The sequence below is a fragment of the Streptococcus sp. 1001283B150225_161107_H12 genome, assembly GCF_015552665.1.
In the GTDB taxonomy this organism is placed as follows: Bacteria; Bacillota; Bacilli; order Lactobacillales; family Streptococcaceae; genus Streptococcus.
This window is the reverse complement of the sequence record NZ_JADNFC010000005.1, coordinates 56,427-112,484: the sequence shown is the minus strand read 5'-3', so window position 1 is coordinate 112,484 and position 56,058 is coordinate 56,427. Positions and strand designations below refer to the sequence as shown.

Below are 56,058 nucleotides of genomic sequence, written 5' to 3'. Positions count from 1 at the left end.
ACCGGTGACCGCCAAGACATCTACTTGACTCTTCTCCAACACATATTGGGCTAATTTTTGAAAGGCCGCTAGAACATCATCTACCAACAAATAAGGGTGGCCTTCTACTTCTTTTTCAGACAAGGTCGCTACGGCCCCGTTTTCAAAGGCCGTCTCGATGAAATCATGCCCATCACGCGCCCCCTTAAGAGGGACAAAAAGGTCTCCAGGCCCAATCAAACGGCTATCAAATTCAGGCTTGGTAAGGGCTACATCTTCAAATTGGCTGATATCATTGCGAGCAGCCAGGACACCTGCTACTTCGTGCAAGGTTAGATTCATAGTATTCTCCTCTAAAAAGGGGGAGCAGGAAGAAAATCGACTCCTCATTGAGTTGATTCCATCCCCTACTCCCACTTGGAACAGATTCTTACAGTAAGTGTGCTTCGCGTTTTTCGAAAGTTGCTTTTGCCAACTCAACCAAACGCTCGATCAAATCAGGATAGGACAAACCCATGTTGTCCCACAGCAAAGGATACATAGACCATTGGGTAAAGCCAGGCATGGTATTGAGCTCATTCAAGTAGATGCCCCCATCCTCTGTGTAGAAGAAATCACAACGGGAGAGACCTTTCCCACCAATGGCACGGAAGGCCAATTCGGCATTCTGACGCATGGTCGCAGCAACTTCTGCTGGGATTTCAGCTGGAATCGCCATCGTAATCTTATTATCGATGTATTTGGCTTCATAGTCATAGAAGGCTACATCTTTGACCACCTCACCAGGGAGGGTGCTCTTGACATCGTAGTTGCCTAACAATCCTACTTCGATTTCGCGCGCTACGACACCTTGCTCAACCAAAACACGGCTATCATATTTAAAGGCCAATTCCAAAGACTGACGAAGTTCTGCTTGGTTCTCTGCTTTTGAAATCCCGACACTAGAGCCCATATTAGAAGGCTTGGTAAAGACCGGATAGGTCAATTCTTTTTCGATTAAGGCAATCTTAGCTTCTAGGTCATCTCCTTCAAGGACAGCCACATAAGGAACTTGTGGAATCCCTGCAGATTCTAGGACCCGTTTGGTGGTAATCTTGTCCATCGCCACACTAGAAGAAAGGATATCACATCCCACATATGGAAGTTTCAAGACTTCTAGGAAACCTTGAACCGATCCATCTTCTCCCATTGGTCCGTGAAGGACTGGAAAGACAACCGCTCCTTCTTGGTAGATACTGCTCGGAGATACTTTAGCTTCCCAATCAATGGTCTCGTTGGTCATCAAGCGTTCTGTTTCAGCAGGCTTCTCTTCAAAGGTTTGGGTCTTGATGAAGTCTCCCGTCTGAGTAATGAAATAGGTCTCAACAGAATACTTGTCATAATTAATCGCCCGCATGACGCTTTCAGCTGAAAGTACAGACACTTCGCGCTCTGCGCTACGGCCACCATAAAGAAGTACAATTTTTTCTTTTGCCATTGTTTGGTCCTAATCCTTTTTTTAATTTTGTGCTTCCTGATTGACTTGTCAGAAGCACTCCTCACAACCGAGTTCGTCCCTCTAGTATACCACACTTTAAAAAGAAAGAAAACGAGAGAGAACACCTAAAAAACAAAAAAACCAGAGGGGTTCCTCCAGTTTTTGTAACCGCTTATAACTCGGTTCGATTTTCAATAGCTCGGAGAAGGGTCACTTCGTCCGCATATTCGATATCAGCTCCGACAGCTAATCCACGTGCCAGGCGGGTCACTTTGATGCCAGCTGGTTTGAGGACGCGTGAGATATACATAGAAGTTGCTTCCCCATCTGCGGTTGCATTGGTCGCCACAATCACTTCTTGGACCTCATGATCCATTAATCGTGTAATCAAGGACTTGAGGTTAATATCATCTGGTCCGACCCCATTCATAGGCGAAATCAAGCCATGAAGGACATGGTAGCGACCGTGGTACTCCTGGATATTCTCCATGGCTGACACATCTCGACTATCTTCTACCACTAAGATAGTCGATGGATCGCGTGTCTCATCTCGACAAATGGCACACTCTTCTTCATCTGTTAGGTTCCCACAGATGGAACAATAGCTTAATTCCCGCTTTGCTGACAAGAGATTTTTAGCAAACTCATTGACATCGTCATCAGTCATTCCGATGGTATAAAAGGCCAGACGAGTTGCTGTCTTGATCCCAATACCAGGGAGCTTCGAATAACTTTCAATTAATTTTGCGATAGGTGTTGGATAGAGCATAGCTTCCTTTCTAATTCATAGGATGTTTTTGCTGGTAGAGATTGATAATCTCTCTGGTAATACTGTGACTAACAGTCGCTTGGAGATTGGTGTTGTGAGGGAAGACGACTGCCACTGCAATCTGAGGATTTTCAGAGGGAGCATAGGCGATAACATTGGTGTTTACAGCAGGGGTCCCACCATTTACAAACGTTTCCGCAGTCCCGGTCTTTGCACTGATTGGAACCGCTGCACCTTCTCCGATGGTTTTACCAGTTGTTAAGCCACTGGTTCCATATACCACCTGATAAAAACCTTGTTTGATGATGGCTAGATTTTCAGGTGTTAGAGCCACTTGGTTGAGTTCTTTTGTTGCAATCTCTTCTTTCAGAGGACCCAAACCTCCCTTGGCATCATTTTCATAGATCCCTTGGACCAGATGGGGAGCCACGCGTTTCCCATCATTGGCAATAGTTGCAACATATTGAGCCAACTGCATAGGCGTATAATTATCAAACTGACCAAAGGCGTCTGTTAGGTAATTACCAATCGTGAACTCTTTGGGAACATAGCCCGTTGATTCATTCGGAAGGTCAATCCCTGTTTCTGTTCCTAGACCATAAGAGGCAAAGGTCGAACGCAATTTGTTCATAGCTGGATCCAATTGGTCAGTCTTCAAGCTCATGTTTGGCTGATAGGGTTGCCCCATCAAATCAAGTGCAATCTGCACCATATAAGTGTTGGAAGAATATTCCAACGCTTGCACCGCATTGATTTCTTGGCTTCCAAACTGGGTGAACCACGAAGTGATTGGAGCTGAACCAGAAAAGGAGATTGGTTGATCCAATAGGACTTGGTTCCCAGAAATCACCCCATTTTCCCATCCTGCTGTCAAAGTAGCTGCTTTCACAACCGATCCTGGAACAAAGACATTGGTCACTGTTCCCAAAGCATCGGGAGTAAGATCTTGCGAACCAGCTTCATGCTTCATCCCCGCCATAGCAAGGATTTTACCCGTTTTTGGATCCAAGGCAACAGCATAGACCCCTTCTGAGTAGGTCGCATTCCCAGCAGCTAATTCTGCCTGGAAAGACTTCTTCAAGATGTCTTCCACTCCTCTTTGGAAATCCAAATCAATGGAAAGCTTGATATTGTTTCCCTTGCTTCCTTTTGAGAGGGTTTTGATTTTTTCAACATTGCCATTCTTGTCCAAATGGATTTCTTTTTCAACCCGTTCTCCTTGGAGGACAGACTCATATTGTTTTTCTAAATAAGAAGTTCCGACGCGATCATTTAAGGCATAGCCTTTTCCCAAATAATCGTCCACATCTTCAGCTGGAAGACCGGCTTGCTCTGTCGACACACTACCAACGATGGAAGCCAAAGGACTATCAACCACTTTTCGATCCCAACTCGTGATCACTTCAAATCCTGGAAATTCTTTCAAATGATCTTTGACCGTCGTTACTTGCTCGTCGGACATCGGATCCGTCAAAATCGTAGCACTGGCAAAGTTTTCAACCGCATTCATTTGGCTGAAGAGATAGATGGCTTTCTTTTCTTCTTCTGTATAACCTAATTTTTCAGTCTCAATACTATCAACAGCATGCTGATAGATGGTTGCTTCTGGAAGTGGATTGCCGTCCGTGTCGATACGCTCTTCCTTGGGCAACTTATCCACTACCTCTTTATAGACTTCCGAATTTGCGAGATAAAAGTCGATCTCTTGACGCTTGGTGATTTGGGGATTCGAAACACTTACATAATTCAGAAGAAGCTGTGCTGTCTGACGCATCTCTTCTGCGGTAAACTTATTGCTTCGGGTAAAAGACAAGACCTTCTTGTCAACATTTTCTACCAGAGGGTGACCAGAAGCATCATAAATCTGTCCCCGGAGACTCCCTCTTGTTAAGTGTTTTTTGGTAGCTTTTGCCAATTTTTGTGTATAAAATCCTTGATGAGTAATCTGCATATACCCTAGTCGAGCAATTAAAATCAAAAAGAGGGTACAGACGATACTGAATAACAAATAAAGTCGTCTAGTAATCCACCGATTATCAAATTTTCTCACCTTAGCATTCGCTTTTTTTGAACGTTTAGATTTTTGCGCCATACCTCTCCTTTCACTGTGATTCTCAGCCCCAGTCCCTAACAATACCTGGTAAAAATAGGATAACTTTAAAGGGAATCTGAGGAATATTTCTATTTTAAACTCAACTTCCATTATAGCACATTTCATCCAGACACGAGTCGCTAGACCAGATAAAATAATCGTCATTCTGAACTCCTCGGTAAGCATTCTGTTATGCATATGCGGGAGGCATAGCTCTTGACTGCAAAATAGCTCCTTCCTCAAATCACAGGAGACAAGTGCTAGGAGATTTTTTGGTATAATAGAAACATCGAAAAAGTTAGTAAAGGAAACGATATGAAACTGATCTCATGGAATATTGACTCACTGAATGCCGCCTTGACGAGTGACTCTGCACGCGCCAAGCTCTCACAAGACGTCCTACTTACCTTGGTTGCAGAAGATGCGGATATCATTGCCATTCAAGAAACAAAATTATCTGCTAAAGGACCAACAAAAAAACACCTAGAGGTCTTAGCAGAACTCTTCCCTGGATATGAAAATACTTGGCGGTCCTCTGTAGAACCAGCCCGCAAAGGATACGCAGGAACCATGTTCCTCTACAAAAAAGAATTGACACCAACGGTAACCTTCCCAGAAATCGGTGCCCCTTCTACCATGGACGTTGAAGGTCGGATTATTACCCTAGAATTTGATGACTTCTTTGTGACCCAGGTCTACACTCCAAATGCCGGAGATGGACTCAAACGCTTGGAAGAACGCCAAATCTGGGATGCCAAATACGCAGACTACTTGGCGGAACTAGATCAGCAAAAGCCTGTTCTGGCAACAGGAGACTACAATGTAGCCCACAAGGAAATCGACTTGGCCAATCCAGCCAGCAACCGTCGTTCCCCAGGCTTTACCGATGAAGAGCGTGCTGGCTTCACTAACTTGCTAGCCAAAGGGTTCACTGATACCTTCCGCCACTTGCATGGGGACCTTCCAGATCAATATACTTGGTGGGCACAGCGTAGCAAGACATCTAAAATCAACAACACAGGCTGGAGAATTGACTACTGGCTCACTTCTAACCGCATTGCGAACAAGGTAACTAGATCAGCTATGATTGACTCTGGTGCCCGTCAAGACCATACACCAATTGTCATGGAGATTGATCTTTAAGGAGAAAACAATGGACTATCAAGCCGTCATCCCTGAATTTGTAGTATCTGACATCGAAAAGTCGCGCCACTTCTACTGCGACTTGCTGGGTTTCTCTGTCGAATACGAACGTCCAGAGGAGAAATTTCTCTTCCTCTCGCTTGAAGACTGCCAGCTTATGCTAGAAGAAGGCAACGCAGAAGAATTATCCCAACTGACCTATCCTTTCGGTCGCGGTATCAATATCTCCTTTGGTATCAAGGATGTCCCACAACTCCACCAAAAACTGTTGGAAGCTAACTATCCCATCCATCGTCCGTTGATACAAAGAAAATTTCGAGTCGGAGATAGCTTTATCTATCCCCAGGAATTTGCGATTTTGGATCCAGATGGTTATTTCTTAAGATTTAGCGAATAAGAAAAAGGAGGCTCTTGGCCTCTTTTTCGCTAGCTAATTATCCATTGACAGGCTTGCAAATCCACGGTCAAAAATAGTTGCCAAAGCCTATGAAATCAACACGTCAAAGAATTCTCCTTCCTGTTCTATTTGTCCTTGGAATTGGCGCTATTGCTCTGTTGTTTTCTTGGCTCTTACTTACTTTCTTCCCTATCAAGTAAAAGCGAAGTCATTAGACCTCGCTTTTTAAATGTCTTTAAAGTTATAGAGTTGCGGATAGTGATCGCACTCGGGATTTTTAGGATGGCAGATGGCACGACCAAAGTAAATCATGGCCTGATGGGCTGGCAACCAACGTTCCGGTGGAAGGACATCCATAACTCGCTTTTCTACCTCTAGCGGCGTTGCCGACTTTTTTACGATATCATGGTGCTTGCAAATCCGCTCTACATGGGTATCAACAGCAAAGGCAGGAATTCCGAAACCGACACTCATGACCACATTGGCTGTTTTCCGTCCCACTCCGGCTAAACTCTCCAGTTCCTCCCGTGTCTGAGGGACTTGGCCATCAAAATTGTCCAACAATTGTTGGGCACATTTTTTTAGAAATTTAGCCTTGTTTCGATAGAGGCCTAATTTGGAAATATGCTTGGCAATGTCGGCTTCACTGGCGACCGCCATGGCTTGAGGAGTTGGGAAAGCCTCAAACAAAGCGGGAGTTGCCTTATTAACCGCTGCATCTGTTGTTTGAGCAGAGAGCATCACCGCTACTAATAATTCAAAATGGTTGCGAAAATCCAAACTTGGCTGAGCATCCGGAAAGAGGGCAATAATTTCTTCAATCACATGACGGGCCCGTTTTTTTGATAAGACCATAACTTCTCCTTTGCATTACTAGAATCTATTATAGCATGAAGAACCAGTTACTTTACAGAATCAGCTTAGCAAAATAGGACTAGCTAAGAGCTAGTCCTATTTTCTTAAGCTTTTCTATACCAATCTCTTCAAGAAAGTCATCAAGGTTTGAGCAGAACGCTCGCCAGCCTCTACGATAAATTCATCAAAAGAGATATTAGCTGCGTGATCTGCCGTATCACTCATAGCCCGAATGACCATGAAAGGACGGCCGGCTGCATGAGCCGCTTGGGCAATAGCTGCCCCTTCCATCTCAACGGCCAATACTTCTGGGAAATGTTCCCGAATCACTGCGACTTTTTCTTCACTCGCGATAAAGCTATCCCCAGTCGCAATCAGGCCAACATGGGTTGGTGTTTGTTCCTCAGCTAGAACTTTTTTCATCTCTGAAACAAAATAGCGGCTGGATTCAAAGTAGAGTGGTTGCCCTGCCATCTGGCCATAGTCATAACCAAAAGCTGTCACATCGACATCATGGTAGGCCAATTTGTCCGCTAGGACGATATCCCCAACAGCCATCCCTGGTGCTACTGCACCTGCAGAACCTGTATTGATAATGGCTTCCACCTTAAAATCGTTGGCCAACACAGCCACACTCATGGCAGACATGACTTTTCCGATACCACTTTCAACCAAGACCACTTCATGGCGACCAATCGACCCTGTGTAGTAGACCTTTCCTAGGCGAAGGTGTTTCTCTCCGTTCTGCAAAGCTTCCACTAAGATTTTTAATTCTTGTGGCATGGCCGCAATGATTCCAATTTTCATAATCGTAACTCCTTTGGTAGACGCTGCTTATAAGCGCCAGATTGCAAGAATTAACAAGATGAGGAGCAGGATGACCCAAAATAAGATCTTATTCAATTTTGATTGAATCACCTCATCTTTTTGGTTCTCAATCCGACGACTCTTGGTCACTGTAGGTTGGACTCTGATTGGAATAGTCTCCTGAGGATACGATACTCCATGTCCACTATCTCCTTCCCCTGAGGTCACTGGCCGTTCATAACCAAATCCCCTGTTTCCTGTCGGGAGAATTTTTGTTTCTTCCTCATCAAAGAGCGGGGGACCAGAGATTGCTTCTCCTCGGTTTGCCCGCTCAATCATTTCATCTGTTAATAAAGGTTTTCCCATTGGATCCTCCTCTATTTATTGGATAATTCCCAGTACTGAATCGCCATAATGGTCTTGGCATCACAGATTTCACCAGCTTGGATCAAGTCTTTAGCCTCCTTCAAGGTCACTTCTAGCAGCTCTAAGGTCTCATCTTCATCTTGAGGGCGAGGATTTTCCACTTTTTTCAAATTGGTCGCAGCATAGAGTTTGATCCGCTCGTTGCAAAACCCAATGGCAGAATAAAAATCATACAACAACTCTAGATCCGCTGTGTAACCAATTTCTTCTTCCAATTCACGCAGAGCAGCTGCTTGAGGATCCGCATTTTCACCCTTTTCCAACTTGCCTGCTGGGATCTCTACAGAAGTCCTCTCGATTGCCTTCCGGTACTGCTTGACCAAAATGGTCTTGCCCTCATCTGTGATCGGTAAAACCGCTACTGCTCCATTATGAAAAATTAAATCACGCTGCGCTTGACCTTTTCCGTCAGGTAGTTCCACTTGATCTGTAACTACTTGGAAAATCGGTCCTTGATAAATCTCCTTGCGCTCAATGGTTTTTTCTTCAAATTGCATGAAAATCTCCTATTTATTTTTAGGATGGTGGGGAAGACGAGTCGCGTACTCATCCTTATTGACTTGACGACCACGACCAATTGCAATCGCATCTGCCGGCACATCCTTGGTAATGGTAGAGCCAGCCCCGACTAGAGAATTATCTCCGAGCTCAACTGGCGCAATAATGGTCGAATTTGAGCCAACAAAGACATTGTTGCCAATAAGGGTCTTGTATTTATTTTTCCCATCATAGTTGACGGTAATGGTTCCCGCACCAAAGTTGACGTTGCTACCGACTTGGCAGTTGCCAATGTAGGTCAGATGACCCGCTTTGGTATTTTCGCCAATAGATGAACCTTTGACTTCGACAAAGTTCCCGATATGGACATCTTTGGCCAGGCTAGAACCAGGACGAATATGAGCGTATGGTCCTACTGTCACGCCATCGGCTACTGTGCTTTCTTCAATCATAGAGTTAGTAATAACGGCACCCGCACCGATTTCACTATCCACGATATAGGTTCCATTGGTTAAGACAGTTTCAGCCCCAATTTTTGTGTGCCCTTTTAGGGTAACATTGGCTTCGATTTGTACCTCAGGAGCGATTTCGACATCGATATCGATATAGGCCGCATCAGGATTGACAAAGCTCACTCCATTGACCATATGAGCTTGGTTAATGCGACGATGCATGATGCCTTCTGCTGTCGCAAGGGCTACGCGGTCGTTAACCCCAAGACTTTCATCAAAATCTTTGAGCGTATAGGCTCCGACTTTTTCACCAGCTTCACGGAAAATCCCAATCACATCTGTGATATAGTATTCACCTTGGGCATTGTTGGTGTTGATATTCTTTAAGGCTTCAAAGAGGCGGGCATTGTCAAAAACATAAGTCCCTGTATTGATTTCTTTGATTTGCTTTTCAAAATCTGTCGCATCTTTTTGCTCGACGATGCGAAGCACTTCTGCATTGTCATTACGGACAATCCGGCCATAACCAAATGGATTCACTGCTTCGGCTGTTAAAATCGTTGCCACATTTTTGTGGTTGATATGAAAATCGATCAAGTGTTTGAGGCTTTCACCCGTAATCAAAGGTGTATCCCCTGCGATGACAAGGGTGTGGCCTTCAAGAGCTTCCAAGACTGGCTCTGCCATCATAACTGCATGACCAGTTCCCAATTGTTCGGTTTGTTTGACAAACTCTGTTTGTCCAGCTAAGACTTGCTCCACCAATTCAGCCTTGTGGCCCACAACCGTTACGGTCTTTTCGGGTGAGATGGCTCCAACACTACGGAAAACATGCTCCAGCATAGAGATTCCAGCAACCTTGTGTAGAACCTTCGGCAAATCTGATTTCATACGGGTACCTTTTCCCGCTGCTAAAATAATGGCATAATTTGGCATAGACATTCTCTTTTCTGTACAATATCGCTTACATTATACCATTTTTTAGCCCTTTTGGAAAATTAGATCCGAACCAAAAAACTCTCCAAAAAGGAGAGCATATCTATAATGGATAAACCTTGCGAAATTCTTCTAAAACCACCTTGCTGTCAGGTGTAAACGTCAGACCTGCTTCCTCCAGCCACTCCGTGAAAAACTCCTCATGAACCTGACGCCAATAGGCCAGAGATTTGTCACCTTCGCCTTCCTTGTAGGCATGGTCAGCAGACACTTGATGGAAGGGCTGAACAGAAACCTTGGTAATTTCGACAATGCAGATAGCCTGGTTTTGACTGTCTAAAATGATATCGAAAGTCCCTTCTTGTGGAAGGGGTTCGTCCTCTACTGCGTAGAGGTCGTAAGCTGAGGCTGTTGCTGTTTTTTCGCCTCTTAGAACCAAGTCAGCCAAGAGATCTGCCTCTACTCCAAAAGCCCAGGCGTCTATCTCATCACTGATAGAGGGATTGATTTTCTTGTAGGCATTCCACATTTCTTGCGGTGTCATGGGTTCTCCTTTGTAATTTTTTACTTTCTTCTTTTATATGTTTAAGATGGTCTGGATGGTCAATTTCTAAATCAAAAATCTCTGGAATAGAGCTGTAATGGAGAATACATTCGATACCCATCTGATTCATTTTTTGTATGAAAGAAGTATTCAGATAGCCTGCAACAGCAAAATCAATCTTGTTCTTCCTTGCTTTATCCTGCATCTGTCTCAGCATTTCTAACATAATGGGACTTTCCATTTCATGCCATTGACTGTTTCTCACAGTCGCAAAAATAAATGAAGTCAAATCATTCATTCCAACTACAATCTTTGAAATACCAGTTTCCAGTATTCTGTCCAAGTCAAAATACGCTGACGGTAATTCAATCATCGTGCCGACTTTCCTGGTAAAACCATACTGACGCAATACTGTAATAGCTTGTTTTAATTGTTCAGCATCATTGACAAAAGGAAAAATAACAGACAGATTGGGATTGGTTTGAAAAACTTCTGTAACAACATTTGTCTCAGCCTGAAATTCATCTGGACACGCCAACAAACGCCTGATACCTCTGTATCCAAATAAGGGGTGGCGTTCGTCAAAATACTCTTTAGTCCCGTCTAGACTATTTGCTTCTGCATTTGTTAACTCTGAAAAGCGATACCAGACTTCTTCATCTGAGTACAAATGACAAATAGTGTCTAGATAATCTTTCACAAATTGCTGACAATTTGGTAATAGTATGTTTTGGTTTAGTTCTCTCAACAAGTATTCCCCACGAATCAAGCCGACGTGGTGCAATAAATGGGGATAAACTTTTTCAACAATTTTTTCGCCACTAAGAGCTAGTTGATTTTGCATGTTCATTCACCTCGTCTTAAAAGATACAATATCAGATATCATTATACGACACTTTCCTCTAGTTCAAAAGCTTCATAAGGTTCAACTAACTCATATCCTAAAAATTCTGCTACTTTTTTGGAAGCCTCGTTATGAGCATCCCAAAGTGGAAACATATCTCTGTTTAAACTCTCTAGAATCATTGCAGCACCAAGCTTTTTAGCAAATCCATTTCCTTGTTCGTTTGGTCTAGTTGCAACTTCCACTTCAACTGCTCCTTGGTAAACTAACCCTGAGGAAATCCCAGCAATCACTTCATTATTTTTAAGAATCACAAAGCCAAATCCACCTTTTAAAGCAAAATCCTGGTAGGACTCAAAATCCCCCTGTAAATCTTGTGACCATTCTTCCTCAGAAAGGCAGTTATAAATACGATTATCAATAGGCACAATATTGTAACCTTTCTCTAACTGAGTAACTAGATCATTTAGAAATTCAACTTGAAAATTTGCCTTATCCTTAAAAGAATAGCGAGTAAAAGAAATTAACCCAACTTGCCGACGCAGAAAATCTTGCCACTTAGTGTCTTCTGAAATAATAATCTTATAATCTAAACCATATTGCCTAACAAAATCTTCCCAAAATCTAGAATTTAGCTCCCCTGCTAGGTATAGAAAATTCCCAATATCATAAAAGCTCGTTGTCCTATCACTGTTTCGATAAACAGTCCCGATTTGAGATTTAAGACCATAGAGAACCATATATTTCTTCCATGTTTTAAATAGTTCCATTATCCCTCTATTTTACCTTCCAATTCTTATAGCTTGTCAATTCTAATTCTGGAAATCCTAATAACTCTGCCTTCACCTTTAATACTAAAGGCGAGGCATTTTCTTCGGTCATCTGCTCAAGAGGAAGCCAAATTGCATTTGCTGAATCATTGCTTCCATCAAAAACTTCATGAGGAAGGGATTTTTGAGAGCTCTCGAAATCGAGTACGATATCATAAAAGGCCATGATATGGTGTACGGCGAAGTCTTGCCCCTCTTCTTGAACCATCACGTCATAAATCCTAGGATTTGAATAACAGCTAAGCGTATAGCCTGTCTCTTCCAGAACTTCTCTCTTAAGGGTTTCTGTCAACCCCTCACCGAGTTCCTGACTACCACCTGGTAGGTCAAAACGATATTGATAAGGTCCTCTCGTTTTCTCAATGCAAAGCAATTTCCCATTCTCATAGCAAACGCCATAGACACCAAAGTGTTTTTTGATTTCCATATTCTACTCTTTTCTAAAAGTCCCAGATTGCTAGAACACCTTATCCCTTAAAAGGAAAGAGGCTATAAATTTCATGCTCCTTGATATACTTCTTTAGTATCTCCATATTCTCTTCGATTTTTGCTTGGATATCTGTCTCTTCAAACGTTGACTCAGCAATAAAGAGGTGAATCTTCAATAGATCTGTCAAGTATAGCAAACGGTGTTCCATTTCCGATTCAGGACTTGAAGCCTGCTCGATTTTTGCAAGCTTTTGCTCCAAGCTATCACCATTCAAAAATCTCTGATGAACTCTCCTTCTAATTTTTTGAGTGGATTCCTCCCCTTGTTCTAATGGAGATAAAAGAAGCTTTTTATAGACGATTGCCTGATTTTCTTTTTCTCTTTCCAGATAGGCCAATAAAACCAGAGAACTATCAACAAAGGTCCAGGTGTTATAATTACCTTCAAATGGAACTTGTATAATCCTATCTAATAATTCCTTAGCCATTTCCTCTTGACCATCCAGATAAAGTAAATAGGCCAGATGATTCAGCGATTCGAGATGGCTAGCTCGGGTCTTCTTATTCTTTTTGGGGATCCGGTTTAAATACGATACTAACTCAAGATCATTTTCAACCTCTTCGATGAGTCCTTTCACATTCATTTCTTTTCTCCTATCCAATTCACTTTTTGTTATTGAGAAAGGCTTTTCTCAGGTCAATCTTACCGAAGTAGATATTCTTTCGCTGTCGCTTGGACGTTTGGGGAAAGGTAGCGCTCTATCAAGTCACCTGTCCCTACAATATATTCCTCCAGAGGGACATCTTCTCTTTGTTTCCAAAAATTTGAAAAAGCGAAATAGAACTCCAAAAACTCCGTCAAACTTTCGCTGAGTTTGTAGAAATTAGAATATCCAGGCCTGCCCGCGTAAACTGGAGAACTGTCATCTTTCATATCACAGAAAAGAATATCATCTGTATCTGTAGTAGCGAATATCTGGTATTGCCCTTCACTAAACTGAAGAACATCTTGTAAGGCCCAACATTCGACTGTCCTTGCAGGAGAATCTAATACCAACAAAATGATATTAAAATTTTGATTAGCAAAAAATAAATCCTCATTGAACACTATATGTTGATAATAATCAAGTAATTCTCCTGTCAAATCTGAAGACTGGATCCTTAATTTTTCGTTTGAAAAACTCACTGTTTGGGGAATAAACGTTGTTTCCTCATAGAGTTTAATGATCTTTTTTAATACAGTCACTACTGCCATTTTTCTCTCCTCGGTTATTCCTCTTACGTCTCCTTTAAGAATTCAAGCCATAGCTTCACCTCTGGATTTATGTCATGCGCTATCTCAGCATGCTTCCTATAATACATATCCAAGCAGCCTTGTTCATTCCGGAAAATAATGCCTTGTTCATAACATGCTTTAAGGGTTGCAAGCATAGATTTCAATGACCGGTATTCGACCTGGGCCTCTTCTTCAAATACATAAAAACCAAGAATTTGCCCCTGAGCTTCTGGAGCCAAGTTCATGGCATAAAAATCTCCCCCTCCACTGGCAAAAATTGGGAACCAAGACTTGCCCCAAGCATCCGTTTCTCTTAGTTCTAAGTAGGTCTGGATACTCTCTTCCAGAGACATCAAATAGAAACCAGGAAAAAATGCCAGCTCACCGAGTGTGATTCCCTCACTATCTTCTGAACCGTTTCTCCAAGTATAAAGAGCACGCAAGTCCTGGGTTGGCTGCAATGGTATTTCCTCAAACAATTCTTGAATTTTTTGAAAAGATAGTCCCGGATTTAGATGGTCTAAACAAGAATGATGTAGCTGTTGGAGACATTTTTCAATCTCATCTAATAATTGGGTGATGTTTCCCATTTTTCTCCTTAAATAATTAATCTAACATAGATACACTTGGCAATTGTTTTTTCAAAAAGGCTCTCATATTCTTAGTATTTCCACCATCATAAAAAAATCTTAAATTTATCATTTTTTCTAGTATTTCAAGCAAACCATGATTTTTTATGACATTGGTATTGGATAAATCCAAATAATATATTTTTGATAACTCGAGAAACTTTACATCAGACAAATTTTTACTATTATTTATTGATAGAAAGATTAAATCCTCAAGATTAGATAAAAAATTAAAATCACTAATTCTAGAGGAATATCTGTGACTAAAATACCTTAAAGTTTTTAGGGATGAAATATTATCTAAAACTTCCAACTTTGGAACTCTCAAAATATTTAGCATCTTAATTCCAGAATGTTCAGGAAATATAATTTCTCTAACATTAACACTTCCCCAAATATCTAATCTCTCTAAATTAATAAATTCTGATAAATCTAAAATTTCATCTTTTGCACCAAAAATATCTAAACGCTTGATATCTCTTGAAACATTGCTTTCTGATAACTTTATATCATATATGGTATTGTCATTATCCCCTACACAATATCGTTGAAAAATAATAGCATTTAAACGATTGTAATTCACAACCCCATAATCTCCTTTCAAAATGGGAAGAATATCATTCATATCGATTAATGGTTTGATTTTTAAAAATTCGTCTTTTGAATCAATAGAATTTTTTGTTAATTCATAGTAATAGTACGTGTTCGTCATTTTCCTTACCCATTAAATATACTGCTTATTGAAAGCTAGTAGCGCCCCAATAACATTTTTCGGTTTATCATCGACCACTCAAAGATATATAAGACTAAGAACTAGGCTTGCTTGCAGAGCATTATTGAAGACCGTTGCTTTATTCTCTATTTAAGGGATTCTTATTATTCAATCCCATCCTCTTTGTTATACTCTATCATGCATTTTACCGCATATTCCACCCATTCCCAAAAGTCATTAAACTCTTTCCGTTGCTCCCATCCTTCGGTAGCAAAATCATGAATGAGTTGGACCTTATTGCCCTTTCCTATTTCAAAACAAGCTGTATCATCACAATCTCCTCTTTTAGCAAATGGAATCAACTTTCTGCTTGGGTACCTTCCCTGCAATCCCTCATACAAAAACAGGGCCCATTCTGAATCCAACAGATACCAACAATCAAAATCAACTAAATTGAGTTCGATCAATTTTTTGAACGATTCAGGATACTGAAATATCCTTTCGTCCAGTAAATAGTTCTTCATTTCTTATTTCCTTTTTGGTACAAGACTGACATAGAATGCCAGCTCAAGATTATTATCAAGGTCTTAGATTAGTTAATTAAGATACATCTATTTTTTCCTACCGGTTTCTTTCGTCAGGATATTGATCAGTAAATCTTCACTTTCACTCAGCCCTAATAAGTAGTTTTAATTATTTCTCCTGAACGAATATAGGTTTTAAAGAAGTTTTTAGGAACAGAGGCAATCTTAGGCGTAATGGATAAGCCATAGTTTGCAAAATCTAAAGCCAACTTCTTAGAATCGATTGAATCATAATACTCAACATACAATCTGCATAAGTTCACTTTGGTGATAGAGAATTGTTTTAACAACCAATCCTTCTCAAGATCCTTCTCGGGATCTATGCTCGAAAATACGGTAGGATACGACGCATACTGAGCAGTAAAATCAATGGCCTCTTGGACAGCCTTTTCCAATTCAGCTTGATCCATGCCATTTCTATAATCGATAGAACCTAATCGCGTCCGTAAAGCACAATCCACTTCTTCTAACAGTCCCGCGTCCAGAAAGAGGGGGTGAAGGCCAACATTCACAAAATAGGCACTACCATCTGATTTTCGTTGAAAATAGATGACCGTGTAAAAATCATGATTGATTTTATAATAGTTATGGGTTCGCTTTAATCGCGAAAAGCCATTTTTTACGAAGAGTTCTTTGGCCTCTTTCATTTCTTTACCTCTCTTCTAACAGGATGTGGAGAGTTCCTCATTGCATTTTCCTAGAAATCTATATGGATATAGGTGATTCCTATAATTCCTTGCGATTGCATGGGTTATTGACGATCTCCATCTATTCTACACAACTAGTCTAAGATCGTTCCTAGAATCATCTTATTTTGCTCGGATAACTGAAAGTCAGCCATGAAATAGGGCAAAAAGTCATCAAGCAAAGGATGCCTAATTCCATCTATTGAGAGACCTTTTTTCTGACGTTCTTTTAATAAAACTAAGATTTCAATTGGGAAATATTGCCAAAGTAAGGTATTGAAGTCTACTAAATGACTATCTCTGGTGTTCGCTAAATGATAATCACACATGGATAAAATTGTTTCTCTAAAAACATCATCGTCCTCTGAAAAAATAGTATCCATAACCTGTTTATAGGCATCATTCACATTCTGATAAGGATTCTTGTCCAAAGGTTGATATTTGGCATCACAAGCATTCTCCAGTAGGTTAGCAAGCCGATCCCCCACCCCATTTCCATAAAGAAAAACAACTAAAGGCAATAAACTACTGGATGAAAAGAAAATAGGTTGCTTCCCTTTTTCAACTTGGGCTTCTTTAAAATAGGCTAATTTATCAATTAAAAGCTCTACATAAGTATCATCTAAATAGGCAAGGGCAAATAAGATATTCAAACAAATATCTGTATCAAAGTTTGAGCCCCCTTTAGCCAAATATTTAGCAGAAGCCATATCTGCCATCACAGAACAAAAACAGCCATTTAGCAAAGATTGATAGGTTTCAGATGCCTTGTTTTCAATGAACTCAGAAACCAAAGTATATGGTTTAATAGCATGAACCATCCGTACATGTTTATAGGAGTAGGTTTCTGTTTTCCCGTTTTCCTCCCAATTGATCTCAAGGCTTTTTTTGCCTGCTTTTAATGCTTCTAAAATTGCTTTAGTAGTAAAAAGCTGTGCTTTTTCAAGATCAAAATCTCTCGCCTTTAGTACTTGATTTCTAATGCTTGTTAATTTCCTTTTTTGATTTGAAAGTGTTTTATTCATATTGACCTCTAAAATTTCATTTCTTACACTTAACTACCACTGTTTTTTTAAGTACATCTCTTCCTACGTTCCTATACTATCCAGTATTTCACAAGGAAGAATTGATCCACTTCCCATCATCAAGCCATTCTTTCTTATCAATCCACCATTTCCCCTTTTGAAACACCATTTGAAAACGATAGAGAGTTTCTATACCAGAACGATTCTCCTTGAGATAGAAATAAGCTTGATTCCCGTCATGCTCTTCATCAACGATGGGATGTGTTTCTAATTTATAGTCAAACGGAAACCGGACGGATAAAGATACTTCCCTTGCTCTTAGTATTTTTTTAGATGTACAAAACTGATCAAATATAGCAACTAATTCATCCTTCAACATCTCTTTATCAGCTTTATTTCTTAAGTTTCTAGTGGCCTTTTTCTCCCAAGAATACATAGCCTGCATAAACTGGAGTAAGGTTTCTTTTGCAAGATTCGTATGGCTCATATTTCCTCCTACTTAAACAACGGGACTAAAGGTTCGTTTATTATGAAGACATCGGTCATAAAAACCTGTATTAAAGGCATTTTTTACCCCTCTCGCATGCAAACATGTGGTAACTCTCTTCTAAGAAGTTCCCTTTGCTTTTGATTTGTTCTTCCCGTTGTTAAAAATCGGAGATGTTTTAGACTCTTCAAGTAGCTAACTGTTGATGCGTAGTTAAAAATATTCGTATCGACAAAATCTAAAAAACGAAGCTCACTAGAGGACTGGATAAAATCCAATTCTGGTAAATTTTTATTTGCTGTAAATGAAAGATAGAGCAACTGATTTAAATCCCTTATAAAATCAAAGTCCGGCAACTTTACACCATAATCAACGTGCAGATAACGCATGCCTTTATGAAAAGAAATGTTCTCTATCGTTTCCAAATTTGTCATAGAAGAAATCCCTAGAGCTTTCACACAATCATTTTGGGGTAAGATGATCTTTCTTACTTTTCTAGCCCCAACTAATAAAATTTTTTCTACTTGTTCGTATGTTGAAAAGTCTAGCACATCAGATTTACTTCCCATCAAGTAAATCACTCTCGTATTGCTAGGTAACGAAAGCTGATTAAAATCCACATCCTTCAGCATATCCTCTGGGGTTTCAACAATGTACTTTTGTCTTAATAAGCGATTGATATCGATGAATTCTTTATAAGTCAATTTTTTGTCCAATAATGGTGCAATCTCTTCTATAGAATGCAGAGGCTCCATTGCCATTAGATTCTCTCTTTCGGAAAATCCTTCTTTTATGATTTCTAAATATTTATCTAAACTGGTCATCGTTCACCTCTTTTCATGAATATCATGCTTCTGTTTCTTTGTTCAACCTATCTATTTTTACAATGACACTTTTACAAGAAGACTACAGCACCGCTTGTCGCAAAAACTAAAATCGTGAATTTTTAGACTATTCTTTTCTATATAAACTTTATCCTGCTTGCTCAATCTCGATCAAAGATAACCTTGACTCTAGCTCTACCCAAAGCGTCTAGATATTGCTCCAGTTTCGTAATCGACTCCTCCAAATCAGATAATTGAACAAGCAAATCCCCATTGATAGTCATGACATCCTTTGTCGGTAAAAGCATGAGATTCTCAATGCTTGGATCATTCACAATCATTAAGGAAGGGGAATAAATACAGCTTGTGGAGAGGTCTAGATTTCCAAATCGCTCCCTAGCAGACACAAAAATAGATTCCATCCCACCTTGGTCTTTCAGAACAAATTCCCTCTCGAAAAATGCTTCAAAACTGTCGTAGATCTCGATGACATCCATAGTAATCCCATCTAAATAATAAACTTGGTGACTTTGAATGTTCCCATCCTTCAATCTATAAGCGAATTGATCTCCAATAGCAGACATACCAAAAAAATAGTAGTCTGATGCATAATCTCTCCAGACATCTTTCCATAGCCTATCCGAATTCCAAGAGTCCAGCGTGATGGCTTGAGTAGAATCCGTCCCAAACAAGCGATAATAGCCACCATAAAATTCCAAGCCATTGGTTATGGAGAGCAAATCCAGGTGAGCTTGAGGAAATTGTCTGGCTTTGAGTTTTTCTAGTTCTAGAGCTGAGGCCCCACTTTCTTGTATGACTAGATCCTCACAACATTTTAAAAAATTCTTCATTTCCATTTGCTTCTCATCTCTCTATTTGGCTTTAACCCAGCATAAATGCTATAAAATCATTTCGATAGTCTTCAGGAAGTTGCTCCTCGATAATATCCATAATTCCCTCCAAGAATCCCTCTTTGTAGTCCAATAAATCCTCATCGATATAGATATTGTTCTCGAACTTGGTGATTTCTAGCTTTTTCATCTGACTATAGGTAGACAAGAAAGTAGATAAAGAGGGGCTTAAGCTATAGAGCTTAGAATTTCCAGGAATCTTGCCAAATACAGGACTAAGCTCGCTAGTTTGATCACAAAAGATTGGCTCATCGCCCATCATGTGAGCAAAAACCACATAACTCTCTTTCCAGCTAGGATCCTGCCATCCTTCTGATGCAGCTTCACATAGAGGGAGAGGAATTAGAGCAAGATCATAGGGAGCTCCTCTAAAATAAGCTTCTTCATCAAAGTCTAAATGCTGGTAGAACTCTTTCAATTGACCAGACAAATCTGGCTTTTCGACATAGAGACAGTCACTAGTAAATACAAGCTCTCCTAAGCCCTTGTTTCTATGATAGATTTCTACAAATTCCTTCAACAAATTAATCATAATTATTGGATTCCTCTCACATTTTTTGGATTATATTTGGCTATTTTCAACTGACAATTACGCATCATTCTGACCGCTAGCGACAGCCTGAGTCCAAATTCGTTCAAATTCCTCTTGACTAATCTTGATGGAGTCTGATAGATCCAACTCATCTTTTCGACCATCATAGAGTAGAAACCCTACTTCTGGAGCATAATCCTGTAGGCAAGAAGAAGCATAAGAGTGCCCATTCAAAACGTTAATTTGTCGACTTGCACGCTGACCAGTAAACTCTGTATAAATAACTCCTAGACCCGACATAAACTCACTATTGCCATAATAATAATATTCTTTTTCACACATTAGAACCACCTTTACCATTTGTCTCTCCAAGAATGGCATTCTTTCCTCTTTGCCTCTTTCATCGACTAATTCTATGTTCATTTTCAATTTATAGAATCTACCAGTTCTTAGCCTTATTCTCCAAGACTCTCACTTCTACTTTATCCTCCGCTAAATGGAGATCCAGTACTTTTTCCTGGTCTTGAAAGAAAAGTGTCAGGTCTCTGGTAGAAAATTCAGTAGAATAAGAGGGCAAAAAGTCATCCAAAGACTCCATTTGAAACAAGACGTAAACTGGTGAAAACTCCCAAAAAACTAGGATAAACCGACTGCTATTGCCAACAAGACTTTGAATTGACTTACTTAGATCTTTAGTAGTAAGGTCGATAGAAAACTCATAAAGGCAAGGAATCGGAGAATCGATAGGATTCAACTCCCCAGCATACCAAGCAATTTCTTTAGGTTTATCGGTCAGAAAATGAACATCCTTAATTCCCTTCAAACCCTTGATTCGTTTTTCTACTTTTAATAAGGATAATCTCTTTTTTAAGTCACTCATTGTTCTTGCTCCATCATTCTGAAACAGAAATTTTGCTCACAACCTCATTCTGTTTATCCAACAGATAAAGGAAGTTCCCTTTTGCTTCCAGTTTACCAAGTTTGGCCCCATAGTCCATCTCGTGAGCAGGGCAGGATTGAATCAACTGACGGATGCTCTTGTCCTTGTACTCTATCTTCCAAAACAAATCCACCTTATCAAGCTGATGCTCCACTTGAATGGAATAGGTCGTGGATTGGATCTTCTTCCTTTTCCACTCCCAGCTATTTTCATAATCGTTTTTCTCTATTTCATTGACTACATCCTCTATCAAGGAGCAAGGAATGGAGAGCTCCTGAAACACGCGCTTTACCCCTTTTACCAAGGCCTCTAAGAGCAGCTTTTTCTGTTCCAATGGACTCAAGCTTTCATAGCTAGAAAAATCAAATGGGACCTGGACAGTATAGACACCAAGTAGGTTCATGATAGCTGGATTGCTAATCGTATCTACACATTCTACGTTGATTTTCCAACAATCCTTGGTCACAACCGGTTTAAAGAGGCGCTCTATCATAGAGGTCATACATTTGGATTCATATACGAATGCTCTTCGCAGGTCTTTCCAATTCTGTCGATAGTCTTCAACTCTAGCTTCCTCGTAGGTTAGCGCAGCTGAGTCCATCAGCTCCTCAATCCTCTGTTGATTTTCCACATAGTGCTTATCTAATTCAAAATACTGTAACTTCATATTTGTGGTCTCGTAGTTTTTTTCTTGTAGAAAGATTTAGCCTTAGGTCAAGGTCTAATGTTTGTGCTCTTCCTTCACTTTTTCCCATAGTCGTGGTGTCCCTCCTAATAATGATGGATTGTTTGATCATCCTGAATCTCCGCAAATAAACTAGGAATACATCTTTAAGTATCAATCTTTACAGGAGCAATCTCAGCAATTCTAACAAGGTCAGAAGATCCCGATAAGATCACATCATTTTGGTTTATAAAATTGAATTCAACCTTCTTTTCTAAAAAGAGCAGTTCCAGTTGTCCATTCACCTTATGAATCCCCTTAGAATAAAAATGGATTTCATCTAAATTAAAAAACTCTAAATTAATTTTTATAGCATTAAATGAACTTTTCTGCCACTTTTCAGGGAAATTAGTTGGCAAATCAAATAAATAAAAGACAAGATCTAATTTGTAATCGTAACATAACACAGTATCAAGAAATACATTATTCAATTCCAAATCCCCATCAAACAGATGAATAATCTTTTCCTTCCCCACTGCTTTTTCAAACCATTTCACAATATGAACTCCTTTTTTAAAAATGAATAAAAGTCTTGTTTTTATGAGTTATTGTTTCGCTCTTTAAGGAGATTTTAGAATAGACTGACCCTCCTGCCGTCCTTTCCTTTTGTAACGTCATTGATTAAATCCTTGACGGTAGATATATCGAACTGACGGGAAAAGTCTACAATTTTCTGGCGATTCTGTTCTGGATATAAATAAGATGCAGCTAAAATAAATAAAAATGGATTTATGACTTGACCAATATGCTCAAGATATTTAGGATGAGTCACATAAGACATAATTTTGTTAAAATCATCATCTTTCAGAACAATCTTTCTCTGATATATCGCTGCACAGGCACCTGCAGCTTGAGATGAGTTATTCGATTCTAAGGACTCATAAACAAAAGACAAGTTCTCTGTTTCTGAATTTTCTAGATAAGCAATCGCTACTGCTAGAGAGCGGTAGGTTACGGGTGTTGGAATATCTCTCAGCAGCAACGATTTGAGATAGGGGACTTCTTCTGTGCAATCCGTTGCGGCCATGGCGTAGAGTAAGTACATTTGTGATTCCCATGATTTAGGTTTTTCCATCTCGCCTTCCAAGGCTTGATGCAAAAATGGTCCATATCCTTTTAGTTTACCCTTTAAAATTTTTTTCGCAGCTTTTTTTACCAAGGGCGTACGTCCTGAAGTTAACTCATCTACATAGTCCATTTTTAAATCCTCTTTATATCTCCATTTGAATTTACTGCTCTTTGTTCAGGATATGAAAGAGATCATCTCTTAGAACGATTCCATCGTCTTCTATCAAATAGACCATATGCTCCCAGAAGGGCAATTCTTGTTCAAGGGGCTTTTCCAAGGCAAGTACTTGATCCTTCAAGTTTGCTGCAATTTCTTCGACTTCATCTTGCTCAATCTCATAAAACTTTGCTTTCAAAAGAAAGATGCCTGATAGAAAGAGCGAATAAGAGGAAACAAAAGTATGTAAGGAAGAATTGACATAAACCCTTGATTCTTGAAAAACTTCTCTTCCTTCTTGATTGCAAAGTAAAAAGATTTGCTCCTCTTCTCCAATTACAAAAGCACCTAAAAAACACTGGCCAACAAGCCTATAGCTCTCCTGATTTTTCCTTAGTTCGACTAGTTCGTCACCTGCTTTAACAAAAGAAAATCCCATTTTAGAATAATCCTCTAAATATGCCAAAAGGTTGAAACGGACCTCATCAAGACGAAATGGTTTCTCCTTTGTAGGCACCACACAAAAACCAAGCTCCTTCACTAATTCATTGATATTGACTGTCATTTCTCTATCCTTTCTTCTGCTGACTATCTCTGATGCTATTCACATAAGAGCTAGTCAAGTGCCCAGTCCAGTTCCAAACACTTAGCAACATCCTCAAAATAATCATCCCAGGCCCATTGGCAATCCTTCCGACTCAACAGATAATCCATCTACTTTTTATTTGACCTCCATATTACAGGTCCCTTTTAGGCTATCATACCATAAGATTCCCTTTCCATAAAGCTAAAACAGAAAATGAGCCTAGCGGTTTTACTAGACTCATTTTATCCTTATTATTTCACTTTATTATTTTCCCTTTTCAACCCATACTGATCGCTCAATCAACCGTCTTAGACAGAAGTCTTGTCCTGGATCTGTGGGAAAGTCACACGAAAGAGACTTCCTTTTCCTTCTTCAGAGATGATTTTCACCTCTGCTCGATGGAGGTCTGCAATGTCCTTAATAAAGGACAACCCAAGTCCGATACCACTATTGAGGCCCTTGTTCCGAGAATCCTCCACCTGATAGAAGCGATCCCAAATCTTGCTCAAATGGTCTGGCGCAATCCCAATACCATCATCCGCTACCTTGAGAACAGCACCAGCTGGACTAGCCACCAAGTGGATGGCAACCTTGGTCTTGGTAAATTTCACTGCATTGCTCAATAGATTATCCAGCATCCGAGTGACCAAAACAGCATCCCCCTGAATCCAGAGGTTCGGCTGAATGCTCACTTCAAAGGCTATGGGGCTTTCGCCCCACTTTCTTTCCTGTCCCTGACAATAATCTGACACCAGGGTTGATAGACAAACGGGTTTTAAATCCGACCACTGCAGGTGTTGGGTCTTGGATATTTCCAAGATCTGCTCGGTCATCGATTTCATTAATTTAGCCTGCCGATGAATGACCGTCAAAGATTCCTTGGTCTCCTCTAGGTTATCTGCATATTTGGAGCCAAACTCACTCTCCGAAACGATGACTGACAGAGGGGTCCGCAACTCATGGGATACATTTTGGTTGAATTGCTTTTCTTTCTCAAAAGTCGACTGAACAGAAGAAATCAAATTATTAAAGACCTTGGTAAGACGAGACGTTTCTACATAATCCTTCTGATGCTCGGTCGACACGCGCTTACTGTAGTCTCCGCTCTCTGCAATTTCCTCTGCCATTTGGGTCACCTCTCTGATCGGCAGAAAGGCCTTACGAAGGATCCGACGTCCACCCCAGGCCATCCCAAGGATGGACAGAGGAGCTAGAATGGCCAAGGAAAGAAGAAAGATACTTAATTCTCTTCCTAGACCAGAAGCAAGGCGCACGCCCCGTATCCATTTGCCCTCACTTTCATTATAGACATCAAAATAATAATAGGTTGCTTGGGAAGAGGTATACGTCGACAATTTCCCAGACTCAAAGCCAGCATTGATATCAAAGCCACTTGGCAGAGCACCCTGCTCCAACTTCATGTTTTGATTGTAGAGTGCAAAATAATTGCCGTCATCAAAGGGCTCAAATTCCTCAAGGTCTGAAGCTACTTCCATGGTCTTCTGCTCCAGTTCCCCACGTGAGCTATAGCTGGACCAGGCTCCGGAAATAATAAAAGAAGCACAAAACATAAGAACAAAGAGAAAAGAAACAAAGAGGGTATACCACAATGTCACCTTAGAAACGATGGAGGGAGACTTAGAGTCCTTCTTCATTTTTGAAAACATAGCCCATCCCCCTTTTTGTCTGAATAATCGATGGATTACCTAATTTTTTGCGGATATTCTTGACTAAAACATCAATGATATTAGACTCTCCAACATAATCAAAATCCCAAATATGCTCACGAATCTGTTCCCGACTTAAAACCACATTGGGATGGCGCACCAGACACTCTAGTAACTCATACTCCTTGGAAGTCAGGTCAACCAAAACACCCTTGTGTTGGATGGTCTTTTTTGCCAGGTCTAAGGAATAGTCACCAAATTGGACCAGGTTGGTCAAGTTTTCTCGATTATTTCGTCTCAGCATGACGCGAATCCGAGCCAGTAATTCATCAAATTCAAAGGGTTTGACCAAGTAGTCGTCTGCACCAGCATCCAGTCCTGTTACCTTGTCTTCTAGGCTATCTTTAGCCGTTAGCATCAGAACTGGGGTCTTAATCTGATGATTTCTCAAGTAGCTCAATACCCCCAAACCATCTAGCTGCGGCATCATAATATCTGAAATAATCACGTCATACTGGGACACACGAATGTAGTCCAAGGCCTCCTGACCATCATAGGCCGCATCAACACTATACTGCTGGGTTTTCAGTAATTTAACGATGCTACGATTCAAATCTACTTCGTCTTCAATCACTAATACTTTCATAGCCACTTACTCCAAATTTCTTCCCTTATTATACCATGCTTCCATAAAAAATCTCGGCTAGGAAAAGCCTAGTCGAGATCTTACTCTAGTTAATCGTGATCCAGCTCCACATCTTCTTCCAATACGGTACCTGTATTGGCATCTAACTCTAACTCAATTTTTTGATTGCCTTCTCGCAAGCTAACGCTATAGACAAGTTTACCATCTTCTACATCTAACTCTACTTTTTCGATACTAGCATTCGAATATTTTGATTTCAGCTGGCTCTCTACCTTAGCCAAGTCCAACTGAACACTTGCTGCGATTAATTGCTGATCTTCACGATCCTGACTCAGATCCTTAGTTTTTGACTTCAAGATAGCACCAGACTGGCCATCGATCTTATATTCTTTTTCATTTTTTCCATCCAAGATGGTCACTTCATACACTGCTTTTCCATGTTTTTCTTCTTGCTCGTAGCCAATCACTTTTCCACCCTTAGCTTCTTTCAGAGCTTTTTCTTGAGCTTGTGCAAGGGTGACAGATGCAGTCACTGTTGAAGAAGTAGTCTTTTTACTTGTTCCAGTATTGGCAAAGGCTACTACAGAGCCTAGAGCGGCAGTTGATAGAGAGAAGATTGCGAGACTTGCAACGGCTTTTTGTTTAATTGATTTTTTCATGTTAGTTTCCAACTTTCTTTTTTTCTTATCAAGTTCTTCTTGATGATTCTATTTTATCTAAGAAAGATGAATCCAAAATGAATGAGAAAAGATTTTTTAAAAAATTTTTTAAAAAAGACTGAGTAAATCGACTAGCTATTTGCAACTCGATTTCTCAGTCTCCTTTCTATGTTCTATCTTACTCCTCCTGCAAGATCTGATTAATAAAGTCTGCAATTGATTCAGCTACCTTTTGCATTTCGAGAGAACCTAGCGCACCTAGATCATTTTCATAAATGCTATCGTCCCCATTCTTTTTGAGGAAATAGGCCAGATCCCCATCTTGACCGATCATAAAGAAATCTGGTTCATCCTCATCAATCTGGTAGGTTTGATTGCGTTCGGTAAGATCCTCTTTAGCATAGAGACAAATACCCGTCTCACCAATGTCATAACCTGGCTGATCCCCTAAGTCATCAAGAAATACCTGATATCCTTTCGGCAAGGAAAAACCAAAATCATATTCGTGCATGCTTTAACCTCCTGCTTTCTCAGTTCTCTATTTCAAACTCCAGCCACCATCAATGGTCAGGATTTGTCCCTGCATGGCAGAGGCCTTCCCCCTGGCCAAAAAGAGACTGACTTCTGCCACTTCTTCTGGCTCTATCCAGCGTTTAATAGGGGTCTCGCTAGCCACCCAGTCTGCTAAGCCTCCTGGTTCAAAGTCCGCTGCAGTCATGCCTGTTTTGACGGCTCCAGGAGCAATGCCAAAGACTTGAATGCCAGATTCTGCATAATCTAGAGCCAACTGCTTGGTAAAGCCTGCTAGGGCATGCTTAGAAGAGGTATAAGCGTGACCACCACCTCCCGCTAGACTAGATGCAATGGAGCACATGTTGATGATAATACCTTGTTTCTTCTCCAACATCTGAGTCAGATAATGCCGTGTCAGCTCTACCGGAGTCACATAGTTGATCTCAAAGATCTCCTGAATCTCCTGAGCGCTTTGCTCAAGGAGCGGTTTGTAATCATCCAATACTCCCGCTGTATTGCACAAGACATCGACCTCTGGACACCAGTCAAAAATCGGCGTCAAATCAAGAGTTAAGTCCCGCTTCAAGAAGTGAAAATCACCCGACAAATGGGGATCCGCTCCCTGGTCCACTCCATAGACCTGGTAGCCCTTTTCAAGAAAGAGGCGAGCTTGAGCCAGACCAATCCCGGAACTCACGCCCGTGATCAATACACGTCTAGTCATGGACTTCCACCCAATCTGTCGCTAGGACGTCACAAGGAGTTGGACTCCACATAGAGAACCCTTCCCCTTCACCAGAGACGTTAATGAGGAAATAAGGGGTCACTTCCAGAGCCACTCCATTTTGCTCGATGGTGTCAAAAAGTTGCACATAGTTCTCAGTTCCGCCCCAACCAGTACGTACATATTTCTTTTTTGCCTTTAGTCCAGGCAAGATTTCTTCAAATGTCATGATCTTCTCCTTTGATTCATACTCCCTTTCATTATAACAAAAATCAAGCTTGCTCGTTGTTTTTCAATTGCAAAAAGGAGGAGCTTCCTCCCCCTTTTCACGCTATTCACCATTTTCTGTCTTGTTCTTTTTCAAAGCGCGAATCGTAAACCAATAGTAAATCATCAATCCTACAGCAATAATCACCGTGGGCAGAATGATGGTCATGCTAGAATTCTGAATCCCTTGGGCCAAAGTCCAACGATGCAAAAATCCCACTATTAAGAAGGATAGAATAGGAAAGATGAAGGCACGAGCAAATTCTTCTTTCCACTGCCAGAGGATAAGCCCTGCACTAGCCCCTGTCATCAGGAAGGCATCCCATGGACTAGGTACCGTCAACCAAGCTAGAGTTGGTAAGAAACGGACCCCTACTATTTCACTGATGAAATAGATCCCAAGAACGAGAACGACTGCCACATAAATTGCTTTTTTTGACTTTTCTTCTGCAAAAATAAGGCGACGTTGGAGATAAAATAGTAACCCAACAGCTAAAAGTCCCAAAATACTATCTGTTAGATAGACCAAGGGCTTGAGAACCAGGACTGCTTGCGAGGCAAACTCACTTAAGAGGCGATAAAAAATCACAATTCCCGAGACAATCGCCCCATACTTCAAAACAGACCGCGTGGATTCTTTAGGCATGTTCTCGATGATTTGGTCTGCCATTCCCTTGGGATCCTGTCCAAAATAGTCCCTGGCCGTCAATCCATCACCGCTTGCTTGCGAAAAATCTAGCGCTAGATTATAGACCTGCTCTCTTAATACTTTCTCCTCATATAAGAAACCGGCAAAATTGAAATAATCCCAGAGATCTTGGAAATAAGCTTGGTCCTCTTGGCTAAAGGTTTGAACCAAAGACTGCGTTTCTTCATAATAAATAGCTGATGTCATGATGTTTCCCCCTTTCTTTGGAGACGAAATACAATGAAGGACAAGACCAGTCCTATCAGAGGGAGTAGGCAGCGTAATAAATTAGCAGTTCCTGGATTCACAAAGCGAACACAGCATCCAGTTACAAAGAAAGTCACTCCCATGACCAGTAGGCTAACAGCAAGCCGTCCCTGATTTCTATAGGTCATGATCGTAAATCCAAGAAGAACCAGAAAAGCCAGAACAATCGCCCAACCATTTGGCAAAAGGATACTTCGATTCAGACTCAAATGGTCAGAAAATACGCGCTCTATCCTAGGAGACAGGATCAAACTAATCACACTGATGATAAGAGCCCAAGGCCACTTGATTTCCCCATAGCTCTGCTTGGACCAAAGCCATATCATAAATTGACTGTACACAAAGAAAATAAGTAGATCTAGCAGGTATGTTAAGGGAGCAATCACCAGTGGCAGCATCCAGGCAAAATCCATTACAAACCGCATGCCAACGAAAATCGTTCCAAGAATCAAGAATAACCCCACATAAGAACCTAGTCTGCGTCTAGGTAACTCCGAGAGAACTTGGTCCATCATGGCCCTTGGATCCTTTCCGTAGTAGTCCATCGCACCAATCCCGTCTCGCTCAGCAACCTTTAAATCGCAAACCATATTGTAGAGCTGTTCACCCAGTAGCTCATCATCATAAAAATAGGACTTCACTCCAATATAAGCTATCATTTTTTTCATATAAGCTTGATTGTCCTTATTTAGGTGCATCAATTCGGCTGACATTTTTTCTGTATAATCTTCGATCATGCTTCCCCCTCCTTTTTCACGCGTTCTACTTTAATGACCAGATCCTGCCACTGGTTCCAAAATTCCTCTAAGCGCTCTCTTCCTTCCATGGTTAGAGAGAAATATTTGCGATCAGGTCCATCCGGAGAGGGCCTCATCTCTCCTACGATGACTCCCTGCTTCTCTAGTTTCTGAAGCAAGGGATAAATGGTCCCCGCAACGATCTTATCGAAGCCGGTTTCCTTGAGACTTTGGATCAATTCATAGCCATAAATAGATTTTTTTGAAATAATTTCTAAAACACAACCTTCCAGGACACCCTTGAGCAATTGCGACTCTTTCATCCTGCTCCCCCTTTCTATACCGCCTCTTTTTGGCTAGTTTGTTTTACATACTAGTCCTTTCACTATTAGTATACTCCTCCTTAACTAGTTTGTAAAGCATAATAGTTAAAAATACTGCATGAAACTTGATAAATCCGAGCATTATGACTAAATATACAATTAATTTCAAAAAAAATTTGCTTTTTACCGGAAAAGGTGTATAATAATACAAAATCTTTATTAAAGGAGATAAGTGATGAAAAAATCTAAACTAGCTTTCCTTGCAGGTGTCACGGTTGCTTCAGCCCTGTTCCTTGCTTCTTGTGGATCATCTGCAAAGTCTTCTCAGACAAACACTTTTTCATACGTGTATAGCACTGATCCAGACTCTTTGAACTACCTCCTTTCAAACCGTTCAACAACAAGTGATGTCACAACTAACTTAGTAGATGGACTTTTTGAAAACGACCAATACGGTAACTTGGTCCCTGCTTTAGCAGAAGATTGGTCTGTTTCTAAGGATGGATTGACTTATACTTACAAACTTCGTAAAGATGCAAAATGGTATGACTCAGAAGGGAACGAATATGCAGACGTCACTGCACAGGACTTCGTCACTTCTCTGAAATACGTAGCGGACAACAAGTCAGATGCCCTCTACTTGGTTCAAAACTCAGTAGCCGGCCTGGATGACTATGTCACTGGTAAAAATACGGACTTCTCTAAAGTTGGAGTAAAAGCCGTTGACGACCATACCCTTCAATACACCTTGGCTCAACCTGAGTCTTTCTGGAATTCTAAATTGACAACTTCGACCATGATGCCCGTCAATGAAAAATTCCTCAAGTCTGCAGGTAAAGACTTTGGTAGCGTCAAACCTTCTGGAATCCTCTACAACGGTCCTTACTACTTGAAATCCTTCACTTCAAAATCGTTAATGGAGTTCACTAAGAACGAGAACTACTACGACAAAGACAATGTGAAGATCGATGATATCAAATTGACCTACTTCGATGGTTCTGACCAAGACTACCTAGCTCGTAACTTTTCTGATGGAAACTTGACCACTGCGCGTCTCTTCCCAACGAGCTCAACCTTCAGTACCATTGAGAAAAAATTCAAGGACAATATCGTTTATTCACCGCAAGATGCGACTGTCTACTATGTCTACTTCAACGTAAACCGTCAAAACTACGGTCATACTGAGAAGACAACAGACGACCAGAAGAACCAAACCAAAACAGCTCTTCAAAACAAAAACTTCCGTCAAGCCATCAACTTTTCCCTTGATCGTACTTCTCTAAGTGCCCAATCAAACGGGAAAGATGGGGCTAGCAAAACCCTTCGTACGCTTCTTGTACCTCCAACATTTGTGCAAGTAGACAACAAAGACTTCGGTACTGTTGTTGAAGAAAAACTTGCTGCAACAGGAGATGATTGGAAGGATGTCAGCCTAGCTGATGCACAAGATAGCATGTTCAATGCGGACAAGGCTAAAGCACAATTTGCTAAAGCCAAAGAAGAGCTCCAAGCACAAGGTGTCCAATTCCCAATCCACATCGACTATGTGGTTGACCAGTCTTCTGCTAGCATTGTGCAACAAGCTGATTCAATGAAAGACTCCATCGAAAAAACATTAGGAAAAGAAAATGTTGTCGTGGATGTTCAGAAATTGTCTACGGAAGATGCGGACAATGCAACCTACTTCGCTCAAAGTCCTGATCAAAAAGACTTTGATATGGATATCGCTGGTTGGGGACCTGACTTCCAAGATCCATCAACTTACTTGGATATCTTCAATCCAGTCGATGGTTCAGCTTTAGCAGGAATGGGAATCAACCCAGCAACTGACCAAGCCCTTATCGAAAAACTTGGTTTGAACGAGTACAAACAACTATTGGATGATGCCAATGCAGAACAATTGGATACCAAAACTCGTTATGAAAAATATGCTGTTGCTCAAGCTTGGTTGACAGACAATGCCTTTGCACTTCCTGTCTACTCTAAAGGTGCTGTTCCTTCTATCACGAAGATTAAACCATTTACAAAAGCCTTCTCCTTGATCGGTATCAAAGACGGTTCTAGTTACTACAAGTACATGGAACTACAAAGTGATACAGTCACAACTGCCGATTACGACAAAGCTTATAAGAATTGGTTGAAGGAAAAAGAAGAATCCAATAAAAAAGCGCAAGAAGAACTTGCAAAACACGTCAAATAATCACGATAAAAACACCGGGGATGTAATCCTCGGTGTTTTAAAATGTAGACAACTTGTTCCTTTATATAGAACAAGTTAGGAACACATAAATAATTAAGATAATACATCCAATTAGCTCATTCAAGCATACACTGAAACTTTCCGCCGTGAGAAAAGTGCTAGAAACATTCTTGTTTCTAGCACTCGGGAGTTTTGAAACGTTAGGTTCAAAACTAAGTCATGGAACTTCCTAGAAGTTCGCTGATGTCCGTACTCACCTAAGGAAAGTTTCAAGGTGAGCTTTATCTACACCTATTTTCCTAAGCTTCCATCTTATCGAATGCTATCTCACGACAATCTTCCGATAACTTCTAGAAGTCAGAAGAAAGACTAGGATATAAGAGATGAAAAAGACAGCGCAGATAGAAAGAGTTGTTTGAAGGACCAAGCCCGCATTGGTCGCTCCTAAGATGGCTACGATCTTTGCAATCATCTTGTAGGCTACTCCTAGGTATAGGAAGGAGAAGAATAATGGAAGGAAAAAGACGGTGAGAATCTGTTTGCGAATGGTGGTGCCGGTTTGTTTTTGGTCCAATCCTACTTGTTGCAAGATCACAAAATTATCCCGATCCTCATGACCCTCTGAAATCTGTTTGTAGTAAATGACAAGTACTGTAGCTAATAGAAAGATGACTGATAGGAAAATCCCAATAAAGAGGAGAGTCCCTGCTGTTTCACGCCACTCTTTCTCTATGCTGTATCGTTCATATCCACCAAAATAAGTCGCACCATATTGACTCATTTTGTCTGTCGAATACAGCTCTTTGGTCACGTCACCAGTAAAATCTTTGTTGTCTTTATTTTTGGCATTAATAGAGAATTCTAAATTCTTATCAACTTTTAGACCCAGTTGGTTCAAATCAGGGAGGACAAGGTACAAGCCCATTTGGTGTTGAAACAGGGCGTTTTGTGGGATCTTCCCTTGGATAAAATTGGAATCTAGTTTTTGTTTAATCGTGAAGGTCTTCCCATTGATTTCTAACTGCGAGTCTAATCTTCCTGGATACTGATACCCATAAGCTAAGATTTCATTTTCTCCAAGCTCAACTTTTTGACCCGTCAGTTGCTCGTAAGTCGCCTGATCAAAAAAGTAGACTGTTCCCTCTGTCTTCATCTCCTGACCAGCTTGTTCATACACCTCTAAGCTCCTTCCATCAATCTTTCGAATTTCAGCCGACCAGTATGTTGTCTGTGCCACCTGATAATCTGATAGATTTGTCGCATCGGCTGTTTTCTTAATTTGGGCTTGAACATCCTTGATAACCGGTTCTGTCTCAGCATCTGAAGGCATATGCCCCACACTAATCATGTAATCCGAAGGGTAAACAGTATCTAGGTAATTCTGCCCTCCAATAAAGATATTGAGCGACCCGGTTAAGGTGACCAAGACCATGGTGGATAGAATACTAATCGTCGCGAGGCCCGCTGCATTTTTTCGCATCCGAGCTATTAAGTTGGAGACAGATATAAAATTCTCTGGCTTGTAATAATAGGATTTCCGACCTTTGAGAAATCTTAAGAAGGTAATGGATCCTGCGTTGAATAAGAGATAAGTCGCTAGAATGACCAAGATGACGGCAATAAAGAATCCTTGGACAGCCGCAACCGGACGCTCAACGGTTAGCGCTATATAAAAAGCAATTCCTAAGAGCCCTAGTCCTAACAGAGTTTGAACCAGCAAGAAGCGTCCCTTCTTCTCCCCTGCCTTTTTCTGTTGCATGAGGTGGAGGGAACTGTAGCGCAAGAGGCGGAAAGAATTCAACAAAAGAATGAGGCCAAAAGCTAAGGCTAACCCAAGTAAAGTGTTAAGAACAGCCTCTATCTGGAAGGTTGATTGAATGACGACTGGTAGACCCATACATTTTAGGAGCAAGGCGAAAATCAAGCGATCAAACAAGAGTCCCAAGCCCAGTCCTACTCCAACTGTGAGAACATAGAAGGAGAGCAATTCCCATAAGGTCATGACGAGAAGGTGCTTCTTCTCCATTCCCAGAACACTGTACAGTCCCAGTTCTTTGGAACGATTTTTCATGACATAGCCATTGGCATAAGCCACTAAAATGATGACGACTAATTGGACAACGAAACTACCAAAACCAAGAACAGTTCTCGCCGCTCCCCCTCCGTAAGAATCCTCTAAATGAGGGGTCGATGACAAGGCGATAAAACTATAAAGGATCATGGTCGTTAAAATAACAGCCAAGGCAAAGGGATAATAGAGCTTGCGATTTTGTTTGAGGTTGGAAAGAGCTAATTTACTTGTTAATTTAAACATCACGATCCTCCTTTCCCGCCATGACCGTCAGGGTATCTGAGATTTCTTGGAACATCTGACGCTCTGTCTTTTCTCCGCGGAAGATCTGGTTGTAGAGAATCCCGTCCTTGATGAAGAGCACGCGCTTGGCTCGAGCTGCCGCTGCGGTTGAGTGGGTCACCATGAGAATGGTTTGCCCTATGGTATTGATATCTTCAAAGACATCTAGCAAAGCTGCAGAAGACTTGGAATCCAGCGCCCCTGTTGGCTCATCGGCCAAGAGGATTTCAGGTGAGGTGATGATGGCCCGTGCTACGGCCACCCGTTGTTTTTGCCCACCAGAGATTTCGTAGGGATATTTTTCAAGCAGTTGGTGAATGCCCAACTCTCGACTGACGCTATCGACCTTGCTCATCATTTCCTTGACTGGTCTACGAGAAAGGACGAGAGGCAAGAGGATATTGTCCTTGACAGACAAGGTATCGAGCAGGTTGAAGTCTTGAAAAACAAAGCCTAGTTTTTCCCGACGGAAGCTGGACGCATCCTTGTTTTTGATGGTCGAGGTGTCCATGCCATTGAGGTAGACCCGCCCTTCGGTCGGCTGGTCCAGCATGGCCAGGATATTGAGGAGGGTCGATTTCCCAGATCCTGATTCCCCCATGATGGCGACGTATTCACCCTTCTCAACGGTGAAGTGAATGTCCTTTAAGGCTTCAACCTGGGTTCCTTGAAAGCGGGTTTTATATATTTTTTTCACATGTTGTACATCTAATAAGGCCATTTTCATTCTCCATTTCCATCCGGTTATATGATTGACATCCATAAAACTTTTTTACACCTCTATTGTAACGATTTGGAGAGAGTTCTACAATAAGCTAACCTTTCATTTTTAGCCTGATTTCTTACATTTCTGTAAGGTATTAAAAAACTAGCTTCCTTGCGGGAGCTAGTTCCTTCTTATAAAGCTGTGATGGCTGTGATCAAACCAAAGATGATCCCTGGTGCATTGGCTGCAGCAAGTGGGATATCGCGTTCTTTTTTAAAGAGTCCGTAATAGACCCAAAGGCTACAGTTGATAGCGGCAACTAAAGGTTGAACAAAGTTTCCTTTGTGACCAGCGAGGTTATCCATGATTTGTGGGAAGTAAGACACATACATCATCACAGACATAAAGGTCGCAACCCAACCAAGAATTTTCATTTGTTTTTCATTCATATTCAAAATACCTTTCATTTTTTAAGTACGCACTATTCTAGCGCTTGCCCTCTTAAAATTCAAGTGCTTTTTTCAAATGTTACTGAACTGTAAAGTGTCACAATCTTGTGATTTTGCAGGAAGATGGATTTCTCTTCGAGAGAGTCTTCTCTCTAGTAATTATTTTAGACACTTTGTCTAATTTTTTTGCAAATATAATCATTTTCATCTTGAATAGCATGCAAATTAATTGCATTATCTTCCTATTTATGCTATTTTGATACACAGAGGTAAAATTTTATGAATAAACAAAAAATCAACCAAATCGTTGGCTCGATCGGTGCCTTTATTGGGATTATCGTTTTCATTGCCTACATCCCACAAATTATTGCTAATTTACAGGGAAACAAGGCCCAACCTTTCCAACCCTTGTCAGCTGCTATTTCTTGCTTGATCTGGGTCATTTATGGTTGGACAAAGGAACCTAAAAAAGACTGGATTTTGATCATTCCGAATTCGGCAGGTGTCATCCTAGGAGGATTGACTTTCCTTACATCACTTTAATAGAAAGCGAACAAAGACTGAACTCGACTGGTTCAGTCTTTTTTATATCCCTTTGAAAAGCAAAAACAATCGCTGTCGATTTTCACACAAAAGCCCGCCATGAGCGAGCTTAAAAAGTTGACAATTTTTACTTTGAATAACCTAATCTGGACTATTGTGCAAAAATATCCAAATGATTTCTAATTATTATTTAGAGTATATTGAAACTTTCTGCTGTGAGAAAAGTGCCTGAAATAATCATGTTTCAGGCACTCGGAATTATTGAGACCTTAGGCTCAATAATTAGTCATGGAACTTCTTCGAAGTTCGCTGACGTCCGTACTCACCTAAGGAAAGTTTCTAATTTAATTTGAGTTTCTTTTCCTAAATCTGCACAATCTTACGATAACTCCGAGAGGTGATCCAAAAGACGATCAGGTAGGTGATAAGAAAGACAGCACAGACACTGAGGGTGACGACGAGGACTTGGCCACTATTAATCACGCCAAGGGCTTTGAGGATCAGGCGGATCATATGGTAGGCAAAGGCCAGGTGGACAAAGGCAAAGATGAGGGGAAGGAAGAAGACGGTCCGCACTTGACGGTTGATGGTCCGTTTGACCTCATCTTCATCAAGTCCCACCTGTTGGAGGATGACAAAGCGGTCACGGTCTTCATAGCCTTCTGAAATTTGCTTGTAGTAGATAACGATGACTGTTCCGACCATAAAGATCAATGACAAGAAAATACCGATAAAGAAGATGCCACCAAAGAGGCTATTCATTTCTCTCACATTATATGCTCGATTGCCTCCATAGACAAATGTTCCTTGGCCCTGTTGGCTGCTCAATTCATCGATCATCTTGTCATAGCTAGCTGCCAGCTTGAGTTGCTGGTCTTCGTCAACATTGACATTGAAACCACCATAGATTTGGGTAACGACAGCAAGGTTCGGAAACTTGGCAACAAAGGCTGAAAGGTCAGGTACGATCAGGTAATTGAAATCCTCCGTCAGCATGTTAAAGATGTTTGGGACATGATCCGTGATAAAATCCTTGGTCACTTCTTCCTTGATTTGGAAGTCTTGCCCATTGATGGTGAACTGTTTCTGCCCTGTCAGAGCCTGGTTATGGGCAAAGAGAACGACTTGGTTGCCGGCCAGATCAACGTGTTCTCCGGTCATTTGCTCATAGCTAGCTGCATCAAAGACCAGAAAGACTGTCCGCGGTCTGACATCGCGTTCATCATCAGGATAGACCGTGAAGTCTGTGCCCTTTTGTGATTCGACCCCAAAGGTGGCATAGTTCACCAGGTCACGATTTTTGATCTCAAGATGATGCTCAGAAGCAAATTCATCAAACTTCTGGTTGATTTGCTCCAGGTCCACCCCTTTTCCTTGAATGGAGAAATCATGTGGATTCATGATTTTCTTGATCATTTCGCCACCGACATAGATGTTGGTGGCAGCAGAGATCGTCACCAGCACCATGGTCGAGAGGATGGCAATGGTCGCAAGGCCCACCGCATTTTTCTTCATGCGATAGATAAGGTTAGAGACCGAGATCATGTTGTTGGGTTGGTAATAATAGTTCTTCTTTTTCTTAAGAAGATGCAAGAAGACGGTGATCCCCGCATTAAAGAGTAAGTAGGTCCCGATCATAACCAAGACAACGGCTAGAAAGAAGATCAAAATCGCAGACATGGGGTCTTTGACTGACAAAGCCAGGTAGTAGCCAAAACCGAGAGAGGCTAAGCCCAGGATGGTTTGGGGCCACAAGAAGCGGGCTTTCTTTTCACCACTAGCCTTCTCACGCGTCAACTGCAGGGCATTCAAACGGAGAATGCGCCAAGCGTTGAGAAAGACCAAGAGGCCAAAGATGAGACCAAAGGTGACAAAGACCAAGACCACAATCCCAGGTTGGAAGGTAGATACTAGCTGGACCTTCATCTTCATGAGTTTCAAGAGAAAGGCAAAGATCAGCTTGTCAAAGAGGGCTCCAATCAAGACTCCGGCTGAGATGGTCAAAAAGCCAAAAAGCAAGAGTTCCTTGAAGATCATGCTGATAAGATGGCGTTTCTCAAGACCGAGCATGCTGTAGATTCCCAGCTCCTTGGAGCGGTTCTTCATGACGAAGCTATTGGCATAGAGCACGATGATAGCTCCTGCGACATTGACCACGAAGAACCCCAAGCTGAGAGTGAACACTATGGAAGAGCCCCCTCGAAGCTCATGAATGTGAGGATTAAAGGTCAGGGAGTCAAAGAGGTAAGCGATGGTCACTGCAAGAATGACCGCAATCGCAAAGGGATAATAGAGCTTGCGGTTCTTGATGAGATTGGAGCAAGCTAATTTAGTGGTTAAGCGAAACATCTACTCCACCTCACTTGCCATGACCGTCAAGGTATCCGAGATTTCTTGGAACATCTGACGCTCCGTCTTTTCCCCACGGAAGATCTGGTTGTAAAGGATCCCATCCTTGATAAAGAGCACGCGCTTGGCCCTCGCTGCCGCTGCGGTTGAGTGGGTCACCATGAGAATAGTTTGCCCCATGGTATTGATATCTTCAAAGACGTCTAGCAAAGCAGCCGAGGACTTAGAATCTAGCGCCCCTGTTGGCTCATCGGCCAGTAGGATTTCTGGCGAGGTGATGATGGCCCGTGCTACGGCTACCCGTTGTTTTTGACCACCAGAGATTTCGTAAGGGTATTTTTCAAGCAGTTGGTGAATACCCAACTCCCGACTGACGCTATCGACCTTGCTCATCATTTCCTTGACAGGTCTACGAGAGAGGACCAGTGGCAAGAGGATATTGTCCTTGACCGATAAGGTATCGAGCAGGTTGAAGTCTTGAAAGACAAAGCCAAGTTTTTCCCGACGGAAGCTGGAGGCATCCTTGTTCTTGATGGTTGAGGTGTCTATGCTATTTAGATAGACCCGTCCTTCCGTCGGCTGGTCCAGCATAGCTAGGATATTGAGAAGGGTCGATTTACCGGATCCTGATTCCCCCATGATAGCGACGTATTCACCCTTCTCAACGGTGAAGTGGATATCTTTTAAGGCTTCAACCTGCGTTCCTTGGAAGCGGGTTTTGTAGATCTTTTTGATATGTTGAACGTCTAGTAATGACATGTTTTTCTCCTTTTACTAGTAGATCAAGAAAAATTCTTGGGTTTGTTGTAGGACTTGGCGACCAAATTCTACCTTTTCCAGATCAGTTTGGTTATTTGGTTTCTTAATCTTTTTGGGTTGTTTCATCCATTTCAAGAGTTTCATTTTCTTGACCTCCTTTATTTGATGAGACTATTGTATAAAAAATAAAAGGTGGTCACCATAACCTAACCTTTCATTTTTAAAATCTAACCTTACATTTTTGTCATTTTCAAATAAAAGAGAAGCTTAGGGAGAGAATCATTAGTATAGGCGAGTTCCCCTAATCCATCACCAATTTCTTCTCCTCAAAACGTATGGCAACAGTCGTCCCTTGGCCAACTTGTGAGGTCATTTGGAGTTGGTGCCCTAGCTGATCGGCAATCTTTTTAGACAGATAGAGGCCTAGTCCCGAAGATTGCTGGGTCAAATGCCCATTGTAGCCGGAGAATCCCCGCTCAAAGACACGGAGTATGTCGCTATCCTTGATTCCAATCCCACTATCTTTCATATAAAGCGTCTGGTCTTTGAAATAGATCTCAATCCCGCCAGTGCTGGTATACTTGAGGCTATTAGACAGCAATTGCTCGATGATGACCAAGAGCCACTTGCGATCGGTAATGACGGCGACATCTAAGTCATGCAGATCCACCATCAAGCCCTTTTGGATGAAGAAAATAGCATACTTTCGTACGACTTCTTTGACCAAGTCCTCTAGCGACACGCGCTTCAAAACCAGATCATCGTGAAAGCTTTCGAGTCTCAGATACTGGAGGACCACATTGGCATAGGAGTCAATCTTAAAGAGCTCCTGCTCCATTTGCTTTCTCAGATCACTGTCTTCTATATTTTGAACCAAGAGTTGGCTGGCCGCAATGGGCGTCTTAATCTGGTGGACCCAGAGGGTATAGTAATCCATCAGATCATTGTAGGTCTCTATGCTCACTGTGGTCTGCTCCCGCTGGGCTTGCTGACTGGCTGCTAGCTTTTGACTCAAGACCTTTTCTAGAGGGGTCTCAGCTACCCCCTCCCCATAGAGCACTTCCTTCCGATAGGCCTGATACTTAGCCACTGCATCCCAAATGATCAGAAGCAGACTCAAAAAAGCCAAAATCCCTGTCAGGTAAAGGAGAAAATGGCGGTAGCCTTCGAATATATAGGCAAACAAGACCAGGGATGAAAGGAGTAAACCGATCAAATAGAGATAGCGGCGATGAGAAATCAGATAGTGTTTAACAAATAAGAATCGATTATCCATTGCTCAACCCGTATCCTATCCCTTTTTTCGTTTCGATAAAATGTTCCAGTCCTGCTTCTTCAAGTTTCTTCCGAAGTCTAGCTACATTGACCGAAAGGGTATTGTCATCAATAAAGAAATCACTGTTCCACAATTCCTTCATCAGGTCATCCCGAGCCACTACACTCCCAGCTTTTTCAAACAGGATACGAAGAATCTGAAATTCATTCTTGGTCAGATTGACTACCTCTCCCTCGTAGACCAGATCCATGGATTTGAGATTGAGGATAGCACCCCGGTGTTCTAACAAATCTTGATCAGTCCCAAACTCATAAGAGCGGCGAAGGAGGCCCTGGATTTTTGCCAGGAGGACATTGGGATCAAAAGGCTTGGTCACATAGTCATCTCCTCCCATGTTGATGGCCATGACGATGTCCATGGCTTGATCACGTGAGGATAAAAACATGATCGGCACTTTGGACACCTTGCGGATCTCCTGGCACCAATGATAGCCATTATAAAGAGGAAGGCCAATATCCATCAGAATCAAGTGAGGATTGGTCTGGACAAAGGTGCCCAGTACATCCATAAAATCATCAACTGCAATGACTTCAAAGCCCCACTGCTCCATGATGATCTTCACTTGTTGGCGAATGGTTTCATCATCTTCGACAAGAAGAATTTTATGCATGCTCTTTCCTGCTCTTTCTTACTAGAATGTTACCCTTTCATTATATCAAATTATCCAAGGAGCATACATATTTTTCGACAGCATAGCATAGTGGTCATTTATTTCCTATTTTTACTAAGGGGCTTTTCAGGTATTTTATGCTATACTGAACATACAGATACAAAGGAGAATCCCATGTCCACGATTTTTGATTATCTAGACCATGTCACCTATGATTCCATCTATGATCGCCCCTTTAAGGAAGTCGATGTCCTGGCACTGACGGAGCTGACCTATCTTCCTTTTGATCGGATCGTGCCCCAAGGAGATGCGACCAATATTGAAGTCCGCTTGTCTGATGCGGCGGAGCTGGTCGATCGAACTACCAATTTCATCGTAACGGATCAACACTTGCAGTTAGTCGATAGCTTGGCCACATCGAAACGCTTTAAGAATATCAAACTGCTCAACTATGTCGATGAATATGACTTTGATGTTCAGAAACAGTTTGCGGCCATGACTTATCGTCTCACCATGGATGTTTATTTGGTTGTCTTCAGAGGGACGGATGATACCTTGATTGGTTGGAAGGAAGACTTCCACATGACCTACATGGACCATATCCCAGCTCAGAGACGTGCAGCCAGCTACCTACAACATGTCATGAAGGAGTTCCCAAAAGGACACTTCATGGTAGCCGGACACTCCAAAGGGGGCAATCTCGCAGCCTACGCCTGCTCCTACCTTCCTGATCAGCTGTTCAAACAAGTCGATGCCATCTACTGTTACGACGCTCCAGGTCTCAACAAGTCCATTATCAAAACAGAGGGCTACCAACGAATCGCACACCTCATTCATCGCTATGTCCCACAAGGATCTATCGTCGGCATGATGCTGGAAGTTCCTGAGCCTGCTACGATCGTCAAAAGTCGAGCTTTTGGTGGCTTTGCCCAGCATGACGCCTTTACTTGGATGGTTGAAAAGGATGGATTTGTGACACTGGATCAAACTAGTCCCGATAGCCAGCAGATGGACCAAACCTTAAAACAGTGGGTACAAGAAGTGCCTGACAGCCAACTCAAGAAATTTTTCGATACCTTCTTTGGCCTCTTCTTGGATGCAGGCGTTACTTCGATTAATGATTTGATGAACTTGAAAAATTTCTCCAAGATCAAAGATATCTTTCAAAACACTCAGGACCTAGACCCCACCGAGCGAGAAATGTTGGAACGTCTTGCCAAGCAACTCATCGACACCCGTGTCCAAGCATGGAAAAAATGGCAAACAGTCCCCCGTATCCTAGTTCAAATGGCTGCATTTTTCAAGCGCAAACAAGCAGTCGAAACCACCTCCCCACTGCTCCTTGAGCATAAAGAGTGAGTTTAAAGAGACAGGTTGAAGTATGAAATAATCAGCTCCTTCAGCACTTAGTGATAAACAATTGAAGCAAAACAAAAACCCAGGAAATTGAATTTCCTGGGTTTTAAATGTAGACATACTATCGCTTTACATAAAACAGCTGGATGATTTTCAAAAAATGACTTTTATTTTTTAGTCATTTAAGAAGATGAAAAACTTTCCGCCGTGAGAAAAGTGCCTGAAACAAAGTTGTTTCAGGCATTCGGGAGTTTTGAACCTAAGGAAAGTTTTAAAAATGACTTTTTCTTCAATCTTATTGACGATAGAAGTATTGATCCGCTGGATAGTTCCCAGCTGATTGGGTAACAACCAAGCGAGGTTTGCTCTTATCTGATTGGTCTCCATCAGGATTTTCAAAACCAATCTTAAAGAGGCCAACTGCCACTCCTGTTTCTCCCACACGTAGATCTACATAAGGGACTTTACTTGTCTTATCCGAGTTCGGCACTGCTTTTAATCTTCCTTGGCCCTTTACAGTTCCATCTTCTTGGATGACCATCTCCTGGCCTTTAGCATTGCGCCATGTCCCTGCCAGACTTGAGAAGTCTCCACTATTGATGGCCGCAATATCAAGGTCTGCGTCCTTCTTAGGCTCTGGATAAGCTTCCCACCATTTGTCTTGGTAGGCTTGGAAGGAGGCTTGATGGTAGAAGATGCGTCTCAAAGGCGACACGACACCATCAGGACCTTGAATATTTTCAGGAATCAAGGTGACAACCAATTCCTGACCAGGAGTTTCTCCATTTGTACCAGCTTGGACAAAATAAACCTGATAGGTCGATCCAGCTTTCTTCGGTTTCTTATCTTTATTAAGGACAAATTGGACATTGCTAGCTCCACTCCAGAAGCTCCATCCCTTATCCTGATCAGAGTAGATAGAAGGGAAGATAGTAGTCCGGTGATTGTAATAATCTTCTGGACTATAGCCATACAACTTAAAGCCAGAATCTGCGATCTGCTTTTCAATCGATTCATTGGAGTAACTTCCTGAGAAGGTTGTCAAATCCCCATCCAATACCTCATCATCTGGATTCGTCGACTTGAAGAAATCCTTCCGATTGGCAAAGACCATCTCATGATCGGGGTCTTTATCTGACATGGTTACCGTAATGAGAGGATCTTTTTCTGCTTTGTATTTAAAGATACGCACAGTGACGGTAAAATCAGTATTCCCGTCAGACTTTTTCATCTGACTAGTAGAAACTTTATTGGCACCTTCTACTTTGAAATCCGTTGAGAAAGTTGCTGATATAGGACCATCTTCTGTCTCGTAATCAATCTTCCAAGATTTCCCATCTTTTTTAATCTTGGCCTTATCACGCGCACTAGAGACATATTCGCCAGACAGATCGATGGCTTTTTCCTTAGATGAAGATGAGGTCTTCGAAGTCTGTTTGAACTCTTTTTGATGATCCGGTTGAATATTGGAGCTAGAGTAGAGATAGACTCCTCCGATTAGAACCACTGCACTCACAAAAGCGATGATCATCCAAAGATATTTCTTATCTAACTTTTTGATCATTTCAACACCTCCTTGAAATGGTAGTTACCTAATAGTATACCTTAAATTCTATTTAAAGTAAATTTTGACTGAAATTCATAAATTATTTATCGTTATTCGATACTTTTTTATTGACTTATTTTTTATAAGGAGTATACTATAAGTGAAAAATAAAAAAACTTTAAGGAGGCTTGCGATGAAAAACTCAAAAACCTTAAAAAATGTCATTGAAGTCTTAACGGCTTTCATTTACTTCTGTGGCTTTATGACCCTGGCTGCACTGGTCGTCCACCTGCTTTCCCGGATGGGAGTGTTTAAGGATCTCATTCAATCTGGACGTTTGTCCTTTGAGGTAAATGGCATCCAGCTCTTCCCCAAACATCTGCAACCCCTCTGGCAGTTGCTCTTCCCACTAGCCTCAAGCGCTATCTATATTTACCTTCTCATCACCATTCGCAGCTTCCTCAAAAATCTCTACCAAGAAAAGATCTTTTCTCATTCCAACATTGATCTTTGCAACCGAGCTTGGAAGATTCTCTTGGTCTTGTCTTTTATGTCTGGCACACTTGAAACCAGTGGCGATGCTTATCTCCTTCCCTTCACTTTCAAATTTACCTTTAACACAGGGCTTCTCCTTGCTGTCCCAATTGTCTGGGTCCTTGGCAAGATTTTAGAGAGAGGGATTGAAATCGCCGAAGAAAATGAGCTAACCATTTAAGGAGGGTGCCATGATTATCGTCAATCTAGATGTCATGCTGGCCAAGCGCAAAATGAAATCCAACGAGCTAGCCGACAAAATCGGCATCACCACCGCTAACCTCTCCATTCTCAAGACAGGCAAGGCCAAAGCCATTCGCTTCACCACCCTTGAAGCCATCTGCAAAGAACTCGACTGCCAGCCTGGAGATATCCTGGAATACCGGCCTGATGAATAGAAACTATATTCGGAGACTTTCCTTAGGTGAGGACGGACGGTAGCGAATCCCTTTGGGATTCCATACTAAGATTTGAGCCTTCTGTCTCAAATCTTCCGAGAGTCTGAAACGATAACGTTTCAGACTCTTTTCTCACTGCGGAAGTCTCCATTAACATTCATTGCTAATAGGACTCATCTACCATCCTTGTAAAACTCAATGACGGGAACCATTTCGTCACAACAAAAGCCCTCCCTTCCAGGAGAGCTTCTTCTTTGTCTATCGTTTAACCAATGATGCTTCCATTTGGAACAGATGGATCAACGGTTAGGACTGTTAATTGATCCCCGTGTTCTGCGGAAAGAATCATGCCTTGACTGACATATTTCTTCATCATCTTCCGTGGTTTGAGGTTGGCCACGATTTGGAGTTTCTTGCCGACCAATTCTTGTTCATTTGGATAGAATTTCGCGATACCAGAGAGGATTTGACGGTCTTCGCCATCTCCTGAATCTAGGCGGAAGCGAAGCAATTTATCGGATCCTTCGACGCGCTCCACTTCTTTGACTTCTGCTACACGGATTTCAACCTTATCAAAGTCTTCAAATTTGATCTCATCTTTTTCAGACTTGAGTTCCACTTCTTCTGGAATCCATTCTTTTTCTTGTGGTTTTCCAGCAGTCATTTGAGATTGGATGTAGGCAATTTCTTCTTCCATATCGAGACGTGGGAAGATTGGAGTTCCTTTGGCAACCACTGTGACATTTTCAGGGAAGCCTGCTAGAGTCAAGTTTTCAAGATCGAAGTCCAAGCCCAAGCCAAGTTGCTCCATGATGGCATTTGAGGTGTTCATCATGAATGGTTGGATCAAATGAGCCACGACACGAAGGCTAGCTGCCAAGTGCGCCATGACCGCTGCCAATTGTTCCTTGTCACCATCTTCTTTGGCAAGGACCCAAGGAGCTGTCTCGTCGATGTATTTGTTGGTACGAGAGATGATGTTCCATACGGCTTCTAAAGCGCGTGGGTAATCAACCGCGTTCATTTGCTTGTGGTATTCAGCGATGTTTTCTTCAACCACCTTAGCCAAATCTGCATCAAATGTATTGATGTTTTCGACATAAGCTGGAACTTGACCACCAAAGTACTTGTTGATCATGGCTACCGTCCGGTTGAGGAGGTTTCCAAGGTCATTGGCCAATTCATAGTTGATGCGGCCTACATAGTCTTCTGGAGTGAAGGTCCCGTCTGAACCAACAGGAAGGCTACGCATGAGGTAGTAGCGAAGTGGATCTAAACCATAGCGCTCAACCAACATCTCTGGGTAGATGACATTTCCTTTAGACTTAGACATCTTACCGTCTTTCATGACAAACCAACCATGGGCAATCAAACGTTCTGGCAACTTGATATCGAGCATCATGAGAAGGATTGGCCAGTAGATGGAGTGGAAACGAAGGATGTCTTTTCCGACCATGTGGAAGACTGTTCCGTTCCAGAACTTGTCAAAGTTGCCATGCTGCTCTTGATCATAACCAAGAGCTGTCACATAGTTGAGCAGGGCGTCAAACCAAACGTAGACCACGTGTTTTGGATTGGATGGTACTGGAACTCCCCAAGTAAAGGTGGTCCGAGATACCGCTAAATCTTCCAAACCGGGTTCGATAAAGTTTTTCAATATTTCATTGAGACGACCATCCGGCGTGATGAAATCCGGTTGGGATTTGAAAAATTCCACCAAGCGGTCTTGGTATTTGCTGAGGCGAAGGAAATAAGATTCTTCAGAAACCCATTCTACTTCATGGCCTGATGGGGCTACCCCACCGATGACCTTGCCATTCTCATCACGGTAAACCTCAGCCAATTGGCTTTCTGTAAAGAACTCTTCATCAGAGACTGAATACCAACCAGAGTATTCACCCAGGTAGATGTCATCTTGAGCCAGCAAGCGTTCGAAGACTTGGGCCACCACTTTTTCATGGTAGTCGTCTGTCGTACGGATGAATTTATCGTATGAGATATCGAGTAATTGCCAGAGTTCCTTCACTCCAACCGCCATCCCATCCACATAAGCTTGCGGCGTGATGCCAGCTTCTTCTGCTTTTTGCTGGATCTTTTGACCATGCTCGTCGAGACCAGTCAGGTAGAAAACATCGTAGTTCATCATGCGTTTGTAACGCGCCAAGACGTCACATGCGATCGTTGTATAAGCTGAACCAATATGCAATTTACCAGATGGGTAATAGATAGGGGTTGTGATGTAGAATGATTTTGTCATGTTTCTTTTCCTTTCAGGGCTAATGGAACCCAATTTAGTAACACTCTATTATAACACTTTTAAAGAGTGCTGAAAACCAAAAAACAGCTAGCTCTGCGACGGACAAGCAAAAAAGCTGACTTAAGTCAGCTTTTTTATGGATAACAAATTATGTTATCTTATTTACCAAGATAGTATTCATCAACTACGTTCAATTTTTCGTCAAATTCGAATACCAATGGTGGGAAGTTAGGAATTTCCACATCCATGATTTCGTCGTCTGACAAACCTTTGATGTGTTTTACAAGGGCACGGATTGAGTTACCGTGTGCACCTACGAATACGTTTTTACCATCTTTAAGAGCTGGAGCGATTTTATCTTCCCAGAATGGAAGAGCGCGTTCCAACGTCACTTTCAAGTTTTCAGCATCTGGAATCACTGAGTCGTCAAGTGAAGCGTAACGACGGTCAGTGTGTGCTGAGTGCTCATCATCGCGATCCATGTTTGGAGGCAATACATCGTATGAACGACGCCAGATGTGAACTTGCTCATCACCAAATTGTTCAGCAGCTTCAGCTTTGTTTTTACCAGTCAAACCACCGTAGTGACGTTCGTTCAAGCGCCATGATTTTTCAACTGGAACCCACAATTGGTCAGAAGCTTCAAGAGCCAAGTTAGTTGTTTTGATCGCACGTTTCAATACTGAAGTGTAAGCTTGGTCAAATTCGATACCAGCTTCTTTGATCAATTTACCAGCGTCGATCGCTTGTTGTGTACCTTTTTCAGACAAATCAACATCAGCCCAACCAGTGAAAAGGTTAGCTTTGTTCCATTCAGACTCACCGTGGCGAGCAAAAACCAATTTTACCATTAGATGGATCTCCTTTTATTTTCCGAGGTTACCCTCGTTTATCTATTCTATTCTACTAGATTTTGAGGGAAAAATCTAGTCTTAACAGAGCTAGATCGAAGATTTCGTGAAAATTTTATCAATTCTTTTTCATGGACATTTACAAGTCGCTCTCTCCAGGTTCTAAATCCTGCCTCTTCCACCCTCTTTCCACAAACAAGACTAAACAAAAAAACCTCTAAAAAGAGGTTTGCCTACAATTGCTTCTGGCATTCCGGACAAAGGCCATAAACTGTAGTTTGGCACTTGGTAATGACGTAGCCACTTTTTTCTCTCGCTTCTGCTCTCACGTCTGGAACTTCGATATCAATATCATCAATCTTCCCACAAGACTCACAAATCAGATTTAAATGATCGTGTCCCATAAAGTCAAAATAGGTCGTGGTATCATTACGAACTTTAATTTCAGAGACAAAGCCTTCTTCAATAAGGACCTTGAGATTGTTATAAACGGTTGCCAGACTCATATTGGGAAAGGCTGGTTTCAAGTCCTGATAGATGGCATCCGCACTTGGATGTTCCTGACTTTTGACAAGATAGGAAAGGACAGCCCGACGCGTCTCTGTAATCCGTACAGATTTTTCACGCAGGTGTTGCAATACATCTTCCACTTTTTCTTGTTGAACGGAATCGAGCCTTAAACAAGCTAGCATAGTCTTTCCCCTTTCTGTGTCTTCTTTAAAACTATTATATCACGAATACCACATTTTGCCTAATTAGAATGTTTGTAAATAAGGAAAAGTGCAGGATTAAATCAGCTCGAATCAAGCTCCTTTACTCCCACACTTTTTTATATCTAATCTTAACTTCCCCAACTAAGGATCCATCTCATGGTTCCTAGTAAAATTTTGACAAAGAGGAACATAAAGAAGAGTTCCGCAATAAACCAGAGACCTTTCAATAGATAAAGAATTGGCTTAATCATGAGCAGAACAAAGATTCCAACAATCCATCTCATGGTCCACCCTCCATTTCTCACTTTTTTCTATTATACTCCTATTTATAGGCCCTGTCTAGAAACTACTCTAAAACAAAAAGTTCCTTCTAGCAAGCTAGAAGGAACCTTTGTAATCACAATTATTTAACTGCGTCTTTAAGAGCTTTACCAGCTTTGAATGCTGGAACTTTAGAAGCAGCGATTTTGATTTCTTTACCAGTTTGTGGGTTGCGACCTTTACGAGCTGCACGTTCACGAACTTCAAAGTTACCGAAACCGATCAATTGAACTTTTTCACCTTTTGAAAGGTATTCTGAAACAGCTGCAAATACAGCGTCAACTGCTGCTGCTGAGTCTTTTTTAGTCAATTCTGTAGCTTCTGCCACTTTTGCGATCAAATCTTGTTTGTTAGCCATTTAACAAATCCTCCAAATTTTTTTAGGTTTTACCCTTAACATCTCTATCATATCTAAAAAATGCTTTTAGGTCAAGTACTAAACTTGTTTTTATCAACATTTATCTAGGAATAAATTCCTTTATTGACGGGCTTCTATGCAAATCGGACAAGAACTGCCCATGCATCTTCCCCAGTGTGGGTTTGAATGATTGAACCTGTCTCCAAAACAGAGATCGGAGTTGCAACCAAAGGCTGTAATTGCGCCTTCATTTGGTTAGCAAAGTCAGGTCCACCAGCATAGGAAATCCCTATCTCAGCGATTTCTTTACCAGATAAGTCTTGAATCAACTCGTCCAACCATTTTTTAAAAGTCTTCTGTCCGCGTCCTTTGACAATCGGTTGCAGTTCATCGTTCTTCATTTCCATGACAACCCGAATATTCAAAAGGGAACTCAATAAACCAGTTACGCGGCCAATCCGGCCTCCTTTCACCAGGTTTTCCAGAGTAGAAACCCCAATGTAGAGTCTAGATTTTTGCTTGACCTCTTCAATGCGGGCTACAATTTCCTCTACGCTAGCTCCTTCTTGAGCCATTTTCGCTGCTTCTACCACTTGGAACTTCATGGCTTGGTCTGTAAAGCTACTATCGATCACCGTGACATCTGCATTGGCTAAGGTAGCGCCTTGACGTGCAGCTTCCACTGTACCAGATAAGGCATGGGACATATGGATCGCAATAATTTGCGCCCCTTCTTCCGCCAAACCTTCGAAGGCTTCCGCAAACACACCTACTGGAGGTTGACTAGTCTTTGGAAGGTTCTTACTGGACTTCATCAACTGAAGGAATTGTCCTTCTGTTAATTCCGCATCTGAATAGAGGACACCGTCCACCATGACGGAGAGGGGAACGATGGTAATTCCGTATTTTTTAACAACTTCAGGCTCAATCGTTACGGATGAGTCTGTAACAATTTTTACTTGTGACATAACATTCCTACAATCTTTTCTTAGATATATCCACTCTATTATATCAAATTTTCTAGGCTTTTGTGGGACAAAGTCCTTTTTACTTAATCTTCGATAGCTGCAAAGCCATCATTAACCAAAGCAACATCTGCCTTCATTCCACTTTCATCAAAGAGAATGCCATGGAGGACGCCACCATATACAGCCCCGCCATCCATGCCAATCTTCCCATCTTTGGTCACCCAGAGCTCCTTGGTTCCAATCTTTTGATCCAAGAGATAGTGAACCGGGGTATGGCCAAAAATAATGGTCTTTCCTGTCTGATTGGCCGCTTCATGGAAGGGCTGGCGAATCCAGACCTTTTGGTAATCCGTCGTTTCATGCCAATCAGGCAAGGTCAAGTCAAGGCCAGCATGCACAAAAATATAGTGTTCAGTTTCATAGACAAAAGGAAGCGAACGGATGAAAGCGATGAGATCCCCACAAGTCTCTTGCACGCGCCGAGCATCCTCCACGCCATCTACTGGAGCCGTGAGGGGACGACCAAGTAGAGAGTTGATGGTCGTGTCACCACCATTTCGTCGGTAATGGTCGTAGCGCTCGGTCGGATTATCGATCCAGGCTAGAAACATGTATTCGTGGTTTCCAGAGAGGCAGATGGCCCCTTGCTGTTCGACAACATCTTTGACCAGTTCGATAACCTTACGACTATCTTCCCCACGGTCTATCAGATCTCCGAGAAAAACCAGCTGGGACTGAGCATCCCAATGGGTCATCAGTTCCTCTAGCATACCGGCTTTTCCATGAATGTCTCCCACTACGAAATAGCTTTCCATATCGGTTCCTTTCTTCTTAGGACGGCCGTTTTAGCAATTGCTCTGCCTGCATGCGGGCTGCTTCTGTCACATCTTCACCAGCAAGCATCTTAGCGACTTCTTCGACCCGCTCTTCATGACTGAGCAAGCGAACGGTCGAGACCGTTGAAAATTCATCGCTCACCTTTTCGATAAAGAATTGGTAATCAGCTACTGCAATGACCTGAGGCAAATGAGAGATGGCTAGCACCTGACCATAACGTCCAATTTTATAAATCTTCGAAGCAATAGCCTGCGCCACCCGACCAGATACTCCTGTATCCACCTCGTCAAAGACAATACTGGTCTTGCCTTCTTTACGCGAAAAGGCTGACTTGATGGCCAACATAAGACGGGACAACTCCCCACCTGAGGCGACTTTTACTAAAGGCTTAAAGTCCTCTCCAGGGTTGGTTGAAATATAAAACTCAACCGTTTCGTTTCCTTCCCGATTAAACTTAGATGGGGTAAAACGCACTTGGAAACGGGCTTTTTCCATATAGAGATCTGCCAATTCCTGCTGGATCTCTGCTTCCAGCTCTTGGGCCAAGGCATGACGCCTTTGACTCAGTTCTTTAGCCAGGGCAACCAGCTGTCCTTCCATAGACTTGAGTTCTTTTTCCAAGTCTTCAGAAGAGGTCCCTCCTCCTGTTAATAGGCTATATTCCTTGCTAATTTGCTCCAGGTAATCAAGGACATCCTTTACCTGACCACCATATTTACGAGTAATTGAATGGATTAGGTCTAGTCGAGCTTCCACCTGCATCAAGCGGTTGCCGTCAAAGTCCAATCCATCTACCAGATCCTCCAAGCGCTTGGTCAAATCCTCCAGAGTATAGTAGGTCTCGGCCATTTGATCAGATAAGGTCTTGTATTCTGCATCATACTCTTCGATGCTTTGCAGATCATTCATGGCCGACCGCACATTGTTAAGACTGGAGAAGTCTTCTGCATCCAGCATGGCATAAGCATTGCTTAGGGTATCTGCAATCATCTTATGATTGAGCAGGCGTTGCCGTTCTTGCTCTAACTGGACATCTTCATCTAGGGACAGGGCTGCCGCCTCGATTTCCGAAATTTGGTATTCCAGCATTTCGATCCGAGCTTGGTTTTCCTGGTTATTTTTTTGGATCTGCAAGACCTGCTTGCGCAAGGCCTTGTAATTCTCAAAGGTCTCTCTATAGGCCTTCTTAGTCGCAAAAAAAGTATCCTCCCCAAAGCTATCCAGCATAGCGATATGCAAGGGAGCCCGCATCAGTTCTTCCTGATCGTGCTGGCCATGAATATCTACCAAATGCTGGCCAACGGCCTTGAGAACGGAGAGGTTAACCATCTGCCCATTGATCCGGCTGACACTCCGACCATTCTGGAAAATTTCCCTACGAATAATCAACTCCTCTGTCCATTCTAAGCCCTGCTCCTCAAATAACTGCTGAAGGGCAGGATTTTCGTCAATGGCAAAGAGGCCTTCAATTTCAGCCTTAGGAGCACCGTGACGGATCACATCGGTTGTTGCCCGGCTCCCCAGCATCATATTCATAGCATCGATAATGATGGATTTTCCTGCTCCAGTTTCACCGGTTAAAACCGTCATCCCTGTTTCAAAATTCAGAGCGATTTCTTCAATGATGGCAAAGTTCTTAATTGAAATTTCTAATAGCATCTCTCTCCTACCATTCCATCAATCGTTGTTCGATAAACTGAGCCTTTTCTTCCGAGCGGGCCACAATCAAAATACTATTGTCGTCTGAAATCATGCTAAAGATGATGTCATCAAAATCTTCTTGTAGATGTCGCTTGACTAGATAGGCTGTCCCTGGGACAAGCTTGAGGGTCAAAAAACTCCCCATGCGTTCAAAGGATTGAAGATTATTTTCTGCTAATTTTCCACTATGTTGGACGCGTGGCAATTCGTAGACATAGGCTGAACCTTTTAAAGGCGTTTTAATAATCCCCAACTCTTTGATATCTCGGGAAACAGTCGCTTGTGTCGCAGAAATTCCAGCTTCTCTCAGATGTTCGACAATGGCATCCTGAGTACCCACTTTATTTTCTCGGATAAAGCGGCGTATTTTTTCTAATCGGTTTTGTTTACTATTCATGTTTAAAGTCAGTATGGGCTTTTTCGACAACTGCCGCAAACTCTTGCAGTTGAAGACGATCTTGCCCAGTATTTTTTTCTAAATAAAGTAAAAATTCAATATTGCCATGGCCCCCTTGAATCGGTGAATAATCCACACCCAAGACGGAGAAGCCATGTTCTAAGGCAAAGCCTTGAACCTGTTCCAGGACGGACAAGTGGACCTTGGCATCCTTGATAATCCCATTTTTCCCAATCTGCTCCCGACCAGCTTCAAACTGGGGTTTGACAAGGGCAACCACCTGGCCTCCCTCTTGTAAAATCCCATGGAGGGCTGGCAAGATGAGGTTGAGGGAAATAAAACTAACATCAATGCTAGCAAAGCTTGGAGTTTGCTCAAAATCCTCAGACGTCGCATAGCGGAAGTTGAACTGCTCCATCGAGATGACCCGAGGATCCTGACGAAGCTTCCAGGCCAACTGATTGGTCCCTACATCCACTGCATAGACCAAGGCAGCTCCATTTTGGAGCATGACATCCGTAAAGCCCCCTGTAGAAGCTCCAATATCCAGTGTTACCTTATCCTGCAGGTCAATCTCAAAAAGGTCCAAAGCCTTTTCTAACTTGAGACCACCACGACTGACATATTTGAGTTTTTCACCCTTGAGTTTTAATTCTGTCGCTTCATCAATTTTTTCGCCTGGTTTATCGAAGCGCTCGCCATTATGGACCGCAACGACCAGACCAGCCATCACACCGCGTTTGGCCTGCTCCCGGGTTTCAAAAAGTCCCTGCTTGTAGGCCAGTACGTCAACTCTTTCCTTCGCCATGAATTCTAAGTCTTTCTATAATCTTTTTGATTCCAGTCCCGTCGAAGTCTACCTGCTGAGAGATGCGATCAAGCAAGTCCTCACAGGCATCTAGCTCCCGGTCCAAATAAGCCTGAGCTCCATCTAGACCGAGGAGGGCAGGATAGGTCGATTTTTCAGCTTGCAGGTCCTTCTGAGGGGTTTTCCCTAAAGAAGCAAAATCAGCAGTCACATCCAAAATATCATCCCGAATCTGGAAGGCCAAGCCTAAATGGAGGCCAATTTCCTCTAAGAGAGTCGCGATAGCTGGCTCAAGCCCCAAGAGGATCCCTGTTGCTTGGAATGGATAGGCAAGCAGTCGCCCGGTCTTATTAGCATGGATGACTTGCAACTGGTCCAAGGTCAGGCTCGCCCCTTCCCCTTCCATATCCAAGACTTGGCCCGCCACCATCCCAGCTGTCCCTGAAGCATCCGATAACAGGGCAATCAGTTGCACCCTGATAGAAGCTGGAAGGTCTGCCTCTGCCACACAGCCAAAGGCATCTAAGAAGAGCGAGTCTCCTGCTAAGATGGCTAGGTCTTCCCCAAATTTTTTATGGTTGGTCAATTGACCACGACGATAATCATCATTATCCATGGCTGGTAAATCATCATGGATCAAGCTTCCCGTATGAATCATTTCAAGAGCGGCTGCCACCTGAAAATGAGCCTCAAGGATGGGAGCATGAAAGGCTTCCAGCAACTCCAATACGAGCAAAGGTCGAATCCGTTTCCCCCCTGCATGGACTGAATAAAGGATGGATTCTACCAAGCGGGGAGCGATTTGTTTAGCCTCGTAGAAGCCTTCTATCGCTTTTTCAACCCCTTGCAATTTTTCTTCTAGAATCATACTAGTTCCGTTTCTGAGCCATCTGCTTGCATCACCTTGACCAAGGTCTTTTCAGCCTGATCAAGTGTTTCTTGCAAGTCTTTTGATAGCTTCATTCCTTTCTGAAACTCTGAGATGGCCTCTTCGAGGGGCACTTGCCCACTCTCTAACTTTTGGACAATAGCTTCCAAATCAGCTAAATTTTCTTCAAATTTCTTTTCTTTCGACATGCTTTACCTCTACTTCTACTTGCCCATCCCGCATGACTAGCGTCAAGGCATCCTTTTCTTTGATTGTATCCACGCTATCCAAAACCTGATCTCCAGCCTGTACCAAGGCGTAGCCTCTAGCTACGATGCGACTGGTATCCAGCATCAAGAGAGCTTCCGATAGGCGCTTGGCTTCTGCTGCTTTTGTCTGATAGAGCTCCTTGATTTTCAAGGTCAGCAATCGCTCCATCTGGAGAATCTGGTCTCGATAACGCTCGAGCTGATGCTGTGGCGCTTGGGAAGCTAATCGATGACGGAGTTCTTGTAACTGGTGGCTATTTCTGGTAACCGACTCTGACACAGCCTGTTTCAATCGTAGCTGAATCTGATCCAGCTTTTGCAGATAAGAATCATACAGCCGCTCTGGCTGACGGAAGATGACCGATTGGCTCAGTTTCTGCAGGCGCTCCCGGTTGTAGACCAGGCGGTTGCGCATAGCGGTTGCCATCCGCCCTTCTTGCTTCTGCAAATGATTGAGCAGG

68 protein-coding genes (2 of these 68 running past the window's edge) are annotated in these 56,058 nt (G+C 42.1%); 7 read left to right on the top strand and 61 right to left on the bottom strand.

What is annotated here, in order from left to right; genetic code table 11:
- The 4 genes from I2C87_RS08190 to pbp2b form a co-directional block, all read right to left on the bottom strand.
- On the bottom strand, positions 1-321 hold the 5' end (the start) of the coding sequence (locus I2C87_RS08190; RefSeq protein WP_129822252.1) for a UDP-N-acetylmuramoyl-tripeptide--D-alanyl-D-alanine ligase. It extends 1,050 nt beyond the left edge of the window; 321 of the gene's 1,371 nt are visible here — the first part of the coding sequence; its start codon is at positions 319-321; its stop codon lies off the left edge, out of view.
- Positions 322-409: 88 nt separating this feature from the next.
- Positions 410-1,456: a D-alanine--D-alanine ligase gene (locus tag I2C87_RS08185; protein ID WP_123160059.1), complete on the bottom strand. Its 1,047-nt coding sequence runs from the start codon at positions 1,454-1,456 to the stop codon at positions 410-412.
- A 172-nt stretch (positions 1,457-1,628) separates the two neighbouring features.
- On the bottom strand, positions 1,629-2,225 hold the full coding sequence (recR, locus tag I2C87_RS08180) for a recombination mediator RecR (protein ID WP_125335328.1): 597 nt from the start codon (positions 2,223-2,225) through the stop codon (positions 1,629-1,631).
- Between the two features lie 10 nt (positions 2,226-2,235).
- Positions 2,236-4,317, bottom strand: a complete 2,082-nt coding sequence (pbp2b, locus tag I2C87_RS08175) for a penicillin-binding protein PBP2B (protein ID WP_129822253.1) — start codon at positions 4,315-4,317, stop codon at positions 2,236-2,238.
- Positions 4,318-4,632: 315 nt separating this feature from the next.
- Between pbp2b and I2C87_RS08170 the strand changes: the two genes are divergently transcribed.
- Entirely contained in the window at positions 4,633-5,460 is an 828-nt protein-coding gene (locus tag I2C87_RS08170) for an exodeoxyribonuclease III (protein WP_129822254.1), read from the top strand.
- A gap of 10 nt (positions 5,461-5,470) precedes the next feature.
- On the top strand, positions 5,471-5,857 hold the full coding sequence (locus I2C87_RS08165) for a bleomycin resistance protein (RefSeq protein ID WP_129822255.1): 387 nt from the start codon (positions 5,471-5,473) through the stop codon (positions 5,855-5,857).
- Positions 5,858-6,082: 225 nt separating this feature from the next.
- On the opposite strand, the gene nth is transcribed toward I2C87_RS08165, so the two are convergent.
- The 35 genes from nth to I2C87_RS07990 all read right to left on the bottom strand — a co-directional run bounded on the left by nth (position 6,083) and on the right by I2C87_RS07990 (position 30,110).
- Positions 6,083-6,712, bottom strand: a complete 630-nt coding sequence (nth, locus tag I2C87_RS08160) for an endonuclease III (RefSeq protein WP_023022612.1) — start codon at positions 6,710-6,712, stop codon at positions 6,083-6,085.
- Positions 6,713-6,826: 114 nt separating this feature from the next.
- Complete coding sequence (locus tag I2C87_RS08155) at positions 6,827-7,519, bottom strand: 5'-methylthioadenosine/adenosylhomocysteine nucleosidase (RefSeq protein WP_125335316.1); 693 nt, start codon at positions 7,517-7,519, stop codon at positions 6,827-6,829.
- Positions 7,520-7,546: 27 nt separating this feature from the next.
- A complete protein-coding gene (macP, locus tag I2C87_RS08150; RefSeq protein ID WP_129822256.1) occupies positions 7,547-7,885 on the bottom strand; it encodes a cell wall synthase accessory phosphoprotein MacP in 339 nt (112 codons plus the stop codon).
- Between the two features lie 11 nt (positions 7,886-7,896).
- Positions 7,897-8,442, bottom strand: coding sequence for an NUDIX hydrolase (locus tag I2C87_RS08145; RefSeq protein WP_129822257.1), 546 nt, complete (start codon positions 8,440-8,442; stop codon positions 7,897-7,899).
- Positions 8,443-8,451: 9 nt separating this feature from the next.
- A complete protein-coding gene (gene glmU, locus I2C87_RS08140; protein ID WP_195324556.1) occupies positions 8,452-9,831 on the bottom strand; it encodes a bifunctional UDP-N-acetylglucosamine diphosphorylase/glucosamine-1-phosphate N-acetyltransferase GlmU in 1,380 nt (459 codons plus the stop codon).
- 103 nt (positions 9,832-9,934) lie between these two features.
- Complete coding sequence (locus I2C87_RS08135) at positions 9,935-10,375, bottom strand: ASCH domain-containing protein (RefSeq protein ID WP_195324554.1); 441 nt, start codon at positions 10,373-10,375, stop codon at positions 9,935-9,937.
- Positions 10,320-11,219: a putative PEP-binding protein gene (locus I2C87_RS08130; RefSeq protein ID WP_129822260.1), complete on the bottom strand. Its 900-nt coding sequence runs from the start codon at positions 11,217-11,219 to the stop codon at positions 10,320-10,322. Before I2C87_RS08130 ends, I2C87_RS08135 begins: the two co-directional genes overlap by 56 nt.
- 41 nt (positions 11,220-11,260) lie before the next feature.
- Complete coding sequence (locus I2C87_RS08125) at positions 11,261-11,989, bottom strand: GNAT family N-acetyltransferase (protein WP_129824337.1); 729 nt, start codon at positions 11,987-11,989, stop codon at positions 11,261-11,263.
- A 7-nt stretch (positions 11,990-11,996) separates the two neighbouring features.
- The gene (locus I2C87_RS08120) at positions 11,997-12,476 is read right to left on the bottom strand and encodes an NUDIX hydrolase (protein ID WP_129822262.1); all 480 of its coding nucleotides are present in this window, start codon (positions 12,474-12,476) and stop codon (positions 11,997-11,999) included.
- A gap of 40 nt (positions 12,477-12,516) precedes the next feature.
- Complete coding sequence (locus I2C87_RS08115) at positions 12,517-13,122, bottom strand: DUF6707 family protein (RefSeq protein WP_129822263.1); 606 nt, start codon at positions 13,120-13,122, stop codon at positions 12,517-12,519.
- A gap of 59 nt (positions 13,123-13,181) precedes the next feature.
- Complete coding sequence (locus I2C87_RS08110) at positions 13,182-13,733, bottom strand: hypothetical protein (RefSeq protein WP_229046325.1); 552 nt, start codon at positions 13,731-13,733, stop codon at positions 13,182-13,184.
- 23 nt (positions 13,734-13,756) lie between these two features.
- Entirely contained in the window at positions 13,757-14,344 is a 588-nt protein-coding gene (locus I2C87_RS08105; protein ID WP_129822265.1) for an SMI1/KNR4 family protein, read from the bottom strand.
- A gap of 16 nt (positions 14,345-14,360) precedes the next feature.
- Entirely contained in the window at positions 14,361-15,095 is a 735-nt protein-coding gene (locus I2C87_RS08100) for a hypothetical protein (protein WP_195324552.1), read from the bottom strand.
- Positions 15,096-15,259: 164 nt separating this feature from the next.
- Positions 15,260-15,619, bottom strand: coding sequence for a hypothetical protein (locus I2C87_RS08095; protein WP_195324550.1), 360 nt, complete (start codon positions 15,617-15,619; stop codon positions 15,260-15,262).
- Between the two features lie 152 nt (positions 15,620-15,771).
- Entirely contained in the window at positions 15,772-16,326 is a 555-nt protein-coding gene (locus tag I2C87_RS08090) for a DUF4304 domain-containing protein (protein WP_061563722.1), read from the bottom strand.
- A gap of 134 nt (positions 16,327-16,460) precedes the next feature.
- Entirely contained in the window at positions 16,461-17,390 is a 930-nt protein-coding gene (locus I2C87_RS08085; RefSeq protein WP_195324549.1) for a hypothetical protein, read from the bottom strand.
- A gap of 88 nt (positions 17,391-17,478) precedes the next feature.
- Positions 17,479-17,877 (bottom strand): NTF2 fold immunity protein, encoded by a 399-nt coding sequence (locus I2C87_RS08080; RefSeq protein ID WP_195324546.1) that lies wholly within the window; start codon positions 17,875-17,877, stop codon positions 17,479-17,481.
- An 83-nt stretch (positions 17,878-17,960) separates the two neighbouring features.
- The gene (locus I2C87_RS08075; protein ID WP_195324544.1) at positions 17,961-18,701 is read right to left on the bottom strand and encodes a hypothetical protein; all 741 of its coding nucleotides are present in this window, start codon (positions 18,699-18,701) and stop codon (positions 17,961-17,963) included.
- 161 nt (positions 18,702-18,862) lie between these two features.
- Positions 18,863-19,558, bottom strand: coding sequence for an SMI1/KNR4 family protein (locus I2C87_RS08070; RefSeq protein ID WP_195324543.1), 696 nt, complete (start codon positions 19,556-19,558; stop codon positions 18,863-18,865).
- 25 nt (positions 19,559-19,583) lie between these two features.
- Positions 19,584-20,144 carry a hypothetical protein gene (locus I2C87_RS08065; RefSeq protein WP_229046323.1) on the bottom strand — a complete coding sequence of 187 codons (561 nt, stop codon included), beginning with the start codon at positions 20,142-20,144 and terminating at the stop codon, positions 19,584-19,586.
- A gap of 57 nt (positions 20,145-20,201) precedes the next feature.
- Complete coding sequence (locus I2C87_RS08060; protein ID WP_195324541.1) at positions 20,202-20,486, bottom strand: hypothetical protein; 285 nt, start codon at positions 20,484-20,486, stop codon at positions 20,202-20,204.
- 97 nt (positions 20,487-20,583) lie between these two features.
- Positions 20,584-21,024: a hypothetical protein gene (locus I2C87_RS08055; RefSeq protein ID WP_195324539.1), complete on the bottom strand. Its 441-nt coding sequence runs from the start codon at positions 21,022-21,024 to the stop codon at positions 20,584-20,586.
- 13 nt (positions 21,025-21,037) lie between these two features.
- Positions 21,038-21,751, bottom strand: coding sequence for a hypothetical protein (locus I2C87_RS08050; RefSeq protein WP_195324537.1), 714 nt, complete (start codon positions 21,749-21,751; stop codon positions 21,038-21,040).
- Between the two features lie 164 nt (positions 21,752-21,915).
- The gene (locus tag I2C87_RS08045) at positions 21,916-22,305 is read right to left on the bottom strand and encodes an Imm50 family immunity protein (RefSeq protein WP_195324535.1); all 390 of its coding nucleotides are present in this window, start codon (positions 22,303-22,305) and stop codon (positions 21,916-21,918) included.
- A 74-nt stretch (positions 22,306-22,379) separates the two neighbouring features.
- Complete coding sequence (locus I2C87_RS08040) at positions 22,380-23,006, bottom strand: hypothetical protein (protein ID WP_195324533.1); 627 nt, start codon at positions 23,004-23,006, stop codon at positions 22,380-22,382.
- Between the two features lie 31 nt (positions 23,007-23,037).
- Positions 23,038-23,574: an immunity protein gene (locus tag I2C87_RS08035; protein ID WP_324250063.1), complete on the bottom strand. Its 537-nt coding sequence runs from the start codon at positions 23,572-23,574 to the stop codon at positions 23,038-23,040.
- Between the two features lie 353 nt (positions 23,575-23,927).
- Positions 23,928-25,286 (bottom strand): sensor histidine kinase, encoded by a 1,359-nt coding sequence (locus tag I2C87_RS08030; RefSeq protein ID WP_195324529.1) that lies wholly within the window; start codon positions 25,284-25,286, stop codon positions 23,928-23,930.
- Complete coding sequence (locus tag I2C87_RS08025; RefSeq protein ID WP_003006182.1) at positions 25,258-25,932, bottom strand: response regulator transcription factor; 675 nt, start codon at positions 25,930-25,932, stop codon at positions 25,258-25,260. Before I2C87_RS08025 ends, I2C87_RS08030 begins: the two co-directional genes overlap by 29 nt.
- An 89-nt stretch (positions 25,933-26,021) precedes the next feature.
- Positions 26,022-26,591, bottom strand: coding sequence for a PepSY domain-containing protein (locus tag I2C87_RS08020; protein WP_195324527.1), 570 nt, complete (start codon positions 26,589-26,591; stop codon positions 26,022-26,024).
- A 178-nt stretch (positions 26,592-26,769) separates the two neighbouring features.
- Positions 26,770-27,102 carry a hypothetical protein gene (locus I2C87_RS08015; RefSeq protein WP_006596736.1) on the bottom strand — a complete coding sequence of 111 codons (333 nt, stop codon included), beginning with the start codon at positions 27,100-27,102 and terminating at the stop codon, positions 26,770-26,772.
- Between the two features lie 27 nt (positions 27,103-27,129).
- Positions 27,130-27,828, bottom strand: coding sequence for a 3-oxoacyl-ACP reductase (locus I2C87_RS08010; protein WP_195324517.1), 699 nt, complete (start codon positions 27,826-27,828; stop codon positions 27,130-27,132).
- Positions 27,821-28,057, bottom strand: a complete 237-nt coding sequence (locus I2C87_RS08005; RefSeq protein WP_049509136.1) for a DUF2829 domain-containing protein — start codon at positions 28,055-28,057, stop codon at positions 27,821-27,823. The genes I2C87_RS08010 and I2C87_RS08005 overlap by 8 nt, the downstream gene beginning before the upstream one ends.
- A gap of 102 nt (positions 28,058-28,159) precedes the next feature.
- Complete coding sequence (locus I2C87_RS08000; protein ID WP_195324515.1) at positions 28,160-28,990, bottom strand: hypothetical protein; 831 nt, start codon at positions 28,988-28,990, stop codon at positions 28,160-28,162.
- The gene (locus tag I2C87_RS07995) at positions 28,987-29,787 is read right to left on the bottom strand and encodes a hypothetical protein (RefSeq protein ID WP_195324513.1); all 801 of its coding nucleotides are present in this window, start codon (positions 29,785-29,787) and stop codon (positions 28,987-28,989) included. The genes I2C87_RS08000 and I2C87_RS07995 overlap by 4 nt, the downstream gene beginning before the upstream one ends.
- Positions 29,784-30,110: a PadR family transcriptional regulator gene (locus tag I2C87_RS07990; protein WP_129822283.1), complete on the bottom strand. Its 327-nt coding sequence runs from the start codon at positions 30,108-30,110 to the stop codon at positions 29,784-29,786. Before I2C87_RS07990 ends, I2C87_RS07995 begins: the two co-directional genes overlap by 4 nt.
- A 235-nt stretch (positions 30,111-30,345) precedes the next feature.
- On the opposite strand from I2C87_RS07990, the gene I2C87_RS07985 reads away from it, so the two are divergent.
- The gene (locus tag I2C87_RS07985; protein ID WP_195324511.1) at positions 30,346-32,310 is read left to right on the top strand and encodes a peptide ABC transporter substrate-binding protein; all 1,965 of its coding nucleotides are present in this window, start codon (positions 30,346-30,348) and stop codon (positions 32,308-32,310) included.
- Positions 32,311-32,632: 322 nt separating this feature from the next.
- Here the strand turns inward: I2C87_RS07985 and I2C87_RS07980 are convergent, their stop codons facing one another.
- The 3 genes from I2C87_RS07980 to I2C87_RS07970 form a co-directional block, all read right to left on the bottom strand.
- The gene (locus tag I2C87_RS07980; RefSeq protein WP_195324509.1) at positions 32,633-34,624 is read right to left on the bottom strand and encodes an FtsX-like permease family protein; all 1,992 of its coding nucleotides are present in this window, start codon (positions 34,622-34,624) and stop codon (positions 32,633-32,635) included.
- Entirely contained in the window at positions 34,617-35,384 is a 768-nt protein-coding gene (locus tag I2C87_RS07975) for an ABC transporter ATP-binding protein (RefSeq protein WP_195324507.1), read from the bottom strand. Before I2C87_RS07975 ends, I2C87_RS07980 begins: the two co-directional genes overlap by 8 nt.
- Positions 35,385-35,560: 176 nt before the next feature.
- Positions 35,561-35,818 carry a SemiSWEET family transporter gene (locus I2C87_RS07970; protein WP_003006102.1) on the bottom strand — a complete coding sequence of 86 codons (258 nt, stop codon included), beginning with the start codon at positions 35,816-35,818 and terminating at the stop codon, positions 35,561-35,563.
- Positions 35,819-36,097: 279 nt separating this feature from the next.
- On the opposite strand from I2C87_RS07970, the gene I2C87_RS07965 reads away from it, so the two are divergent.
- Complete coding sequence (locus tag I2C87_RS07965) at positions 36,098-36,361, top strand: SemiSWEET family transporter (protein WP_003012241.1); 264 nt, start codon at positions 36,098-36,100, stop codon at positions 36,359-36,361.
- A 363-nt stretch (positions 36,362-36,724) separates the two neighbouring features.
- Here the strand turns inward: I2C87_RS07965 and I2C87_RS07960 are convergent, their stop codons facing one another.
- The 5 genes from I2C87_RS07960 to I2C87_RS07945 form a co-directional block, all read right to left on the bottom strand.
- Positions 36,725-38,710 carry an FtsX-like permease family protein gene (locus I2C87_RS07960; protein WP_195324505.1) on the bottom strand — a complete coding sequence of 662 codons (1,986 nt, stop codon included), beginning with the start codon at positions 38,708-38,710 and terminating at the stop codon, positions 36,725-36,727.
- Positions 38,711-39,469: an ABC transporter ATP-binding protein gene (locus tag I2C87_RS07955; RefSeq protein WP_023026492.1), complete on the bottom strand. Its 759-nt coding sequence runs from the start codon at positions 39,467-39,469 to the stop codon at positions 38,711-38,713.
- Positions 39,470-39,484: 15 nt separating this feature from the next.
- Positions 39,485-39,613 carry a hypothetical protein gene (locus tag I2C87_RS10140; protein WP_267472003.1) on the bottom strand — a complete coding sequence of 43 codons (129 nt, stop codon included), beginning with the start codon at positions 39,611-39,613 and terminating at the stop codon, positions 39,485-39,487.
- A 157-nt stretch (positions 39,614-39,770) separates the two neighbouring features.
- Positions 39,771-40,745, bottom strand: a complete 975-nt coding sequence (locus I2C87_RS07950) for a sensor histidine kinase (RefSeq protein ID WP_195324503.1) — start codon at positions 40,743-40,745, stop codon at positions 39,771-39,773.
- Complete coding sequence (locus I2C87_RS07945) at positions 40,738-41,415, bottom strand: response regulator transcription factor (protein WP_048789741.1); 678 nt, start codon at positions 41,413-41,415, stop codon at positions 40,738-40,740. Before I2C87_RS07945 ends, I2C87_RS07950 begins: the two co-directional genes overlap by 8 nt.
- Before the next feature lie 174 nt (positions 41,416-41,589).
- Between I2C87_RS07945 and I2C87_RS07940 the strand changes: the two genes are divergently transcribed.
- Positions 41,590-42,774 (top strand): DUF2974 domain-containing protein, encoded by a 1,185-nt coding sequence (locus tag I2C87_RS07940; RefSeq protein ID WP_195324502.1) that lies wholly within the window; start codon positions 41,590-41,592, stop codon positions 42,772-42,774.
- Between the two features lie 292 nt (positions 42,775-43,066).
- Here the strand turns inward: I2C87_RS07940 and I2C87_RS07935 are convergent, their stop codons facing one another.
- On the bottom strand, positions 43,067-44,335 hold the full coding sequence (locus tag I2C87_RS07935; protein WP_195324500.1) for a DUF6287 domain-containing protein: 1,269 nt from the start codon (positions 44,333-44,335) through the stop codon (positions 43,067-43,069).
- Between the two features lie 175 nt (positions 44,336-44,510).
- On the opposite strand from I2C87_RS07935, the gene I2C87_RS07930 reads away from it, so the two are divergent.
- Positions 44,511-45,032 carry a DUF2975 domain-containing protein gene (locus I2C87_RS07930; protein ID WP_195214136.1) on the top strand — a complete coding sequence of 174 codons (522 nt, stop codon included), beginning with the start codon at positions 44,511-44,513 and terminating at the stop codon, positions 45,030-45,032.
- A 10-nt stretch (positions 45,033-45,042) separates the two neighbouring features.
- Positions 45,043-45,249 (top strand): helix-turn-helix domain-containing protein, encoded by a 207-nt coding sequence (locus I2C87_RS07925; RefSeq protein WP_003006064.1) that lies wholly within the window; start codon positions 45,043-45,045, stop codon positions 45,247-45,249.
- Between the two features lie 265 nt (positions 45,250-45,514).
- Here the strand turns inward: I2C87_RS07925 and metG are convergent, their stop codons facing one another.
- From metG to xseA, 13 genes are all read right to left on the bottom strand, one after another.
- A complete protein-coding gene (gene metG / locus I2C87_RS07920; RefSeq protein ID WP_195324497.1) occupies positions 45,515-47,506 on the bottom strand; it encodes a methionine--tRNA ligase in 1,992 nt (663 codons plus the stop codon).
- 158 nt (positions 47,507-47,664) lie between these two features.
- Complete coding sequence (locus tag I2C87_RS07915) at positions 47,665-48,357, bottom strand: phosphoglycerate mutase (RefSeq protein WP_195324496.1); 693 nt, start codon at positions 48,355-48,357, stop codon at positions 47,665-47,667.
- 233 nt (positions 48,358-48,590) lie between these two features.
- Positions 48,591-49,049 carry a Fur family transcriptional regulator gene (locus I2C87_RS07910; RefSeq protein ID WP_125335245.1) on the bottom strand — a complete coding sequence of 153 codons (459 nt, stop codon included), beginning with the start codon at positions 49,047-49,049 and terminating at the stop codon, positions 48,591-48,593.
- Positions 49,050-49,198: 149 nt separating this feature from the next.
- Positions 49,199-49,354 carry a hypothetical protein gene (locus tag I2C87_RS07905; RefSeq protein WP_193389714.1) on the bottom strand — a complete coding sequence of 52 codons (156 nt, stop codon included), beginning with the start codon at positions 49,352-49,354 and terminating at the stop codon, positions 49,199-49,201.
- Between the two features lie 119 nt (positions 49,355-49,473).
- Complete coding sequence (locus tag I2C87_RS07900; RefSeq protein ID WP_006596762.1) at positions 49,474-49,749, bottom strand: HU family DNA-binding protein; 276 nt, start codon at positions 49,747-49,749, stop codon at positions 49,474-49,476.
- A 134-nt stretch (positions 49,750-49,883) separates the two neighbouring features.
- A complete protein-coding gene (locus tag I2C87_RS07895) occupies positions 49,884-50,717 on the bottom strand; it encodes a DegV family protein (protein WP_195324494.1) in 834 nt (277 codons plus the stop codon).
- A gap of 83 nt (positions 50,718-50,800) precedes the next feature.
- Complete coding sequence (locus tag I2C87_RS07890) at positions 50,801-51,532, bottom strand: metallophosphoesterase (protein ID WP_195324492.1); 732 nt, start codon at positions 51,530-51,532, stop codon at positions 50,801-50,803.
- A gap of 16 nt (positions 51,533-51,548) precedes the next feature.
- Positions 51,549-53,213: a DNA repair protein RecN gene (gene recN, locus I2C87_RS07885; protein WP_195324490.1), complete on the bottom strand. Its 1,665-nt coding sequence runs from the start codon at positions 53,211-53,213 to the stop codon at positions 51,549-51,551.
- Positions 53,214-53,220: 7 nt separating this feature from the next.
- Positions 53,221-53,652, bottom strand: coding sequence for an arginine repressor (locus I2C87_RS07880; protein ID WP_048715457.1), 432 nt, complete (start codon positions 53,650-53,652; stop codon positions 53,221-53,223).
- Positions 53,645-54,460, bottom strand: coding sequence for a TlyA family RNA methyltransferase (locus I2C87_RS07875; protein WP_048687779.1), 816 nt, complete (start codon positions 54,458-54,460; stop codon positions 53,645-53,647). Before I2C87_RS07875 ends, I2C87_RS07880 begins: the two co-directional genes overlap by 8 nt.
- On the bottom strand, positions 54,441-55,328 hold the full coding sequence (locus I2C87_RS07870) for a polyprenyl synthetase family protein (protein ID WP_195324488.1): 888 nt from the start codon (positions 55,326-55,328) through the stop codon (positions 54,441-54,443). The genes I2C87_RS07875 and I2C87_RS07870 overlap by 20 nt, the downstream gene beginning before the upstream one ends.
- On the bottom strand, positions 55,325-55,537 hold the full coding sequence (locus tag I2C87_RS07865; protein ID WP_006596769.1) for an exodeoxyribonuclease VII small subunit: 213 nt from the start codon (positions 55,535-55,537) through the stop codon (positions 55,325-55,327). The genes I2C87_RS07870 and I2C87_RS07865 overlap by 4 nt, the downstream gene beginning before the upstream one ends.
- Positions 55,515-56,058 carry the final stretch of an exodeoxyribonuclease VII large subunit gene (gene xseA / locus I2C87_RS07860; protein ID WP_195324486.1) on the bottom strand. 797 nt of this gene lie beyond the right edge of the window, so only the last 544 of its 1,341 coding nucleotides appear in the window; the start codon falls outside the window, past its right edge; it ends in the stop codon at positions 55,515-55,517. Before xseA ends, I2C87_RS07865 begins: the two co-directional genes overlap by 23 nt.

Coding starts and splice junctions, on each gene's coding strand:
- I2C87_RS08185 (WP_123160059.1), bottom strand. CDS start 1,456: ATGGCAAAAGAAAAAATTGTACTTCTTTATGGTGGCCGTAGCGCAGAG.
- recR (WP_125335328.1), bottom strand. CDS start 2,225: ATGCTCTATCCAACACCTATCGCAAAATTAATTGAAAGTTATTCGAAG.
- pbp2b (WP_129822253.1), bottom strand. CDS start 4,317: ATGGCGCAAAAATCTAAACGTTCAAAAAAAGCGAATGCTAAGGTGAGA.
- I2C87_RS08170 (WP_129822254.1), top strand. CDS start 4,633: ATGAAACTGATCTCATGGAATATTGACTCACTGAATGCCGCCTTGACG.
- I2C87_RS08165 (WP_129822255.1), top strand. CDS start 5,471: ATGGACTATCAAGCCGTCATCCCTGAATTTGTAGTATCTGACATCGAA.
- nth (WP_023022612.1), bottom strand. CDS start 6,712: ATGGTCTTATCAAAAAAACGGGCCCGTCATGTGATTGAAGAAATTATT.
- I2C87_RS08155 (WP_125335316.1), bottom strand. CDS start 7,519: ATGAAAATTGGAATCATTGCGGCCATGCCACAAGAATTAAAAATCTTA.
- macP (WP_129822256.1), bottom strand. CDS start 7,885: ATGGGAAAACCTTTATTAACAGATGAAATGATTGAGCGGGCAAACCGA.
- I2C87_RS08145 (WP_129822257.1), bottom strand. CDS start 8,442: ATGCAATTTGAAGAAAAAACCATTGAGCGCAAGGAGATTTATCAAGGA.
- glmU (WP_195324556.1), bottom strand. CDS start 9,831: ATGCCAAATTATGCCATTATTTTAGCAGCGGGAAAAGGTACCCGTATG.
- I2C87_RS08135 (WP_195324554.1), bottom strand. CDS start 10,375: ATGACACCGCAAGAAATGTGGAATGCCTACAAGAAAATCAATCCCTCT.
- I2C87_RS08130 (WP_129822260.1), bottom strand. CDS start 11,219: ATGCAAAATCAACTAGCTCTTAGTGGCGAAAAAATTGTTGAAAAAGTT.
- I2C87_RS08125 (WP_129824337.1), bottom strand. CDS start 11,989: ATGGAACTATTTAAAACATGGAAGAAATATATGGTTCTCTATGGTCTT.
- I2C87_RS08120 (WP_129822262.1), bottom strand. CDS start 12,476: ATGGAAATCAAAAAACACTTTGGTGTCTATGGCGTTTGCTATGAGAAT.
- I2C87_RS08115 (WP_129822263.1), bottom strand. CDS start 13,122: ATGAATGTGAAAGGACTCATCGAAGAGGTTGAAAATGATCTTGAGTTA.
- I2C87_RS08110 (WP_229046325.1), bottom strand. CDS start 13,733: ATGGCAGTAGTGACTGTATTAAAAAAGATCATTAAACTCTATGAGGAA.
- I2C87_RS08105 (WP_129822265.1), bottom strand. CDS start 14,344: ATGGGAAACATCACCCAATTATTAGATGAGATTGAAAAATGTCTCCAA.
- I2C87_RS08100 (WP_195324552.1), bottom strand. CDS start 15,095: ATGACGAACACGTACTATTACTATGAATTAACAAAAAATTCTATTGAT.
- I2C87_RS08095 (WP_195324550.1), bottom strand. CDS start 15,619: ATGAAGAACTATTTACTGGACGAAAGGATATTTCAGTATCCTGAATCG.
- I2C87_RS08090 (WP_061563722.1), bottom strand. CDS start 16,326: ATGAAAGAGGCCAAAGAACTCTTCGTAAAAAATGGCTTTTCGCGATTA.
- I2C87_RS08085 (WP_195324549.1), bottom strand. CDS start 17,390: ATGAATAAAACACTTTCAAATCAAAAAAGGAAATTAACAAGCATTAGA.
- I2C87_RS08080 (WP_195324546.1), bottom strand. CDS start 17,877: ATGAGCCATACGAATCTTGCAAAAGAAACCTTACTCCAGTTTATGCAG.
- I2C87_RS08075 (WP_195324544.1), bottom strand. CDS start 18,701: ATGACCAGTTTAGATAAATATTTAGAAATCATAAAAGAAGGATTTTCC.
- I2C87_RS08070 (WP_195324543.1), bottom strand. CDS start 19,558: ATGGAAATGAAGAATTTTTTAAAATGTTGTGAGGATCTAGTCATACAA.
- I2C87_RS08065 (WP_229046323.1), bottom strand. CDS start 20,144: ATGATTAATTTGTTGAAGGAATTTGTAGAAATCTATCATAGAAACAAG.
- I2C87_RS08060 (WP_195324541.1), bottom strand. CDS start 20,486: ATGTGTGAAAAAGAATATTATTATTATGGCAATAGTGAGTTTATGTCG.
- I2C87_RS08055 (WP_195324539.1), bottom strand. CDS start 21,024: ATGAGTGACTTAAAAAAGAGATTATCCTTATTAAAAGTAGAAAAACGA.
- I2C87_RS08050 (WP_195324537.1), bottom strand. CDS start 21,751: ATGAAGTTACAGTATTTTGAATTAGATAAGCACTATGTGGAAAATCAA.
- I2C87_RS08040 (WP_195324533.1), bottom strand. CDS start 23,006: ATGGACTATGTAGATGAGTTAACTTCAGGACGTACGCCCTTGGTAAAA.
- I2C87_RS08030 (WP_195324529.1), bottom strand. CDS start 25,286: ATGTTTTCAAAAATGAAGAAGGACTCTAAGTCTCCCTCCATCGTTTCT.
- I2C87_RS08025 (WP_003006182.1), bottom strand. CDS start 25,932: ATGAAAGTATTAGTGATTGAAGACGAAGTAGATTTGAATCGTAGCATC.
- I2C87_RS08020 (WP_195324527.1), bottom strand. CDS start 26,591: ATGAAAAAATCAATTAAACAAAAAGCCGTTGCAAGTCTCGCAATCTTC.
- I2C87_RS08015 (WP_006596736.1), bottom strand. CDS start 27,102: ATGCACGAATATGATTTTGGTTTTTCCTTGCCGAAAGGATATCAGGTA.
- I2C87_RS08010 (WP_195324517.1), bottom strand. CDS start 27,828: ATGACTAGACGTGTATTGATCACGGGCGTGAGTTCCGGGATTGGTCTG.
- I2C87_RS08005 (WP_049509136.1), bottom strand. CDS start 28,057: ATGACATTTGAAGAAATCTTGCCTGGACTAAAGGCAAAAAAGAAATAT.
- I2C87_RS08000 (WP_195324515.1), bottom strand. CDS start 28,990: ATGACATCAGCTATTTATTATGAAGAAACGCAGTCTTTGGTTCAAACC.
- I2C87_RS07995 (WP_195324513.1), bottom strand. CDS start 29,787: ATGATCGAAGATTATACAGAAAAAATGTCAGCCGAATTGATGCACCTA.
- I2C87_RS07990 (WP_129822283.1), bottom strand. CDS start 30,110: ATGAAAGAGTCGCAATTGCTCAAGGGTGTCCTGGAAGGTTGTGTTTTA.
- I2C87_RS07985 (WP_195324511.1), top strand. CDS start 30,346: ATGAAAAAATCTAAACTAGCTTTCCTTGCAGGTGTCACGGTTGCTTCA.
- I2C87_RS07980 (WP_195324509.1), bottom strand. CDS start 34,624: ATGTTTAAATTAACAAGTAAATTAGCTCTTTCCAACCTCAAACAAAAT.
- I2C87_RS07975 (WP_195324507.1), bottom strand. CDS start 35,384: ATGGCCTTATTAGATGTACAACATGTGAAAAAAATATATAAAACCCGC.
- I2C87_RS07970 (WP_003006102.1), bottom strand. CDS start 35,818: ATGAATGAAAAACAAATGAAAATTCTTGGTTGGGTTGCGACCTTTATG.
- I2C87_RS07965 (WP_003012241.1), top strand. CDS start 36,098: ATGAATAAACAAAAAATCAACCAAATCGTTGGCTCGATCGGTGCCTTT.
- I2C87_RS07960 (WP_195324505.1), bottom strand. CDS start 38,710: ATGTTTCGCTTAACCACTAAATTAGCTTGCTCCAATCTCATCAAGAAC.
- I2C87_RS07955 (WP_023026492.1), bottom strand. CDS start 39,469: ATGTCATTACTAGACGTTCAACATATCAAAAAGATCTACAAAACCCGC.
- I2C87_RS10140 (WP_267472003.1), bottom strand. CDS start 39,613: ATGAAACTCTTGAAATGGATGAAACAACCCAAAAAGATTAAGAAACCA.
- I2C87_RS07950 (WP_195324503.1), bottom strand. CDS start 40,745: ATGGATAATCGATTCTTATTTGTTAAACACTATCTGATTTCTCATCGC.
- I2C87_RS07945 (WP_048789741.1), bottom strand. CDS start 41,415: ATGCATAAAATTCTTCTTGTCGAAGATGATGAAACCATTCGCCAACAA.
- I2C87_RS07940 (WP_195324502.1), top strand. CDS start 41,590: ATGTCCACGATTTTTGATTATCTAGACCATGTCACCTATGATTCCATC.
- I2C87_RS07935 (WP_195324500.1), bottom strand. CDS start 44,335: ATGATCAAAAAGTTAGATAAGAAATATCTTTGGATGATCATCGCTTTT.
- I2C87_RS07930 (WP_195214136.1), top strand. CDS start 44,511: ATGAAAAACTCAAAAACCTTAAAAAATGTCATTGAAGTCTTAACGGCT.
- I2C87_RS07925 (WP_003006064.1), top strand. CDS start 45,043: ATGATTATCGTCAATCTAGATGTCATGCTGGCCAAGCGCAAAATGAAA.
- metG (WP_195324497.1), bottom strand. CDS start 47,506: ATGACAAAATCATTCTACATCACAACCCCTATCTATTACCCATCTGGT.
- I2C87_RS07915 (WP_195324496.1), bottom strand. CDS start 48,357: ATGGTAAAATTGGTTTTTGCTCGCCACGGTGAGTCTGAATGGAACAAA.
- I2C87_RS07910 (WP_125335245.1), bottom strand. CDS start 49,049: ATGCTAGCTTGTTTAAGGCTCGATTCCGTTCAACAAGAAAAAGTGGAA.
- I2C87_RS07905 (WP_193389714.1), bottom strand. CDS start 49,354: ATGAGATGGATTGTTGGAATCTTTGTTCTGCTCATGATTAAGCCAATT.
- I2C87_RS07900 (WP_006596762.1), bottom strand. CDS start 49,749: ATGGCTAACAAACAAGATTTGATCGCAAAAGTGGCAGAAGCTACAGAA.
- I2C87_RS07895 (WP_195324494.1), bottom strand. CDS start 50,717: ATGTCACAAGTAAAAATTGTTACAGACTCATCCGTAACGATTGAGCCT.
- I2C87_RS07890 (WP_195324492.1), bottom strand. CDS start 51,532: ATGGAAAGCTATTTCGTAGTGGGAGACATTCATGGAAAAGCCGGTATG.
- recN (WP_195324490.1), bottom strand. CDS start 53,213: ATGCTATTAGAAATTTCAATTAAGAACTTTGCCATCATTGAAGAAATC.
- I2C87_RS07880 (WP_048715457.1), bottom strand. CDS start 53,652: ATGAATAGTAAACAAAACCGATTAGAAAAAATACGCCGCTTTATCCGA.
- I2C87_RS07875 (WP_048687779.1), bottom strand. CDS start 54,460: ATGGCGAAGGAAAGAGTTGACGTACTGGCCTACAAGCAGGGACTTTTT.
- I2C87_RS07870 (WP_195324488.1), bottom strand. CDS start 55,328: ATGATTCTAGAAGAAAAATTGCAAGGGGTTGAAAAAGCGATAGAAGGC.
- I2C87_RS07865 (WP_006596769.1), bottom strand. CDS start 55,537: ATGTCGAAAGAAAAGAAATTTGAAGAAAATTTAGCTGATTTGGAAGCT.